The sequence below is a fragment of the Colwellia sp. BRX10-1 genome (genome assembly GCF_014077545.1).
Classification (GTDB): domain Bacteria; phylum Pseudomonadota; class Gammaproteobacteria; order Enterobacterales; family Alteromonadaceae; genus Colwellia_A.
In genome coordinates this window covers 115343-173013 of the sequence record NZ_JACGWC010000007.1, presented here as the reverse complement: position 1 = coordinate 173013, position 57671 = coordinate 115343, and the positions used below count along the sequence as shown (strand labels likewise).

At 37.5% G+C, this 57671-nt stretch carries 42 protein-coding genes, 1 pseudogene and 2 riboswitches (2 of these 45 running past the window's edge); of the genes and pseudogenes, 28 read left to right on the top strand and 15 right to left on the bottom strand.

Going from position 1 to position 57671, the window contains the following annotated elements; all coding sequences use genetic code 11:
- The 4 genes from H4J75_RS08585 to H4J75_RS20135 form a co-directional block, all read left to right on the top strand.
- Window positions 1-363: the 3' portion of a PEP-CTERM sorting domain-containing protein gene (locus tag H4J75_RS08585; protein ID WP_182221882.1), read on the top strand. Its footprint begins 303 nt before the window's first position; 363 of the gene's 666 nt are visible here — the last part of the coding sequence; the start codon falls outside the window, past its left edge; it ends in the stop codon at window positions 361-363.
- Window positions 364-1259: 896 nt separating this feature from the next.
- Window positions 1260-2018 (top strand): DeoR/GlpR family transcriptional regulator, encoded by a 759-nt coding sequence (locus H4J75_RS08580; RefSeq protein WP_182216736.1) that lies wholly within the window; start codon window positions 1260-1262, stop codon window positions 2016-2018.
- Window positions 2019-2293: 275 nt separating this feature from the next.
- The gene (gene glpD / locus H4J75_RS08575) at window positions 2294-3814 is read left to right on the top strand and encodes a glycerol-3-phosphate dehydrogenase (RefSeq protein WP_182216738.1); all 1521 of its coding nucleotides are present in this window, start codon (window positions 2294-2296) and stop codon (window positions 3812-3814) included.
- A gap of 291 nt (window positions 3815-4105) precedes the next feature.
- Complete coding sequence (locus tag H4J75_RS20135) at window positions 4106-4357, top strand: ice-binding family protein (RefSeq protein ID WP_310733749.1); 252 nt, start codon at window positions 4106-4108, stop codon at window positions 4355-4357.
- A gap of 87 nt (window positions 4358-4444) precedes the next feature.
- Here the strand turns inward: H4J75_RS20135 and H4J75_RS08565 are convergent, their stop codons facing one another.
- A complete protein-coding gene (locus tag H4J75_RS08565; protein WP_182221881.1) occupies window positions 4445-7429 on the bottom strand; it encodes a diguanylate cyclase domain-containing protein in 2985 nt (994 codons plus the stop codon).
- 521 nt (window positions 7430-7950) lie between these two features.
- On the opposite strand from H4J75_RS08565, the gene H4J75_RS08560 reads away from it, so the two are divergent.
- The 3 genes from H4J75_RS08560 (at window position 7951) to H4J75_RS08550 (ending at window position 13221) form a co-directional block, all read left to right on the top strand.
- Window positions 7951-8985, top strand: coding sequence for a carbohydrate porin (locus H4J75_RS08560; RefSeq protein ID WP_182221880.1), 1035 nt, complete (start codon window positions 7951-7953; stop codon window positions 8983-8985).
- 266 nt (window positions 8986-9251) lie between these two features.
- On the top strand, window positions 9252-11339 hold the full coding sequence (locus H4J75_RS08555; RefSeq protein WP_182221879.1) for an EAL domain-containing protein: 2088 nt from the start codon (window positions 9252-9254) through the stop codon (window positions 11337-11339).
- Between the two features lie 481 nt (window positions 11340-11820).
- Window positions 11821-13221, top strand: a complete 1401-nt coding sequence (locus tag H4J75_RS08550; protein ID WP_182245217.1) for an EAL domain-containing protein — start codon at window positions 11821-11823, stop codon at window positions 13219-13221.
- 118 nt (window positions 13222-13339) lie between these two features.
- Here the strand turns inward: H4J75_RS08550 and H4J75_RS08545 are convergent, their stop codons facing one another.
- The 3 genes from H4J75_RS08545 to H4J75_RS08535 all read right to left on the bottom strand — a co-directional run bounded on the left by H4J75_RS08545 (window position 13340) and on the right by H4J75_RS08535 (window position 18078).
- A complete protein-coding gene (locus H4J75_RS08545; protein ID WP_182221877.1) occupies window positions 13340-16495 on the bottom strand; it encodes an efflux RND transporter permease subunit in 3156 nt (1051 codons plus the stop codon).
- A gap of 14 nt (window positions 16496-16509) precedes the next feature.
- Window positions 16510-17634 (bottom strand): efflux RND transporter periplasmic adaptor subunit, encoded by a 1125-nt coding sequence (locus H4J75_RS08540; protein WP_182216618.1) that lies wholly within the window; start codon window positions 17632-17634, stop codon window positions 16510-16512.
- Window positions 17635-17730: 96 nt separating this feature from the next.
- The gene (locus H4J75_RS08535) at window positions 17731-18078 is read right to left on the bottom strand and encodes a DUF2946 domain-containing protein (protein ID WP_182221876.1); all 348 of its coding nucleotides are present in this window, start codon (window positions 18076-18078) and stop codon (window positions 17731-17733) included.
- Between the two features lie 778 nt (window positions 18079-18856).
- On the opposite strand from H4J75_RS08535, the gene H4J75_RS08530 reads away from it, so the two are divergent.
- From H4J75_RS08530 to H4J75_RS08490, 9 genes are all read left to right on the top strand, one after another.
- The gene (locus H4J75_RS08530) at window positions 18857-21862 is read left to right on the top strand and encodes a TonB-dependent receptor (protein ID WP_182221875.1); all 3006 of its coding nucleotides are present in this window, start codon (window positions 18857-18859) and stop codon (window positions 21860-21862) included.
- 412 nt (window positions 21863-22274) lie between these two features.
- Complete coding sequence (locus H4J75_RS08525; protein WP_182221874.1) at window positions 22275-22886, top strand: histidine phosphatase family protein; 612 nt, start codon at window positions 22275-22277, stop codon at window positions 22884-22886.
- Window positions 22887-22958: 72 nt separating this feature from the next.
- Window positions 22959-23108: riboswitch (cobalamin riboswitch) on the top strand.
- Window positions 23109-23252: 144 nt separating this feature from the next.
- The gene (locus tag H4J75_RS08520; protein WP_220465270.1) at window positions 23253-24116 is read left to right on the top strand and encodes an ABC transporter ATP-binding protein; all 864 of its coding nucleotides are present in this window, start codon (window positions 23253-23255) and stop codon (window positions 24114-24116) included.
- Window positions 24109-25128: an iron ABC transporter permease gene (locus tag H4J75_RS08515; protein ID WP_182221873.1), complete on the top strand. Its 1020-nt coding sequence runs from the start codon at window positions 24109-24111 to the stop codon at window positions 25126-25128. The genes H4J75_RS08520 and H4J75_RS08515 overlap by 8 nt, the downstream gene beginning before the upstream one ends.
- Before the next feature lie 11 nt (window positions 25129-25139).
- On the top strand, window positions 25140-26222 hold the full coding sequence (gene cobT / locus H4J75_RS08510; RefSeq protein WP_182221872.1) for a nicotinate-nucleotide--dimethylbenzimidazole phosphoribosyltransferase: 1083 nt from the start codon (window positions 25140-25142) through the stop codon (window positions 26220-26222).
- Window positions 26223-27059: an adenosylcobinamide-GDP ribazoletransferase gene (locus tag H4J75_RS08505; protein ID WP_182221871.1), complete on the top strand. Its 837-nt coding sequence runs from the start codon at window positions 26223-26225 to the stop codon at window positions 27057-27059. It abuts the gene before it with no gap.
- Entirely contained in the window at window positions 27056-27658 is a 603-nt protein-coding gene (gene cobU / locus H4J75_RS08500; RefSeq protein WP_182221870.1) for a bifunctional adenosylcobinamide kinase/adenosylcobinamide-phosphate guanylyltransferase, read from the top strand. Before H4J75_RS08505 ends, cobU begins: the two co-directional genes overlap by 4 nt.
- Window positions 27658-29154: a cobyric acid synthase gene (locus tag H4J75_RS08495; RefSeq protein ID WP_182221869.1), complete on the top strand. Its 1497-nt coding sequence runs from the start codon at window positions 27658-27660 to the stop codon at window positions 29152-29154. Before cobU ends, H4J75_RS08495 begins: the two co-directional genes overlap by 1 nt.
- Before the next feature lie 41 nt (window positions 29155-29195).
- Window positions 29196-30035, top strand: a complete 840-nt coding sequence (locus H4J75_RS08490; RefSeq protein ID WP_070375906.1) for a cobalamin-binding protein — start codon at window positions 29196-29198, stop codon at window positions 30033-30035.
- A 532-nt stretch (window positions 30036-30567) separates the two neighbouring features.
- Here H4J75_RS08490 and H4J75_RS08485 read toward each other — a convergent pair.
- The 6 genes from H4J75_RS08485 to H4J75_RS08460 all read right to left on the bottom strand — a co-directional run bounded on the left by H4J75_RS08485 (window position 30568) and on the right by H4J75_RS08460 (window position 38662).
- Window positions 30568-32052, bottom strand: a complete 1485-nt coding sequence (locus H4J75_RS08485; RefSeq protein ID WP_182221868.1) for a cadherin repeat domain-containing protein — start codon at window positions 32050-32052, stop codon at window positions 30568-30570.
- Window positions 32053-34116 carry a TonB-dependent siderophore receptor gene (locus H4J75_RS08480; RefSeq protein WP_259366339.1) on the bottom strand — a complete coding sequence of 688 codons (2064 nt, stop codon included), beginning with the start codon at window positions 34114-34116 and terminating at the stop codon, window positions 32053-32055.
- 29 nt (window positions 34117-34145) lie between these two features.
- Window positions 34146-34317, bottom strand: a riboswitch (cobalamin riboswitch).
- A gap of 394 nt (window positions 34318-34711) precedes the next feature.
- Window positions 34712-35158, bottom strand: a complete 447-nt coding sequence (locus tag H4J75_RS08475; protein ID WP_182216662.1) for a MarR family winged helix-turn-helix transcriptional regulator — start codon at window positions 35156-35158, stop codon at window positions 34712-34714.
- Between the two features lie 17 nt (window positions 35159-35175).
- The gene (locus tag H4J75_RS08470) at window positions 35176-36585 is read right to left on the bottom strand and encodes a sigma 54-interacting transcriptional regulator (RefSeq protein WP_310733748.1); all 1410 of its coding nucleotides are present in this window, start codon (window positions 36583-36585) and stop codon (window positions 35176-35178) included.
- 2 nt (window positions 36586-36587) lie between these two features.
- On the bottom strand, window positions 36588-37175 hold the full coding sequence (locus H4J75_RS08465; RefSeq protein WP_182221867.1) for a hypothetical protein: 588 nt from the start codon (window positions 37173-37175) through the stop codon (window positions 36588-36590).
- Window positions 37175-38662, bottom strand: coding sequence for a HAMP domain-containing sensor histidine kinase (locus H4J75_RS08460; protein ID WP_182221866.1), 1488 nt, complete (start codon window positions 38660-38662; stop codon window positions 37175-37177). Before H4J75_RS08460 ends, H4J75_RS08465 begins: the two co-directional genes overlap by 1 nt.
- 365 nt (window positions 38663-39027) lie before the next feature.
- Here H4J75_RS08460 and H4J75_RS08455 point away from each other — a divergent pair, with 365 nt between their 5' ends.
- The 3 genes from H4J75_RS08455 to H4J75_RS08445 all read left to right on the top strand — a co-directional run bounded on the left by H4J75_RS08455 (window position 39028) and on the right by H4J75_RS08445 (window position 40740).
- On the top strand, window positions 39028-39384 hold the full coding sequence (locus tag H4J75_RS08455; RefSeq protein ID WP_182221865.1) for a hypothetical protein: 357 nt from the start codon (window positions 39028-39030) through the stop codon (window positions 39382-39384).
- 107 nt (window positions 39385-39491) lie between these two features.
- Entirely contained in the window at window positions 39492-39875 is a 384-nt protein-coding gene (locus H4J75_RS08450; protein WP_259366340.1) for a hypothetical protein, read from the top strand.
- Window positions 39876-39963: 88 nt separating this feature from the next.
- Window positions 39964-40740, top strand: a complete 777-nt coding sequence (locus H4J75_RS08445) for a pseudouridine synthase (protein ID WP_182221864.1) — start codon at window positions 39964-39966, stop codon at window positions 40738-40740.
- A gap of 10 nt (window positions 40741-40750) precedes the next feature.
- Here H4J75_RS08445 and H4J75_RS08440 read toward each other — a convergent pair whose 3' ends face one another.
- Both H4J75_RS08440 and H4J75_RS08435 read right to left on the bottom strand, forming a co-directional pair.
- Window positions 40751-41608, bottom strand: coding sequence for a PA4780 family RIO1-like protein kinase (locus H4J75_RS08440; protein ID WP_182221863.1), 858 nt, complete (start codon window positions 41606-41608; stop codon window positions 40751-40753).
- A 24-nt stretch (window positions 41609-41632) separates the two neighbouring features.
- Window positions 41633-41959, bottom strand: a complete 327-nt coding sequence (locus tag H4J75_RS08435; RefSeq protein WP_070375914.1) for a DUF6172 family protein — start codon at window positions 41957-41959, stop codon at window positions 41633-41635.
- A gap of 152 nt (window positions 41960-42111) precedes the next feature.
- On the opposite strand from H4J75_RS08435, the gene H4J75_RS08430 reads away from it, so the two are divergent.
- Window positions 42112-43320, top strand: a complete 1209-nt coding sequence (locus H4J75_RS08430; protein ID WP_182221862.1) for a lytic murein transglycosylase — start codon at window positions 42112-42114, stop codon at window positions 43318-43320.
- Between the two features lie 731 nt (window positions 43321-44051).
- Window positions 44052-46265 carry a TonB-dependent hemoglobin/transferrin/lactoferrin family receptor gene (locus H4J75_RS08425; RefSeq protein WP_182221861.1) on the top strand — a complete coding sequence of 738 codons (2214 nt, stop codon included), beginning with the start codon at window positions 44052-44054 and terminating at the stop codon, window positions 46263-46265.
- Between the two features lie 515 nt (window positions 46266-46780).
- Here H4J75_RS08425 and H4J75_RS08420 read toward each other — a convergent pair.
- Window positions 46781-47347 (bottom strand): bacteriohemerythrin, encoded by a 567-nt coding sequence (locus tag H4J75_RS08420; RefSeq protein ID WP_182221860.1) that lies wholly within the window; start codon window positions 47345-47347, stop codon window positions 46781-46783.
- 421 nt (window positions 47348-47768) lie between these two features.
- On the opposite strand from H4J75_RS08420, the gene H4J75_RS08415 reads away from it, so the two are divergent.
- The 3 genes and pseudogenes from H4J75_RS08415 (at window position 47769) to H4J75_RS20125 (ending at window position 51281) form a co-directional block, all read left to right on the top strand.
- Window positions 47769-49397: a cytochrome D1 domain-containing protein gene (locus H4J75_RS08415; RefSeq protein WP_182216678.1), complete on the top strand. Its 1629-nt coding sequence runs from the start codon at window positions 47769-47771 to the stop codon at window positions 49395-49397.
- Between the two features lie 87 nt (window positions 49398-49484).
- Window positions 49485-50036, top strand: a pseudogene (locus tag H4J75_RS20130) (NapC/NirT family cytochrome c); the annotation flags it as partial.
- 81 nt (window positions 50037-50117) lie between these two features.
- The gene (locus tag H4J75_RS20125; RefSeq protein WP_259366347.1) at window positions 50118-51281 is read left to right on the top strand and encodes an ethylbenzene dehydrogenase-related protein; all 1164 of its coding nucleotides are present in this window, start codon (window positions 50118-50120) and stop codon (window positions 51279-51281) included.
- A 177-nt stretch (window positions 51282-51458) separates the two neighbouring features.
- Here the strand turns inward: H4J75_RS20125 and H4J75_RS08405 are convergent, their stop codons facing one another.
- Together H4J75_RS08405 and H4J75_RS08400 are read right to left on the bottom strand one after the other, a co-directional pair.
- Entirely contained in the window at window positions 51459-51683 is a 225-nt protein-coding gene (locus H4J75_RS08405) for a hypothetical protein (RefSeq protein ID WP_182221858.1), read from the bottom strand.
- A 357-nt stretch (window positions 51684-52040) separates the two neighbouring features.
- Complete coding sequence (locus tag H4J75_RS08400; protein WP_182221857.1) at window positions 52041-52715, bottom strand: alpha/beta hydrolase; 675 nt, start codon at window positions 52713-52715, stop codon at window positions 52041-52043.
- Between the two features lie 328 nt (window positions 52716-53043).
- Here H4J75_RS08400 and H4J75_RS08395 point away from each other — a divergent pair, with 328 nt between their 5' ends.
- From H4J75_RS08395 to H4J75_RS08380, 4 genes are all read left to right on the top strand, one after another.
- Window positions 53044-54300 (top strand): efflux RND transporter periplasmic adaptor subunit, encoded by a 1257-nt coding sequence (locus H4J75_RS08395; RefSeq protein WP_182216442.1) that lies wholly within the window; start codon window positions 53044-53046, stop codon window positions 54298-54300.
- A 51-nt stretch (window positions 54301-54351) separates the two neighbouring features.
- Window positions 54352-55086, top strand: a complete 735-nt coding sequence (locus H4J75_RS08390) for an ABC transporter ATP-binding protein (protein ID WP_182221856.1) — start codon at window positions 54352-54354, stop codon at window positions 55084-55086.
- Between the two features lie 8 nt (window positions 55087-55094).
- A complete protein-coding gene (locus H4J75_RS08385; RefSeq protein WP_182221855.1) occupies window positions 55095-57518 on the top strand; it encodes an ABC transporter permease in 2424 nt (807 codons plus the stop codon).
- 76 nt (window positions 57519-57594) lie between these two features.
- On the top strand, window positions 57595-57671 hold the 5' portion of the coding sequence (locus tag H4J75_RS08380; protein WP_182221854.1) for a sigma-54 dependent transcriptional regulator. The gene runs 1324 nt beyond the window's last position; 77 of the gene's 1401 nt are visible here — the first part of the coding sequence; the start codon lies at window positions 57595-57597; the stop codon falls past the right edge of the window.

Here is a 57671-nt window from a genome sequence, read left to right as displayed (position 1 = left end):
TTCGGGCTAGGACTAGGACATTCAACGGCTAGCATAGTAGCTATGCAAGATCTCCATGAAAAATTTGGCGGAGGTCCTGGCGGATTACCCTTAATACAGGGGATACTCGCTGATACGGACAACGATGGTTTAAGCAACTTAGGCGGTTTAAATGCAATATCAAGTATTGCAGCCGTTAATCTAGGTATAGATATTTGGGGAGGAGGTTTCCTAACCAATAACGTTGACGATACTGTAGGAGCATTTTTTGTACGTAGTGTTGACGTTCGTGAGCCATCTACGGTTCCTGAGCCATCGACATTTGCTATTTTTTTATTGGCAATGACAGGTTTTGCATCACGTAAATTTAAAAAACAGTCTTAAAATAATTTATATCATAATTAATTATCGTCGATTTTAAAAGCTGATAATCCTATATATATCATCAGCTTTTTTATTATCAATAAGCATTTATTCGTTTAATAAATGCTTTATTATAAACTATAAATTCAGACATTTTTTAGCCTAATCATTAGTTAAAAATGATTACTTATTTGACTGATAGGTTTTGATCTAGATAATGCTTTTACTTACTTTGTATGGATTGTACGGAAATTTTCAGTCGTCATATAAATTATCATAAGTTGTTTTATCTAATTTGAATCGAAATGCCTTTCTCTTTGCTACATATCTGCTAATTCCTCAAGAGAGTTATATAACCCAGCCCTAGGTCACGCGATAGAATCTATATCTGCTATGACTCTTTCGATACCTATAATGTTTTAATGGTAACAATAAAGATAGTAGAAGCCTCTCTATAACTGCTGATATTAAAGCATGGGTAATTTTTAAAAGGGTAAGTGATTTTTTATTCCGTTCGTGTACATGAATACCAATAACACATTATCTGATGTACTGGTTGCTGCAGTGTAATGTCTTTACCACAGGTTAATTTTGACAATATTCACTATTAACACTGTCAAAGCTAGCACACGATTTTACAGTGTTGTGAGCGCCATCAACGCTGTCTAAAACAATTTTTGTTATCTAAACAAAGGATAATAAATAATGTTATTTCTATTCAGATAGTGCTTCTAAATTGTCGTCAGTGCTGAAGAATTACAATGCGTTGTTAAATTTTCATTTAAGTTCATTTATGTTCATTTTGTGGTTTATACATAACAACTAAACGATTATATAAAATATTATTAGTTAATTTGTTTGCTTATATCGATGCAGGTGGCAAAATAGCGACATCTAATTCATAAAGTATAAGTTTAATGACACAACAGCAACGACAAGCGTTAATTTTAGAGATGATTAAAAAAAGCGGTTTTGTCAGCATTGATGAACTTGTTGAACACTTTAAGGTGACACCACAAACGGTTCGCCGAGATCTTAATCAGTTAGCTAAAGTACAAAAAATTTCACGTCATCATGGTGGTGCCGGCATTGAATCAAGTACTGTCAATACTGATTATCAAACACGAAAAATTATGGATCTTCAGGCCAAGGAAAAAATTGCTGCTGAGTTAGTGCGCATGATACCCAATGGAGCATCTCTTTTTATCAATATCGGTACAACCACAGAAACCATTGCGCGTGCCTTATTGGATCATAAAAGCCTTCAAATTGTGACGAATAACTTAAATGTTGCTTCTATACTTGGTGCCAAGGAAGATTTCTCTGTTGTTATTGCTGGTGGCGAAGTTCGCCATAGAGATGGCGGTGTCATAGGTGAAACAACGGAAGACTTCATTAAAAATTTCCGTATGGACTTTGGTATTATTGGCATCAGTGGTATTGATATCGAAGGTTCACTTTTAGATTTTGATTACCGAGAAGTTAGAGTAGCTCAAGCTATTATTGCCAATTCACGGCAAGTGATTTTAGCGGCCGATCACTCAAAATTTGGTCGTAACGCTATGGTACGCTTAGGTAATATTAATCAAGCAGATCATTTTTTTACCGATGCTCCTCCTCCTGATGAAATACAGAAAATCCTTTCAGATCATAACGTCACTTTACATTTAGTTTAATTTATAATCATTATTTATTAGCACTAACTGTTAGCAATATATAGCTCCTTCTCCTAAGGTTTAGTTTAAAGCCTACTTGCTAAATAAATTTTTTATAATCAACAATTCTTTAATTATCAAAAAAGTATAAAGATATGTTCGTTTATGTTCGTAATTTATTGCTTTGTTTTCACATTGGTTGTATTGTTCAGCAAATAATATCAACGTTAAGTAAAGGCAAGCGACAAAATAGTGAGGGCTAAAGTAATTTCCTCTGGTCGCAACTAAGGAACAATATGAAAGATCAAAGCGTTATTTATGATTTACTCGTTATTGGTGGGGGGATCAACGGTACAGGCATTGCTGCCGATGCAACAGGTAGAGGGTTAAATGTTTTACTTTGTGAAATGAATGATCTTGCCTCCTCAACCTCATCAAATAGCAGTAAACTTATTCATGGCGGTTTACGTTATCTCGAGTACTATGAGTTTCGCTTAGTTCGAGAAGGGCTTGCTGAACGTGAGATCTTATTAAAAAATGCGCCCCATATCATATGGCCTTTACGTTTTCGTTTACCTCATCGTAGTCATCTACGCCCTTCTTGGATGATAAGAATTGGCTTGTTTATGTATGATAACTTAGCTAAACGAGCAACATTAAAGGGCTCAAAGGGAATTAAATTTGATAAAAATAGTCCCGTTGTAGATACAATCACTAAGGGATTTGAATACTCTGATGCATGGGTTGATGATGCTCGGATGGTGGTTCTCAATGCCATTGCCGCTAGAGATAAAGGCGCGAATATTATGACGCGTACTCGTTGCTCAGATGCAAAAAGAGTTGGTGATATTTGGGAAGTAACACTCAATGATAATATCACCGGGGAAAAACAGCTTGTTAAAACTAAAGCGTTAGTAAATGCTGCCGGTCCATGGGTAACAAGTATTTTCGATGAAGCATTAAAAAAGCCATCACCTAAAAAAATTCGTTTAATTAAAGGCAGCCACATTATAGTGCCGCGTATTCATAACGAGTCGCAGGCTTATATTTTACAGAATGAAGATAAACGTATTGTCTTTGTTATTCCTTATGAAGATGACTTTTCTTTGATTGGAACAACGGATATAGAGCATGTCGGCGATCCCGCGACAGCTTGTATTTCAAAAGAAGAAACTGATTATTTAATCTCGGTAGTTAATGACCATTTTAAACACCAAATATCAAACAAAGATATCATCGCGACTTATTCAGGCGTTAGGCCCTTACTCGATGACGAATCAGATTCGCCTGCAGCGGTAACCCGTGATTATACTTTCGAAGTAGATGCACCTAAGGGAAAAGCGCCTTTGTTATCAGTATTTGGTGGGAAAATTACCACTTACCGTAAATTATCTGAAGCTGCAGTTAATGGAATTATTGATCATTTTCCCGATGCGGGTGAATGTATAACAGCAGATACTGCTTTACCAGGGGGCGATTTTGATAATCAACACAATTTACAAACCAGCTTGCAACACCAATATAGCTGGTTACCCTGTCAAATAATTAAGCGTTATGTTCGCTCTTACGGTACGTTAAGTCATAAAATCTTGGCTGGAATTAACTCACTAGAAGGCATGGGTGAGTATTTTGGTGCCGGTCTTTACCAACGCGAGGTAGAGTACTTAATTCAACAAGAATGGGCTGTTGATCTTGAAGATATTATTTGGCGAAGAAGCAAACTTAGCCTACATTTAACCGCCAAAGAAAAATCTGGATTAGCACATTTTTTAGTGACATTTAATTCCAGTAAAAAAGTTACATCTACCAGTGAATAATAACAAATAAAAGCCGAGTGATATTCGCCTGTTCTTTGTAAATACAGTGCTCGCTTTGACGACTTTAGTTTGCTCTGTACTGTATTATCTTTGATAAAGGAATAATAACAATATCAGAGGTGAATGGCTGAACAATTGATTTGGCTGGGCGCTAGTTGTTGAGCTGACGCCCATCATTAACAATCAGGAAGCGCTTATTACGTCTGTGCAACAAGATATAAAAGACATGGGTACAGGAACAGAACTCGTATCAACCACTTTTGGTACCAACGACGAAACACTTGAGGAGGTATTTACAGCACAATAAATTATTTAACCATAGCGATAGGTAAAACCTTAACGCTTGATGGTAAAGGTATCGATGGCTCTTGGCTTTTTAATATCGCCAACTATCTAACCTTCTCTGTAAACTCAACAGTGATATTGAAAGGTGTTACCGATAACAGCACCATTATCTGGAATGTTCTTGGCGACAAAACCGGCTCAGCAGGTTACACAACCGGCGCTGAGGCTAGAGGTTATATTAATAATCATTTATTCTAGAATACCGCTAAGAAGACCAGTCTAATAAGTATGAAAATTAAGATTCAACACAATTAATTCACTACTATAGAAACAATAAGGTTCAAGTTACTCTGGTGTTGAGGCATTGCGAAATTCAAACTTTTCTAACATTTTTTCACTTAAAATCGGGCTGTAATAGTTAACGTTATTTCTACCTGAATTTTTAGCTGCATACATGGCAATATCGGCATTTTTAAGTAACGTTTTACTGTCATTTCCGTCATGAGGAAATTTGGCGACACCAATACTTGCTGAACTTTTAACCCGTTGATCATCAATATGATACAAAGCACTAATACTTTTGTGCATTCTTTCAACTATATGCGCAAGGCCATCATCATCAGGGGAGATAATAATGATAATGGCAAATTCGTCACCTCCTAAACGAGCTAAAAGGTCGTGAGCTCTTAAGCATGATTGCAATCGTTTACCTATTTGAATAATCAACTGATCACCTGCGTCGTGGCCCAAGGTATCGTTAACTTCTTTAAAATGGTCGATATCTACAAAGACAATGGCAAAATAACTGTCCTTTTTAGCAACTAATTCGTTTAATTTTTGGTTTAAATAATAGCGATTAGCCAATCCTGTTAAGGCGTCGTAGTTTGCTCGTTGATGCAGCTCTATCAACTTTTGTTTTTTAAACATGATATAACGAATTGAAACTGCAAGCGTAATAAGTGATAACACCATAAAGAGGTAGTACCAAATGGGCATGGCAACTTTGATCATCATTGTCGATTGATCTCGACTCCATACGCCATCACTGTTTGTTCCTTGGACAACAAACTGATAACTGCCCGGATCTAAATTAGTGTATTGAACAAAATTAGTATTCTCACTGTAAACCCAATCACTATCAAAACCTTTAAGCTGATATCGGTAATGGTTGTTTTTAGGTGCTGTATAATCAAGCGAAGCAAAATAAATTTGAATATTGGGGTTTTCACCATCGAGAACCAAGCTTTCAGAAAATGTTTTATCACTGACTATTACCGTGCTCTTATTGGCAACTAGGATCTCAGTTATTTGGATCGGGGGGTTAAAGTTATTTTGCGATAACTTATCTGTTTCAACACGAATTAAGCCTTTGTTGGTCCCTAATAGTAAGGTGTTATCAACGATGGCAATAGCCGCTTCAATGAAGTTAAAATTTTTGTCCAAGAGTAAAGACTTATACTGAGTTACTTGCTGAGTATAAATGTTATACATGTAGAGTTCATTGCTGGTAGTAAACCAAAGTCGACTCTCTCCTTGAGCGATAACTGATTTTAATTGACCGTTGAACAGGTCATTTTTTTTGGTCATTGTTTTAATATTAACAGTGCGTTTATCAGGCCCCGAAAAAGATAAACGAACCAGCCCACCGCCTTGTGTGCTTGCCCAAATATCTCCAGATGCTAGACGAATTATGCCACTGACCCTGACATTTGCGCCGTTAATACCAAGATTGTATTGGGTTGATGCGCCAGTGTTAAGGTCGACTTTAAATATACCGTCAGTGGTTCCCATCCACATAGCGCCATTATCGTCGATAAGCGTTTGATAGGTAAAATTCCCTTCATCGTAATATTTATTATTTTCGGTATTGAGAAATTGTTTATTGATGCCCTTTTCTTGATCAAACAATAGTAATCCAACGTTTATATAGCCTGTTATCCATATAGCCATCTCATTGTTTTTATCTTGGGTGAGCGTATAAAATTCATGACTTGGAAAGCCTTGTGAATTGCCATTAGCATTATCAAAGTGATTTAATGTATTGGCTTGATGATTGAATAAGCTAATACCTTGATCAGATGATAACCACATGAGTTTATTATTTATGAGAGAAATATTCCAAATGCTATCATGAGAAAATTGATATTGAGTCAGGCCATCTAAATTTATATGGCTAATTTCACTGGTCTCTAAGTCGAGGGTATTAAGCCCTTGTCCGGTGGCTAACCATGCTATATTTTTATCGATGACTATGTGGTTAATTAAATTACTTGAAAGACCTTTGTTGTCAGCTTTTCTAGGGTATATATAGCTTGCGCTCGTATATGGACTATAGGTGGCTATACCATTGTCGGTTGAGATCCATGCCATGCCTGAACGATCAAAAAATATGTGGGTGATCATATTAGAAGGAAGGCTTGAAAGAGAAAAGGGTTGATTTATAATATGTTGATAAGTATTCGTTTGTGGTGTAAATATTGTTATTCCTTTATAGGCATGACCAATCCACAAATCACCTTGCTCGCTCAAAGACAAAGCATAAATGCTGTTATCGGCAAGGCTATTAATATTATTTGGCGTATGCTTAAAGTTTTTAACCGCTTTCGTCTTAGGGTTGTATGAAATAAGACCGTCTGCTTCACTACCCATCCAAAGTATGCCTTGGTTATCAGTAACGGCAGTCATCGTTACTTTACCAAGAAGTGTTGTGTGCTCGGCATTATCGGTCACTACTGCTTGTAAAATCATTTGCTCTCTATTTAATAAAGCGAGACCGTTAGATGTTATCGTATATATCTGTCCCAGTTTATCTTCTACCATAGCGTAAATAGTGACAAGGTACTTATTACCATCTGAAAAGTAAGGTATAAATTGAAAGTTATCCTTTATTTTATTGTATAGGTTTAGTCCGCTACCTGTGCCAATCCATAACTCGTTTTGATGATTAACATGCAGAGATACAGCCCAGTTTGAATATAAACTATTAGGATTTTTAGCATCTTGTAAGTAAATGACAACACTACCATCAGGACGAATTTTATTTAGCCCATGTTCGCTTGTTAACCAAATATTACCGTCATTGTCTTCTACTATGTTAGTAATAAAATTGTGGCTTATGTGCCGTGGGCTACCTGGAGAGAACTTGTAATGCTCAAATGCTTTACCATCAAAGCGACTAACTCCAGCATCTGTTGCCAGCCAAATAAAGCCATTGCTTTGCTGGAATGTTTGATTGATATTAAGTGAAGGAAGGCCATCTTGAACATTGAGTAACGTAAAACGATATTGTTGAGCGAGAGCAGGCAGTGAAACAAAAAAAATATTAGCCAATAAAATCAATAGAATGATTTTATTAATTAATTGTCCTAAAAATAACTTATAAATAGCAATAATACGTCTCGTTATCTATCATCAGAAATACCGGGTTATATTTACTTAATTACTACAGTAAAAGTGGCTAAGTACGAAATTACGTTGTCCCTGATAATAACAGGATTTTTCGGTCAAGCTTGTTACTATAGTTTTTAATCTGATGACTTATTTGTAGTAATAGGGTTAACAGCTTTTTTAACAAACAATGAGTTGCAGCGCACCTTAAGTTAATTCAATGGCACTACGAATAAACACCAAGAAAACCTTAGCAAATTTTCTATATATTGCAACTATGTACTATAACTTGCTTGATCTAAACAGTAATTTTACCTTTTTAACTGCCATATAGCGTTAGATCGTTATTTAGATAAAGGTATAGTTTCGCTAGTCGTTTCATTAATTGCACGTTACCCATTAGTTAATTTGTGTATAATTTAAAAAATTAATGTAAGTCTGTTTAAAATACGAGTATCAGAACTGTGCTAAAAAAAACGTTAAATAAAATTTCTTCAATAACACTCTTTTTTATTACAATTGCTACAACCGAGGTTGAAGCGTTAGAAACTATATTTAATGCAGATATTACTGTCGACAGTTCTTTTATTGATAATAATACTTTTTCTAAAAATGTAATACGCGGTCTGCTCAATGTTGGCTTTGAAACAAACCTAACTAACCTTATTGGCAAGCAAAGTTATATTTCAGTAGGGTATGCTGTACAACGTGGTGAACAAGGTTCTGATATTGCTATTGATATTCAAGGGTTTAGTAATATTGATGAACAAGACTTTAACCATGCATATGAAGTTATTTTTGCGGTAAAACTCAACAAAAAATTATTTATTAAGCTAGGACAGATGGACGCCAATAGTGATTTTGCCTTTACAGAATATGGTCTGGAATTTATTAACTCTTCTATGGGGGTGAGTCCAACAATTCAAGGTCTTCCCACCTATCCTCAGCCAAGTATAGGCATTTATAGCCAATATAAGTTGAATTCAGCGATAACAACTCGACTTGGTTATTACGAAAGTAGTGCTAAGTATAATCACTTTGATGATTTTTTCTCTATTGCCGAAGTGCAGTGGCACTACCAAGGTCATAGTTCGGTGAAATTGGGGGCTTGGAATCATTCATATCTTGAAAGTAGCGATCGAATATCAGCAAGCTCAACAGATATCTATATCGTTGCTGATCATTATTTTAATGAAAAATTTAGTGCTTTTATGCAATGGGGACAAGCAAAGAAAAAAGTCGTTGCTGTAGATCAGCATTTTAGTCTTGGTGTTAAATACCAAGGACTTTTCAGTGAAGAAGATACCTTGGGTCTAGGGTTCACCCAAGCGGATGTTGTTGGAGCGGATAGTGAGCAAGTTACTGAGTTATTTTATCTATTTCCTATAAATGACAAAATAAATATCAAACCTGATCTTCAATTTATTTCATCACCTTCTGGTGACAAATCAGTAAGTGATTTACTCATCTTTACTTTACGCTTAACCGCCCAATTTTAGGGGAGATAAATAACCACAAGAAATCGTTTATTTATCGACATGCTTTTTCTCTTACCAGTTAAACATCTTCTTAATATTTCAGATTTACCCTAAGATTACTTTTGAATAATTTTAATCCTAGCGGATTTTGCTATAAACAGACTGTTGTTCTAATATTATATAGCTATTAATACCTTGATAGCGCTCAAATTTAATTATGTTTTAGCTGTCAAATCGACAGTTGACGTCTATTATAAAATAGAAGGAACTTTTGGATTTAGCTAAATATGATATCAAAAAATGTTAACACAATAGCGCCCCAACAATACGTGACTAATGATTCACTGCACCAATTATTTGATGCAGTGAATGTTGTTTCTGTGCAAGGATATGATGAAAATCGGCGGGTCATTTATTGGAATATAGGTAGTGAATTACTTTACGGTTTTACCCAGCAAGAAGCTCGCGGACAAAAATTAGAAGACTTAATTATCCCCGCCGCTATGCGTGATTCAGTTGTTGCGGCACACAATGATTGGATAAACAAAGATATAAAAATTCCTACTGCAGAGATCATCTTGTCTCATAAAAATGGCAATGATATTAATGTCCTTTCAAGTCATGTAATGTTTACTAATCAATATAATAAAAAACAAATGTACTGTATTGATGTCAATTTAGCTGATGTTAAGTATGCACAGTCGCAAGCGCTATTCAAAGACCATATGCTTAAAACCATTATTGATGCTATCCCTGATTTATTCTTCTTAATGGAAGTCGATGGGACCATTATCGATTATCGTGCAAGCGAACAAAAAAAACTTTACGTTTCACCAGCGCACTTTATTGGCCAACGTATGACTGATGTATTACCTAGTGAGGTCGTTAAAAAATTTGAAACTCATTTGGCTAAAATACAACAGCAAGAAGAGATGATAACTTTCGAATATGAGCTAAATATGCCTTATGGATTAGCATATTTTGAAGCTAGAATGAGCTATTTGGCAAAATATAACCAAATAGTAACTATTATTCGGGATATTAGCGAACAGTACAAGTCTGCTGAAATAATTCGCAACCAAGCTTATTTTGATACCTTAACTTTATTACCTAACCGGTTTTTATCACTCGACCGTTTATCACAAATGCTGATTGAAGCCGAAAGAAATAATGAGAAAATAGCCGTCCTTTTTCTTGATTTAGACGATTTCAAGAAAGTTAATGACTCATTGGGTCATGAAATGGGTGATAAAATACTGATCAAATCGGCAAAGCGCTTAAATAACGTTGTTCGAAAAGAAGATACGGTTGGCCGCTTAGGAGGGGATGAATTTATTGTACTGTTGCGCGGTATTACCTGCCATCATGATGCAACAATTATTGCTGAAAATTTACTCCAAGCCTTTAGAGAACCTTTTAATATTGATAGCAGAGAATTAATACTTACCTTAAGTATTGGTGTTGTTGTATACCCTGAAAATGGCTGCACTAGCTCTGATCTACTGCGTAATGCTGACACCGCAATGTATGAAGCAAAATCTTTAGGTCGCAATACGTATTCATTTTTTACTAAAGAAATGAATATTGTGATGTTGCGCCGTTTTGAAATTGAAGAACAAATGCATGGCGCACTAGAACGTAATGAATTTGAGCTATATTATCAGCCTCAATTAGATGTCAAAAGTGGCCATGTTATTGGTGTTGAAGCACTGTTGCGATGGCATAATTCTGTTTTAGGTAATATCGCGCCAGTTGAATTTATTCCTATTGCCGAACACACCGGTCTTATTGTGCCGATTGGGCGGTTTGTTATTAAACAAGCATTAAGCTTTTTAAATGTATGGCAAAAACAAGATCATAAAACATACACTATGGCTGTGAATATATCGCCTCGGCAATTTAGAGATGTTGAGTTACTCACTTTTATTAAAAACTGTCTTGATGAGGAAGTGATTAATGCGAGCAGTTTGGAAATTGAAATTACTGAAGGGGTGTTAATGAGTGGTCAATCTTATATTCATGACGCCTTGATTGAAGTTGAAAGACTGGGTATAAAACTATCAATGGACGATTTCGGTACTGGGTATTCATCATTAAGTTATTTAAGAGAATATGCCTTTGATGTGCTCAAAATAGATAGAAGCTTTATTCAAGGGATCACAATAAATAAGGCTGATTGTCAGTTAGTTAAAACTATTATTGTCATGGCACATAGCTTAGGTATGACTGTTGTTGCCGAAGGCGTTGAAACTCAGTCACAGCTTGCTTTACTAGCAGAGTTAGATTGTGATTTAGTGCAAGGATATTATTTTAGCCGACCAAAACCAGCCGAGCAATTACTTGATTTTTCAGCTCACTTCAAACCCAAAACGTAACATGATTGCTAACGTTTACAACTCTGTTATTAGTAGAGTGAACACCACCGTAACAGGCATTCTTTTGTGGGGCTATTTAGCAATACCGTTAACCAGTATCAATTAAGCACTTTAATTTTACGCTACTAATCTGTAATACTTTCATTAATAGGCTAATATCTTAATGAAGTGCTCGCCACAAAGAAGCCTCAATTGATTAAAAATACCTACTGACTTGCCAAGGGGCAATTATAGCGATGACTAATCACTTGAGCGCTAGTATTATCATAAAAATTGACCTATAACTAAATATTAAAATGATTATTATCATTACGTTATAAATTGAGTTGGGGCTGTGTATATGCAAAGAATGGGTTCAATTACCAAGTATTTGGCATTTTTAAGTGGGATAATTTTTAGTTTAACGCTGATATTTTATAGCTACTCCTACATCTTAAAAAGTCAGCTTTTAGAGCAAGGAGAATATATACTTAGCGATTTAATGGATACCACAGCTTATGGATATGATGTTATTGAGTCATTAAATAACCAAAACTTTACTTATTGCTCTGATGAAAATTTATTAGCAATGCGAAAATCTCAATTTGAATCAAATGACATTAGGGACATAGGCTTCCTCGAAAATGGCGTATTGACCTGTACCACAGGAATTGGCATCTTAAAAACACCCATCAAGGGACCTAGCTATGACTTTATGCTGGACGGCCATGAATTCTGGTTTAACCATAAGTTGATCACTTTTGATAGAAAGGTACAAGGTATTGTTATTCGTAAGGACAATTATAATTTAGTCGCATCATTTCAAGGTGTTTTGTATGAACACAGAAAATTTAAAAACTATGAACTGCTAGCACTCAAAGGTGAAGAAATTATTCATCTTTTTGGTGAACCTGGAATATATCAAAAAAAATCAACAAGTAGTCAGCCTTATTTTAGCTCAGGATTACTATCGCACTCTTTTGAATTTTGTGGCCCTAAAGGATTAATCTGTGTGGCTATTGTGCAAAAAAACTTTTCAGAATTCCAACTTGCACCTGTTTTATTAATTTTAATGTTTATTTCTTTGATTTCAGGTGTGGCAACTTTACATGCTTATCAATCGATTTATAGTTACATTTATAGTACCAAAAGAAGAATAAAATTAGCCTTATCTTTTAAAAGTATTAAGCCACATTATCAGGCTATTGTTGAGTTACAAACGGGTAAGGTTATTGGCTGTGAATTACTGGCTCGATTTGAAGACCATATTGGTCCGCTTTACCCTGATCAATTTATTTCAGTGGTGGCTGAATTAGATATGTCTTGGTCGATGACGGAAGACCTTATCTTGCAAGCCATTGACGATTTTAAAGATATTAAGATTATCAATGAACCCTTTTATCTTTCCATTAATGTTTATCCTAAAGATATCAATAACGGTAATATCCTCAAAGGAGTCGAACTGTTTAAAAATATAACACCGAATCTTGAAGTTTGCTTTGAGGTAACAGAAGATGAAGAGTTACATTACAGCAAAGTGGGCAATACCTTAGAAGTACTGTCAAAAAGTCGTATTAAAATTTCTATTGATGATTTTGGCACCGGTTACTCTAATCTATCTCAATTAAAGCTGTTAGATATTGATACCTTAAAAGTTGATAAGTCATTTATTGATGAAGTTGAGACAGGCTCAATTAGATCAACCCTAATACCAAATATTGTTTCAATAGCGGATAAGTTAGGCGCGAGTATTATTGCAGAAGGTATTGAAAATAGATTACAAATAGACGAATTACTGAAAATGGATATTAAATTTGGTCAAGGTTGGTATTACACTAAAGCTTTACCATTAGCAGAATTTAAACATTATTTGATCAATAATAGTGACTACAAATTTGATTAGTAAACCTAGGTGATTCTAGGTTTTATAACCGCTAATTTATAGTCTTATCGATTAAGCATATTGGCTGTTAATTTAACTAAAAACCCCTCAACAATTTTTGTTCAGGGGTTTTATAAGATTAATCTTTTATCAGTTGTTTAATTTTCGCCGCAGAGAAAAAATTATATAAAACAGGTAAGACAAATAAGGTTAAAAAAGTTGCGGTGACTAATCCGCCAACAATAACACTTGCGAGGGGGCGTTGTATTTCTGCACCCACGCCATTAGACATCATCATCGGGATCAACCCCAAAGCGGAAGTCATCGCGGTCATTAACACTGGACGTAGTCGCGATGTCGCACCGTCGAAAACTGCTTGTGACGTTGATAAGCCTTCTCTAATATGCTGGTTTATCCGCTCAACCATAACAACGCCATTGAGCACAGCAACACCAAACAACGTAATAAAACCAATAGAGCTCGGCACAGATAAATATTGTTCGCTAAGATAAAGCGAGAATACACCGCCAATAATCGCTAACGGTACATTAACCAAAATTAACATCGCCTGACCCAACGAGCCAAAAGCAAAATAAAGTAACAAAGCAATTAATGCCAATGAGAGTGGCACCACCAGTAATAGCCTCTGTTGCGCACGTTGTTGATTCTCAAATTGACCACCAATAACCACAGAATAACCTGACGGTAAGTCTACTGTGCTGGCAATTATTTCACGAATATCAGCAACAACACTGCCCATATCTCTATCTTGTACATTTGCTTGAATAACGACTCGGCGTTGAACATTATCTCTACGTACCTGTGGCGGGCCTGACTCAAAGGTGATGGTGGCGATATCTCCTAAACGGACCCAAGCACCTGTTGGCGATTGTAAACGAAGGTCTGCAATGGCTTCTGGACTGTTACGATATTTTTCTTCTAATCTGACATAAATATCATAGCGCTCATTACCGTTAATTATCTGCCCAGCACTCACCCCGCCAATGCCATCTTTAATGACATCCATAACATCGCCAACCGACAAACCAAAACGAGACAGTTGCTGTCTTTTTGGCTCTATGACTAATTGGGCTTCTCCTGCTATTTGCTCTAAGGCGACATCACGCGCGCCTTTCACCTCTTTTATCGCCGCTGCAATTTCTTCGCCTTTACTGGCGAGTACGGATAATTCTGGACCGAATAATTTAATAGCCAGTTGCGCTTTGACCCCAGACAGTAATTCATCAACACGGGTCGCAATTGGCTGTGAGAAATTAAGCAGTAAGCCAGGAAATTGTTCAAGGTCCTCTGCCATTAACGTTTGCAATTCGATGCGACTTTTAGCACTACGCCATTGTGATATTGGCTTTAATCCTAGGTATATTTCAATGTTATTAACGGGCTCAGGATCGCCACCGATTTCAGCCCGGCCAATGCGGCTGAGTGCATAGGTTACCTCAGGAAACGCCATTAACTTTTCTTCAAGAATAGGCGCTACTGCTAACGCTGTTTCCAAACTCGATGATGGCGCTAAAGTGACCCTTAAGTTAATGGTGCCTTCTTCAAGTTCAGGTACAAACTCTGTGCCTATTTGGGGGACCAATGATATAGCTGCAACCAGTAATGATATGCAAGTAAACACCACAAGCTTAGGGCGTTTCATCGCGGCTTTAAGACTTGTTCGATAGAGCTTATCTAAAGGCGTTAATATAAAACTTTCCCTTTCTTTTAAACCTTTGTTAAACATAAACGTTGCTAGTGCCGGCACTACAAAAAGTGCGACTAGGATGGCAGATATTACGGCTAAAATAATGCTAATAGCCATAGGTTGAAAAAGTTTAGCTTCAACTCCTTCAAAACTAAAGAGTGGCGTAAAGACCACCAAAATAATGGCTGCGGCAAAAAATACCGGGCGAGCAACTTCTTTTCCTGCAGCCTTTAGCTGTAGTGGGATATCTTGTTGCTGGCTATTTTTATGGTTGGGATCGCTAGAGTGGTGTAAATGTTTAAAGATATTTTCAACCATCACCACCGAGCCATCAACTAACATACCTATTGCGACCGCAATCCCGCCTAATGACATTAAATTAGCTGATAACCCTAGCCAAGACATTACCATTAGCGCAATAGCGACCGAGATAGGTATCGAAATTAACACCAAAAATGTTGCGGTTAAATTCATTAAAAATAAGGCGAGTATCACCGCAATAAATATAAAAGCTAAGGCAAGTGCTTCAACAACAGTATTAACCGCTTGAGTAATTAAATCGGCTTGGTCATAGAAAGGCTCAAAGCGCACACCTTTGGGTAGGGCTTGATTAATCATGGGTATTCGAGCGTTAATTCCGTCAATGGTGGCCTTGGTATTTGCGCCAATACGCTTTAATACGATACCTGAAACGACTTCTCCCAAGCGTTCAACTTCGCCATTTTTGTTTCTGCGTGTCATGGTCGCCGCGCCTTGACGAATTTCACTCCCCAAAGTTACTTTGGCGAGATCTGCGATAGTGACTACCGTGCCAGACACGGTTTTCACTGGCACCTGCTTAATGTCTGCTAATCCCGCTTCACCACTATTAAACCAACCTGTGCCTCGTATAACTAATTGCTCTTGTCCTCTGTTCATATACCAACCACCCACATTGGCATTGTTGTTTTCAAGTGCGGTAACTATGTCATCTTGGCTTAACTGATAAGAAAGTAATTTACTGGGTTCAATGTTGACTTGATATTGGCGAACACTACCGCCAAAAGATAAAACATCAGTTACACCATCTACTGGCATAACCAATAATTTCACTAGCCAATCATTTAAACTTCTTAAGGTCATTGAGTTATAACCCGCCTCTTTGTCAGCAATGAGTAAGTACTGAAAGACCTGACCTAAGCCTGAGGTATTAGGTCCCATTGCAGGTGAACCAACGCCTTGAGGGATTAGTGCTTTTGCCGCTTGTAGCCGCTCAAAAACTAATTGACGAGCAAAATATATATCGGTGCCTTCTTTGAAAACCACAGTAACGCCAGATAACCCCGTTTTTGATATTGACCGTACTTGTTCAACATCAGGCAAGGCATACATCACCGCTTCAATCGGGTAGGTGATGAGTTGCTCTACTTCTTCAGCGGCTAAGCCAGGTGCTTCGGTATTTATCGCAACTTGAACATTAGTGACATCAGGAAATGCATCTAGATTTAAATTTGGAATGGCAATAATAGCGGCGGCCATAGTGGTGATGAGTGCAATAACCACCAGTAGCCGATTATCTATCGACCAATCAATCATTTTATTTAACATCGTGTTATTCCTCATTAGTGGCCGTGTGGATCAAATCCACTTTTCGCTATTTCTGAAGCCACAAAAAAGGCACCTTGGGTAACCACTCTTGTGTTGGCGGCAATACCGATGATTTGACGGTAATTGCCTAAAGGCTGACCTAATTCAACTTCAACAGCCTCAAATTCACCCGGATGGTCTTCAACAAAGACAGTCCAATCGCCATCAGCCCCACGCATTAACGCTGTTTCGGGCACTGCGATTACGGCAGTTTGCGTGTCAAATTGAAAGTTAACATCTACAAACATCCCTGAGTGTAATGAATCATCTTTATTTTCAACAGACAGCCTAACAATTCTAGTACGGGTTGTTGGGTCGATTGTATGGGCTTCTTGAATAACCAAGGCATGATAAGTTTGGCCAGCAAACTCTATTTCAGCCCTTGTCCCCGCGGGTAAGTTTAGTTTTTTGTTGGGTGAAACACGCGCCTCTACCCATAAGCTTTCTTCGTTAGCCAAAATCATAATTTGTTCACCGGGTGTGACTCGCTGTCCTTGTGAAAAATCATCACTTAATACCGCTCCTGCGCGCTGCGCTACTAAAGTATATTCACCTAAGTTTGATGAATTGTTTTTAACAATATCTTCAATAGCGTTTTTTGTTAGCCCAAATGCGGTCAAACGGCTAAAAGCGGCGATGTAATCAGTTTCACTTTTTAGTAAAAGACTCTCGCTTAACGTACCCTTAGTTAATTTTTTTGCCCGTTGCCATTCACTATACGTTACCCGATAATTAGCTTGTGCTGCAGCAACAGATTCACTAAATAACGTGACTAATGGTTGGTCTTTTTCAACATGTTCACCTAAGGTCGCATGACGACTTATGACCACTGACTCTGTGCGTGGTGAGACGATATAACTGGTGTAACCATTCGCTTTTATTTCTCCTGGGGCATAAACACGTCGTGCAAAAATCTTGGGTGTTAGCATCGATACTTTAATATTTGCTAGTGTTAATTGTGCCGTGGTAAAGCTAACCCCTGCTTTGTGCGTGTCTTCGGTTATTTCGACAGCAAGAGCAGGAATAGCTAAGGTGGTTAAACCATAAAATAAAACACTCAGTAGGTTTAGTGGCTTTGGCTTTTTATTGGTGTTGATCATTGTTATCTCTTAATTTAAAGGTAAACGTTGCAACAACACTAAATTCAATATTTAGTGTTAAGTAAACTTGTTGCGAAAAATTGTTATAAAATTAAATTAAGCGATGGGGGGGCGTATAAGTTGTTCTATAAAGTTGATGTTGATATCGATAAGATAAAAATATTGATTGGGAATTAATAGCTTAGTGACAGTCGAAGTTGATTTTTTTGATAAAAACCATTGGCTGTGTGAACCTTGACAGTGCCCACAATGATGACAGTCTTTGACGTTATGCTCAGTATCAGAGGTTGCATTAAGTCGCGCTTGATTGTCAACTTCATGAGAATGTTCAGTTTGCAAATGTTGAGCGTCAAGCTGATGATTGTTGTCTGAATTAGCCACAGCAACAAACGATTGCAAGGCAATCGATAGTACTATTAAAAAGCCAAGCCAAATGTTTTTCATTTTTACTGCATTCTTCAATTTACAAACAGAGACTGGCGGATGCTAAGCTAAATAATATTCTTAGTCAATAATTAGCGAATCAGTGTCTATAACTTCTGGGTTTTGAACACCTAGATAGCGAAAGCAATAATAACTTACCTACCCCAGCAAGTGATGCACAATGCCCGTTTATCTGAACTAACAATTAAAGCACTCATTAGTTAGATCCATTCATTTTTCAGTTTATAGCCATTAATAATATTTAATGCTAAAGCCATTTTGTCATTAAATATAGCTAAAAATACTATTTACACACATTTTGTTACTTTTTTGTTTTATTTTTGTTACAGCCATTTATCTGGCTATAAGTACGAAGATCTTACTTTTAATGCAAAGATAATGATACAGTAAAAGTAATTATTACTTTATTATTCACTTTTATAAGAGAGAGATTTCATATTAAATCTAATGATATTTTTCAACTATCATTAGATTTAATATATAAATAAACGACATTTAATTGTCTATCTTATTGTTTTTAATTGCTTTTGTGTTTTATTGTTTTTACTTGATAAAAACAATAAAAAGTAATGGTTGTTTTAAGTATGCCAATTAAACTCATTTTTATCATCACCCTATACTCAATTGTTATAATACAGCATCCTTCGTATTCATCTTGTAAAATAAACTATTTCAGGTGAGAATGTTTTTGGTTGTTACTTTTTTGTAACAATTCACGGAAATTTTGTTTATTTAAAATAAATAGATAAATACATAAATAATGGAGATTAAAATAATAATGAAAAATTCAAATATAAAGCGAAGCTTTAATCGCTCGTTAGCTGCTATCGCAGTTGGGGCATGTTTAGCTGCGTCTCCGATGACTTTTGCCGATAATGTTAGTGGCTCTATTTACGGTAAAGCCATTCAGGGTAAAAGTGTAACAATTAAGAACCCAGCGACAGGTTTTAAACGCGTTGTTGTTGTTGGTGAAGATGGCCGTTTTAACTTTTCTAAGTTGCCGACAGGCAAATATACTGTCGACAATGGTGTAGATACTCGAAACATCTTAGTCGCTATTGGTAAGGGCAGTAATGTTGATTTTACAGAAGTTTCTGAAATTATCTCTATTGTGGGTAATTCTTTAGTTAGTATCGATACCACATCGGTAGAATCGACTTCAGTCTTTACTGCTGAGCAAATAGACTTATTACCGGTAGCAAGAGATTTGACATCAGTTGCTTTGTTAGCTCCTGGAGCAACAGCAGGTGATTCTGGTTTAGGAAATGGTAATACTGCCTCTTTTGGTGGTTCGTCAATTGCTGAAAATGGTTATTTTATTAATGGTTTCGATGTTACTAATATTCGTAACTTCACCTCTTTTGCTGACCTTCCTTATGATGCTGTTTCACAGCAACAAGTTCGCACTGGTGGTTATGGCGCAGAATACGGTCGTTCATTAGGTGGCGTTGTTAGTTTAGTAACTAAACGTGGTTCAAATGAATGGAAATTTGGTGGCTCAATTGAATCTACGCCAGCAAGTTTTAGAGAAGATGGCAAAGATGTTACTTCTCGCGATCCTGATTTAGAATACTCTAACCGTTATTCTTCATTCCGCTCAGCTAATGAATTTGACTCTTTATCCTATAATGCCTATGCATCAGGCGCTATTGTTGAAGATAAACTATTCTTTTTTGGCTTATTTGAAGGCCAAGATGATGAAAGCAATACCTTTGGCAAACAAACAAGTGAGACAATGAAAGACGACTCACCAATGTACTTGTTAAAGCTTGATTGGAATATCTCAGACGACCATTTATTAGAGATGACTTACATCGATAATGAAGAAACACAAGAATTTACCTCATACAGTAACCCTGAAGGTATGTATTACACTGGGACTCATGGTGAAGCTGCTGACCCTTATGAGATCACCAAAGGTGGTGATGTTACTATCGTTAACTATACCGGATTTTTAACTGATGATTTCTCAGTAAGTGTTCTTTGGGGCAACATGACCAATGAACTAGAAACGCGTAACCCTGATATCGGCCCTGGCGCTGAATGTGAGTTAGTATTCGATCGCCGTGAAACACCTTCAAGTTCACAAAGCATTGGTTGTTGGGGTATTGCTCAAGGCCAAAGTACTGTGCCTGAAGCTGGGATCGCTTCTGATACTGATGAACGCGACTCTTTACGTTTAGGCGCAGAATGGATTCTAGGTGAACATACACTTCGTGTCGGTTATGACCAAGAGAAATTTACCTCGACTAAACGTGGCACTACCTTTACAGGTGGCGAATACTGGCGCTGGCATGTAGCTCAAGATGTTGACGGAGCAGGCGGACAAAGTGTTAATGGTGCTTTTGTAACAGCAGGTGAAGAATATATTCGCCATAGAGAAAGTAATACGGGTTCTGCTTCTTATGAAGTTGAAAACACAGCATTTTATATAGAAGACACTTGGCAAGTTACTGATGAGTGGATGGTATACTTAGGTTTGCGTTCAGAAGGCTTTGAAAACCGCAACGGTGATGGCGATTCATTTGTTAAATCTGACAGTGAATTGGCGCCGCGTTTGGGCTTCTCTTGGGATATGGATGGCGATGGTAACAAAAAACTTTTCGGTACTGCCGGGCGTTACTTTATGCCAATCGCGGCTAATACAAATATTCGTGCTGCAGGTACTGAATGGAGCTATGAAGAGTACTTTTATGTAGACAGTGCTGATGAAAATCCAATCACTGCTGCTCCTGATAAAGTGGGCGACGCTATTGGTACAAGAAACTCTAACGGTGATGAGAAAGCGCCTGATTCAAGAACCGTAGCGGCAACAAACTTAAAACCTATGCATCAAGATGAATTTATTCTTGGCTATCAACAGCAGGTTGATGACTGGATTTTAGGTGCCAAGGCTATTTACCGTGAAGTTAAAGATGGCATGGATGATTACTGTTCTCATCAGCCATTTATCGATTATGCAACAGACAATGGTTATAATGATTTCGATTATAAATCAATGGCTGGCTGTATGATGATGAACCCAGGTAATGATTTTTCTATTGCGCTGGATCTTAACAATGACGGTAATTACGAGGTAGAAAGTGTTCCTGAAGAATACTTCGGCCTAGAAAAATACAAACGTACTTATAAAGCTTTAGAATTCACTTTCGAGAAGCCTTTTGCTGACGGTTGGTTCTTGCAGGGCTCTTATACTTTAGCTAAAAGTGAAGGTAACTCAGAAGGTTATGTTAACTCGACTCTAGAGCAAGAGGATGCAGGTTTAACACAAGACATTGATAATGCATTATTTCAGCATGGTGCCTATGGTGCTTTACCCAATGATCGTCGTCACACCTTTAAAGCTTTTGGTGCATACCAAGTTAATGATGAGATTTCAGTATCTGTTAATTTCAGTTTACAATCTGGTCGTCCAAGAAACTGTGTTGGTTTTATCCCACTTGACGAACTTAGAGATGAGTTAGGTGTTGATGCTGGCGGTTTAGCTAATTACGGTGCTTCATCGTTTTACTGTGGTGGTGTATTAGGTAATCGTGGCGATCAAGGCCGTACTCCATGGGTTAAAAATGTTGATCTAGGTTTAACGTATAAGCCGGAATATGTTGATGGCTTAACCGTGAAAGTCAATGTTAGAAATGCCTTTAACTTTCAAGAAGTCACTGAATACAATGAAACAGGTGACGTAGGCTCGGCTTCATCGAGACTGCCTAACCCTAACTATACGACACCCGTAAACTACCAAGCTCCACGTAGAATTACACTGACTGCTCGTTATAGTTTCTAATTAAATAGTAAAGTTAAACATATTTAAATTAGCCAAGCCGTTCAGATAAACTGAGCGGCTTTTTTATAGATGAATTTAGGCACTTTTTGCTATTACATTAAAGCATTAAGAGAGAAGCCCCCGGACCGCCTTGGTTTTCAACAGTATCAAAAGAACAAAACGAATTAGCAGGTATTTTACCTTTAAATCTAGGGTCCTATTATGATGGAAATGAGGGATTAAAACGTGCGTTTTTTCCGTAAACGTGAGGCTAAATGGCGAGGTAGTTAAGTGCTCATTTTGCTAAAGTGAACAACATTGACGCGCATGCTGTCGCTTATAAGTGCACGGCTATTTGTCATAGTACTTACGCAATATTGAATTTAAGGTTACGCTATGCTTTTTTACACTATATATATTAAGAGGTAATGCTTTGCTACAGCGGACTTTATATTTATTACGCCATGGTGAAATTGCTACACCGGGTATTTTAGCCGGTAAAACAGATGTCGCACTTTCTGAAAATGGCTTGCAACAGCTGTGGGACGTTAGCCAAAAATTACCAGAGATATCCTTTTGTATCAGTTCACCTTTGCAACGTTGTCAGGTGTTTGCCAAAGCATACTCATTAAAATACAGCATTAATCTCCAATTAAGCGATAACCTTAAAGAAATGAATTTTGGTGATTGGGATGGAAAAACCTATCAAGCCTTGTGGCAGATAAAAGCCAGTGCTGTGCAGCCTTCACTGGGTGATTTTTGGCAAAACCCTTGGCAGCATACTGTGCCTAATGGTGAAGCTATGGCTGATTTTGTCAAGCGTGTCGATACTTGGTGGCAAGAATGGCTTGCAGACGCACCCGAAGGAAATACCTTGGTGGTTGCGCATGGTGGTGTTATCAAACACTTAATTGCGCGTGTACTTAATTTGCCTATGCCGGGCACGGTTCACATGAGTCATATTGATATTCCTTATGCGGGGCTAGTTAAAGTTAATATTTATACTGATGATAGTGGCGTTGATTGGCCAAAAATAGTGTGGTGATAAGTTACCTCGATAAGTCAATGAATTCGGTGTTATTGGCAATTAAACCTTGCTATTTTTAGTGAGCAGACGATAATCTCCAAACAAAATTATATAACTCATTTTTAATGTGGGAATGTGGTGAAAAACCGCAACTGTACCCGCAACTGTAAAAGCCTTTTAGTGGTATTTAATAACCATAAAGCTTAAGTCAGGATACCCATTAATTTAGAGTCATTTGCCTATCAAAATGACAGGCAAAACCAACAAAGTCGAGCGGGTTTACTCGAACATTGTATTGTCGACTCTTGAGTTTTCATATACTAAGAGATTGATTGTGCTCTGTTTGATGCTCCTTAAGTGTCAATAGTATGTGAGTAGCAATTTTTGAATAGTAGCCAGGATCAATCCTCATCAATAAATACCGCTAATACCGCATTGCTTTCAGTGCAGCATCTTTCTTGGCATGCCGACAGCCAACTTATTTTAGATGATATTTCTTTCACCATTAAAAAAGGCAGTTTTACTGGTATTTTAGGGCCTAATGGTGCCGGAAAGTCTAGCTTACTTCGCTGCTTATATCGTTACGTAAAACCTGATTCTGGTTTGGTGGAATTTAATCAAAAAGATATTTGGAAAAAGTATGACGCCTATCAATATGCGCAAGATATCGCTGTAGTTTTACAAGAAACACCCACCCATTTTAACTTAACTGTTCATGACGTTGTTGCGCTGGGTTTACTGCCACACAAAGGTCTATTTACCCGTGATCAAGCCAGCGACCGACTCAAGATAGACCGTGCTATTAAGCAGGTTGGCTTAGTGGATAAAAACTTACAAAATTTTGAACATTTATCCGGTGGAGAAAAACAACGCGCACTTATAGCTCGTGCTATCGTGCAAACGCCCAGCTTACTTATTATGGACGAGCCAACCAGTCATCTTGATGTTCGCTATCAAATTCAGGTTATTGAATTAGCTAAATCGCTAGGCATCACGGTTATTGCGTCTTTTCATGATTTAAACCTTGCCAGTGCGATGTGCGATCAACTGCTGGTGTTAGATAAAGGTAAACTGGTTAAGCAAGGGTCACCACAAGCGGTGATCACCTCTGAAATGTTATCAAATGTATTTGGTGTCTGCGCGCAAGTTTCTCTTCATCCACAACATAAGGTTCCTCATATTTCTTATTTCTATGGCTACGATACTCAAGAAAAAACGGCAGAAAGTAGAGCGTTACCTCATGTTTAAGGTCAATCATTCGGGGATTATTTTTCTGACCTTAGCTTTCGGTGTTATCAGCTTTATTGCGTCGTTATCTTTAGGTGCAGCAGATATTAGTTTTAGCGATGTTACTTCGAGTCTACTGGCTAGTTTATCCACAGATAAAGACGCGAGCGAGGTGATTTTTTATGAGCGTATTATTTGGGAATTACGTATGCCGCGCGCTATTTTAGCTTTTTTAGCGGGTTGTGGCTTAGCGGTTTCTGGGCTGATTTTACAAACGGTAACGCGAAATCCATTAGCCGACCCTTATCTTTTTGGTATTTCTTCAGGGGCTTCTTTAGGAGTCGTTATATCTATTGTTTTATTGGGCAGCACTATTTCTGTTGTAACACCTGTCGCGGCTTTTGCGGGCAGTTTAGTGGCGATGCTAATGTTGCTAATGATCTCTGGTCGTCGGCAAAGTCAACAAGTTGAATCTATGCTATTGGCTGGTGTAGCGTTATCGTTTTTGTTCAGCTCGTTTACTAGCTTGTTACTTTATCATACCGATCCACAAGCGGTTACGGCGATATTATTTTGGACTATGGGCAGTTTTTCACGTGCGCAATGGTCAATTTTATGGTTTCCCGCGGTCGTTATTATTAGCTGTGTCATTATGATGTTAGCGTATCGACGCCAACTGAATGCAATGTTGTTAGGCGATGAAAGTGCTACAACCTTAGGTATTAATGTTAACCGCTTTCGCTTAGTGATGTTGGTACTGAGTTCACTGATCACCGCAACGTTAGTCTCTTTGTGCGGCGGTATAGGCTTTGTTGGCTTGATGATACCCCATATTGTACGATTTTTTGTTTCTCAAGGCACTGTTTTTGGCATTATGTTAACGGCTTTAGTCGGTGGTATTTTTATGATTTGGGTGGATGTATTATCGAGAGTTGTACTAGAAAACCAAGAGCTACCCGTAGGTGTTATCACTTCTGCTTTGGGGAGCTTATTCTTTTTATCCTTGTTGTACTTTCGCAAAAATAAAGCTTAAAGGAGCTATTGATGAACTTTGCTATTAAAAAAGTAACTGATGTGTTTAATCAACAGATCCAGTCGACTATCGATGGAAAAACTAAACCACTCGGTGCATTAGGCCAACTAGAAGATACCGCTAAAATTATTGCCGCTGTGCAGTTATCAATAGTAAATACTGACCAACAATCATTGAGTATTAAACATCCTAGTTTATTCATATTTGCCGGTGATCACGGTGTCGCAGCGCAAGGTGTTTCTATTGCACCGAGTGAAGTGACCTCACAAATGGTGGCTAATTTTGCCAGCGGTGGCGCGGCGATTAATGTCTTTTGTAAGCAGCTTGGTTGGCAGTTAAGTGTGGTAGATGCGGGTATTTTATCGCCAATTGATAATTGTTCAGGCGTTATCAATCAACGTTTAGGCAATATCACCGCACCATTAAATATCGCACCAGCGATGAGTCTAGCGCAAGTTGAACTCGGTTTTGAAAAAGCGACTGCTTTGGTCAAATCAGTTCATGAAAAAGGCTGTAACTTAATCGCTTTTGGTGAAATGGGAATTGGTAACACCACTTCTGCCGCAGCTATTATGGCCGCTGTTATGGGTATTCCAGCCAGTGAATGTGTTGGACGAGGTACTGGCGTTAGTGATGAAATAGTAAAAATCAAACAACAGGTCATTGAGCAAGCATTAGTGCTTCATCAAGGAAGTATCAACAGCCCTAAAGAAATTTTAGCGTCTTTAGGTGGTTTTGAAATCGTACAAATTACCGCAGCTATGTTAGCGGCGGCCGAACAAGAAATGCTTGTTGTTGTTGACGGTTTTATTTGTACTGCCGCCGCTATGCTCGCTATCAGTATTAATAAAAATGTTAAAGATTATATGATTTTTGCCCATTGCTCGGGTGAGCAAGGTCATCAAAAAATGCTTAGCCATTTGCAGGTTAAGCCGCTATTAAATTTAGGTTTACGCTTAGGGGAAGGCACAGGCGCTGCATTAGCACTGCCATTAATTCAGGCGGCTGTGGCTTTTTATAATGATATGGCAAGCTTTACTCAGGCGCAAGTGACCGATGTTACTGGTGCTAACACTAACAAAGCTGAAGATTAAATGACTAAGCAATCACGCTGGCAACAATGCCAACAACAATACTATTTGTTGTTACTCGCTTTAAGTTTTTTTACTCGTATACCGGTGCGTTTACCTGAGGTGGTAAAACCTGAAATGCTTCATCAAGCGAGCCGATATTTTGCCTTAATTGGTTTGTTTATTGGTGTGATCACCGCCTCTATTTTAGTGTTGTTGGCGAGCTTTTTACCCATTTCTTTAGCGGTACTTATTTCTATGGCGGCGAGCTTATTGCTTACCGGCGCTTTTCACGAAGATGGTTGGGCTGATGTTTGGGATGGCTTTGGTGGTGGTTGGACCGTTGAACAAAAGCTAAACATTATGAAAGATAGCCGTTTAGGGACTTATGGCGCAGCCAGCTTATTTTTCATTTTAATGATCAAATATCAGAGTTTAGTGTTATTAAGTAGCCATAGCAGCAATCCTTTATTAGCACTTTTTGTGGCATTGATTATAGCGCATACCTTAAGCCGAGCCGTCAGTACCAGTTTAATCTTTAGCATGGCTTATGTCAGCGAAGATGCACAATCAAAAGTTAAACCTTTAGCGCAGCATTTATCTCTAAAAGGCTTGTTAATCTTATTAATTACCGCAGCGGTGGTGATGTTTAGCTTATTACCAGCCGTGCATTGTTTAGTACTAATAGGGGGCTTATGGCTAATGCGTCTTTTATTAATATTTTGGTTTAATCGTCAATTAGGTGGTTTTACTGGTGATTGTTTAGGAGCTGCGCAACAAATTTTAGAAGTGGCGGTTTATACTATTTTACTGGTCTTAGCATCTCCAGCGACAACATTTTTGACGGAGGCAGGCCTATGAAAATTAGTGATGCTAATACACTTCATCTAATTTTAGGCGGAGCACGCTCAGGAAAGTCGAGCCTCGCCGAAAATATTGCCAAACAGGCTGAATCAGCAGGGCTAACGATATGTTATCTCGCTACGGCGCAAGCCCATGATGAGGAAATGAGCGCACGTATTTTACAGCATCAAGGCGAACGTCCTCAACATTGGCAACTGCTTGAATCGCCGTTGTATTTAGCTGAGGCACTTCAACAAGCATTACAAAGCAGTGATTGTGTGCTGGTTGATTGCTTAACACTTTGGTTAAGTAATTGTTTATGCCATCAAGATAGCGAGTTTTATCGCCAGCAAAAGTCACTGTTTATCGAATTTATAACGCTATTTATTAGCGATACCAACGCCTATCAATCAAAAAAACTTATTTTTGTTAGTAATGAGGTCGGGCATGGCATTGTGCCTATGGGCGAGCTGTCGCGACAATTTGTCGACCAAGCAGGTTGGCTGCATCAAGAACTAGCTACATTAGCCAAGCAAGTCGATTTTGTTATCGCTGGATTACCACTAACATTAAAAAGTGACGCGTTGATAAGTAAAATATCGGAACAACAAAATTAATGAAAACATTAATGGTGCAGGGCACCACCTCTGACGCTGGAAAGAGTACCTTGGTGGCTGGTTTATGCCGAGTATTTGTAAATTTAGGTTATAAAGTAGCACCGTTTAAGCCACAAAATATGGCTTTAAATAGTGCTGTTACTAGTGATGGTGGTGAAATTGGTCGGGCGCAAGCACTACAAGCAGTGGCCGCAAAGATTGCACCACGTGTTGATTTTAATCCGATATTACTTAAACCCAATAGTGATACGGGGGCACAAGTGATTGTTCATGGTCGAGCCATATCAAATATGGAGGCGACCAGCTACCACGACTATAAAAAAGTAGCGATGGACGCTGTCCTCGAATCACATCACCGTTTAGCGAAAGAGTTTCAGCTGCTAATGGTTGAAGGGGCAGGTAGCCCCGCAGAGATAAATTTACGCGCTAATGATATTGCTAATATGGGCTATGCCGAAGCGGTAGATTGTCCTGTGATCCTCGTTGCTGATATCGACCGGGGTGGTGTTTTTGCTCACTTAGTGGGGACACTCGAGCTATTATCACCTTCAGAGCAAAACCGCGTGAAAGGTTTTATAATTAATCGCTTTCGTGGAGACATTAACTTATTAACGTCTGGACTTGATTGGTTAGAAGAGAAAACGGGTAAGCCAGTATTAGGGGTATTACCTTATTTACACGACTTAGCACTTGACGCCGAAGATGCCGTTGCGATTGAAAACAAGGTTGAACAAGCCAAAATAAATATTGTTGTACCGTTATTACCGCACATAAGTAACCATACCGACTTTGATACGTTACGTTTAAACCCTGAAATAAATTTACGTTATGTCAAAATGGGCGAGCGGATAAACAATTGTGACTTAGTGATTTTACCCGGCAGTAAAAATGTTATTTTTGATCTACAATTTCTTAAAGAACAAGATTGGCAAAGCGATATAGAACGTCATTTGCGCTACGGCGGTAAAGTGTTTGGTATTTGCGGTGGCTATCAAATGCTTGGGCAAACTATCAGCGATCCTGAAGGTATTGAGTCAACGATTGAGGCGATAACGGGTTTAGGTTTACTCGAACTTACCACTGAATTAACCGCAGCAAAAAAATTAGCACAAGTCTCTGCCACTATGACCTTGGGCAGTAAAAGTTGTCAGGTTAAAGGTTATGAAATTCATTGTGGTGTTTCTACCATGACGGCTATTGATAATAAAACGCCTGTGCCTCTGTTGTTCAATAAAAGTGACAATCAGACCAGCGATGGTTGTGTTTCAAATGATAATCAAATAGCGGGTACTTACCTACATGGTATTTTTGATGAAGGGGCTGCGACACAATTATTAGTTGACTGGTTAGACAGTAACAATGACATCCAGCGGACGATTAATCTTGATGAACACCGAGAGCAACAGCTTGAACGTTTGGCTAATGTTTGCCAGCAATACCTAAAAATATCAGCGATTGAAGATATTATTAACAACAGCAAAACGACCACACCCTAGTGCTTGAAAAGCGCCTCTTAAAAAGTAAAAGGCTTAATAAAATGACAAAAAGATTTATATCCTTCGCCGTAATAAGCTTATTGCTGATAGTCATACCCAGTAAAAGTTTTGCTGAGCAATCGGCAAAGCGCATCGTTGCCTTAGCGCCACATATTGTTGAAATGTTATTTGATATTGGTGCTGGCGATAAAATAGTCGGTGCGGTTGCCTATTCCGATTACCCTAAAGCGGCGCTAGATATTCCGCGTGTTGGCAGCTATCACGGCATGCAAATAGAAAAATTATTGGCATTGAATCCTGATTTAGTTATTGTTTGGAAGTCAGGCAACTCGCAAAGTGACATTGATAAAATGAAACGCTTAGGACTAAAAATTGTTTTTAGTAATCCAGTAGATATTGCAGATGTTGCCACTGAATTACGTTATTTTGGCGGTTTAACCGGACATCAACAGCAAGCAGAAAGTGTCGCGTTAGCTTATGAACAACGTTTAAAAAAATTACGGCTCGATAATAAAACTAAGCAAGCCATCCCCGTTTTTTATCAACTGTGGTCAGAGCCAATGATGACCATTAATGGCACAACCTGGATAAATCAGTTAATTGAAGTGTGCCAGGGAGTGAACGTTTTTAAGGATAACCCGACGCCTTATCCAAAGATAAGCACGGAAAACGTTATTGTTGCCCAGCCGCACTTAATGATTTTACCGGATGAAAACTCCGATAAACCACAACCCATTATTGACTGGCAAAAATGGCCAGAAATACCCGCGGTGAAAAACAATAAGTTTATTCACGTTGATGCAGATTTATTACATAGATTCAGTACCAGAATGTTAAGTGGTGTTGCAGATATGTGTGAAAAAATTGATCAGCAAAGATAGCGGTTCAATTTACTGAGCTGATTGATGATTTATCTATCAGCTCAGTAAATTAAAGGCTAAGCTAATGATAATTTTGCGCAGCCCCTGCCATGGTAATTAGCAGGGAAAGTAATGCTTATTACTGACCTTAATTTAAGTCCACTATGCTGTCTTACACGACCAGGCCTTGATAAATTACACTTTTCATATTCATCGAGCTACCGATTAATAGCACCGCAGGTTATTCATCTTAAATGGCACAGTGATACAACAAAAAATACCTGCTGAGTTTCGCTACTGCATTAGTTCTGCAGACGTGATTGCTATGACTGTATTATAAGGTTCAACAGGTTATTGGCAGGTTAACAGCAAGAGACACTTGATATAACGTTAAATAAGGTCGTTCTCGTAGTCATACGGGTGAATGCAATTAAACCCGTTAATATTGTGCGTTAACTAACACTTAATATAGCACTGAGTAAAAATAAAAAAGGGCACATAAATATGTGCCCTAAATCAAATTACTTCTTAATGTCTTACCTTTAAGCGAATCTTATTCAATAAAGGCAATGGCAGATGGGTTTAATTCTGTTGCAAGTCTTGGAAATGCTTTAAGGTTAGTTTCAGTATTTATAACATCAACGCCTGGCTTCTCTGGATTGCTTACGCTAAGCCAAAGAAAGTTTGCAGCATCTAAAGCAATATAGCTAATTTGTTCAGTACCCGTAGCCGCTACCTTTTCATTAGCAATAACACCCGTTGTTGGATTGAAGGTATAAACCGTTGAAAGCTCATAATAACTTGGCGTAAAAAATGTTTCACTGGCAACAAAATAGCCTTTTGTTTCGGATACGACAACGCTTGAACCAATAAAAGCACCGGTATTATTTTCAATATCTGCAGCAGACAAAACACTGGTCAAGTTATAATCACTTGTCGCTATCGCTTCGATGCGACTCATGGTTAAGTCAGTACTGCTATATGAGTTACGTGTTGTAACATATACCGTATCTCCTTGACTCACTATGCTATGACTCAGTGGGTTTAAGCCTTGAAGCGGAATACCTTTAAGATTATCATTTGCATCGGTATTTGTTTCAATCTCTTGGTCTGTCGCGGTATCAAAAACGGCTACATAAGCTGTGTTTGGTGAAAAAGAGTCAGATAAACGTTGCATAGCAATAAACAGTTTACCGTCAGCAATTGTCGCTGAGGCAGGGTTTGGTGTGCCATTACTATTGTTATCAGCGATGTAGCTAGATAGATCTAATTGACCCAATTTGAAATCTTCAAATTGTGTTGCCTGAGGATTAACAATCCAAACTTTGTCTGAACCGTAACGTAAAAGATAAGCTTTGCTTTCATTGACTGACACTAAGTCATAGGGATTACGAGTATTTGAATCACCGGTATCTTGGGTTGTATATGACCAAACTTCTGTATCAAGGGCATCAGCATTATATTTTGAGATAGAATCAATGTTATAACGGCCAATGTGAAAAACGTCTTTATTATAGCTACGAACAGTATAGTCAGAGGCATCTTTAATATAATAGCCTTTGGTGACTTGCTCTGTAATTGGGTCTAAGGTCACAACTTCAGAGCCTGAAAAATCAGGTGCAACTGTTTGAACAACCGCGAATGATGGTGTGTCTTTCACATCACCGACACTCACTTGAATAGCCAATTCACCTGTTAAGTTCTTTTTACTGTCATCCGTTGCAACAATTGTGACAGCAAATGGACCGACTTCACCGCTGTCAAAATCAGGAGCATCTATAAAGCTTAATTCACCACTTTGTGTAATGCTAAATAAACCACTTGAATTACCCGTAAGTGAAAGTACGATAGCGTCTCCATCGGCATCAGTAGCATTATAGGTGCCAACTGATGTTGTGTTTTCTTCTATCGTTGGGCTACTTGCGCCGGTAACTATTGGTGCGACATTACTTTTTGAACTTCCGCCACAGCCTGCAAGAGCAACAGTGCTCAGTACTAAACTTAATGGTAATATGTGTTTTTTAAAGCTAGTTAACATTTAAAATCCCTTAATTGTGTATTTTATTTTTAAGCTGCGACCCTGCGATGTTCTATTCGCAAGATCTTGGTATTTATCGTTAAATAAATTATTGGCGGCAAAAGATATTCTATGTTTGCCTTTTTTCCAGTTGACTGAAAAATCTGATACGGTGCGGTTGGCTGGATTACCATTACCTACATGACCGTTATTATTTTGAATTCTGTTAATGAGATTGAAGTACAAGTCTTTATCTTTACTTACTTTAAATGACATGTTCCATGCGGAATTTACCTTGTATTTCAACGCTACACTGTACTGTTGATGATATATACCAGGTAGTTTCTTCTTATTAAATGCGACAAATTTTGATGTGGTTTCACTATCTATAATATTGGCTTGTAGTGCGAAAGATAATTGTGTTAATAATTGATAATTTGTTTGAATTTCAATACCTAACAAGTCTGCATTACTGACATTTCTATAGCTACCGACATTACTTGAGTTAAAAATGGCGACAATTGAATTTTCTAATTTTTGTTGGTAAATAGATGAAGATATAGACAGACTTTTGTAAAGGTACTGCCCACCCATTGAGAGTGTTTTTGCTTCCTCTGGCAATAAATTATCGTTGCCTTTAAAGGAGCCTCTATCACCAAATAATTCGTACAATGTCGGTGTTCTCACACCATTACTTAAGTTACTGGTAACTTTTAAATTACCTTGCTTAAAGCTTAACCCGACTTCAGTTGTTTGATAATTATCATTGGCTACAAACTTAGCTGCACTGGATTGATTAATCGCTATGTTTGAATTTTTCTCTTGTAGGTTACTCAACAATGCATACACTTCTATGGGGAGTGACTCGGGTTGCCACTCAATGCGAGAGCCTATGTTGAGTTGTTCTTGTTTTGCTGAAATATCACATGACGCTATACCATTACATTGTGTTGGTTTTCCGTTGTGTTCGCTAACAGAGCTGAAATTTTGTTTAATAAAACTGACAAATGGCACTAGATTAAACTCGTTCCATGTAAGGTAAGGTTTAAAACCGATATGTTTTTTTGTTGTTTCATAATCATTGATATCAAGTTTTATCGAGTCGGGACTTGAAATATAACGCTCATCTTTATTTTCAGCGTAGGCTTCAAATTCAATTGAATTTAGCCAAGGGGATTTGCTTAACCATTGATGTTGATAGCTATAGCGTAAGTTGTCAGAGTTTAACGTCGAATTGTTTTCAGGGGAGTTGTTTTGGTAATTAGGCAGGGCTTTTTCTTGATCGTTATATTGTACATTGACCCTGATCTGATGTTGATTAAATTGGAATATGTCGTTTATAAAAAAAGACTTTTTTGTAAACTCATTATTTCTTAATGCTTGTCTGTCAGACGTATCACTACTACTAAAGCCCGCTGGAACGATAAAATCGTAATCGTTGTCACTGTTAATATAATGACCACCAAAAGACAGACTGTGAGTTTTAAATGCTTTATTATAAAGCGCATTAACTTCTTGATAGCCAAATGAGCCGGTGGCCAAGGTTAATTTACTGGAGTCTTCAGTGGGGTTGTAAGTGTTAATGCGAATAACACCACCTATAGGGGTAGCGCCGGTACCAATCGCTTGATTTTTACTGATTTCAATACTTTCAATTTGTTCTGTGGGTATCTGGTTTAAATCAAAACCACCAAATTGGCTATCGTTAATCAGTTGACCATCAATATAAAGTTGGACCTGCTTACTACTCGACCCTCTAATTGAAACAGAGACAGGATTACCAATGCCACTTATTTGGCGAATTTGAATGCCATTTATCGACTGTAAAATATCGGCAAGCGTTTGCGATGAGTATATAAAGCTTTCGCGATGTAATACTTGATAATTAGGTGTATTAAATGACTGATCATTAACAACTTCAATGACTTCTATATCGTCAGTTGACACGTCTTCTACTTGCGCAAATACAGGCATCGCTATGAGTAAAGGAACAAAGATATTTCGTAAATAAGAAAAAATAATAACCTCAAAAAATTTTGAGGGAGGTACGGAAGGATCATGACAACTAGCTATTGCTAATGTCATTAAATTCCGTAGCGCCCACCGCACTGCAAGTCATTCGATATCATTTAGGCCGGTCTCCGGGCTTAACTTTACATAGCGTAAAGTATTACCGTTGCGGGGGCAGCGTTAGAATTATGCATAGCATGTACTAACTTCCCGATTATCTCTAATTCATACCTTGTTAAAGTATAAATATTGAGCACCTAATCAATTATGGTCGTTATTTTGAGACTATTAATATAGCTTGTCAACAGTTAGAGTATTAAATCTATAGTTCATGGCTAGTTAGCTTTAATCGTTCGACGGGTTTAACGCAACGTCATTTACGCTTTATTTTGACCCTGCCCTTTGAGTTCAGAGGTAAAACATGTCGTATTATCAGAAAAATTTTGTTGCCAGACTATTTTATCTGATGGTATTAACGATGATCTGGTGAGGCATTTTTGACGTTACTGACACTTTAGCGACGGCAATTTCTTCTTTTTAATTAATAATGAGTCGTTCAATAACAGCCGATAAAACCTAAGCTCTACGGTAGGTATTTACTGTCTGCCAATTTCACCTAGGCTGTTTAATGGTGAGTTTGGCTAGTCATTATCAGCGACAATTGTCATTGTTATTGATTCGCTATATCCACTGATTTTAAAGTTAATTTTTCAATAATATTAGCTAGCTGATTTTTTTCTTCAGCACTTAATACCGATAATAGTTCTTGCTCACGAGCTAGCACCATAGGTATTAACTGTTGATATATAGCCAAACCTTGCGTGGTTAGTTTTAATAGCGAAGAGCGTTTATCGGATTTATCTGTGTTTTTAACCAATAATCCCTGAGCTTGCATCCTTGTTATTGCGCGGCTCGCCGGCATTTTTTCTAAGTTAGTTTGTTCACCTACCTGCTTTGCGGATAATAACTCTCCGTTACCTAAGCTGGCTAGCACTCGCCATTCTTGACGAGAAAGCTCAAATCTTCCTGTGTAAATATCAGCAATGTTATCACTCACTTTTACTTGTAGTTGCGTCAGCTGATAAGGAAAAAAGTTGGTTAAGTGTAAGCTTTTCATCGTTTAGTTATGCTCGGCTATGCTTGTGAAATCATGTTGTTGTCTACTCTAAATGATTCGGCATTTAAGTGATGCTTTTTCAATAGTTTATAGAATTCTGTTCGGTTTCGCTGCGCTATTTTTGCGGCTTGTGAAACATTACCTTCGGTGGTTTTTAGTAATTTTGCTAAGTAGTCACGCTCGAATTGCTCTCTCGCTTCTTGAAAAGAAGGCAGCTGTGCACTTTCATTACGTAAAGCATTATTAATTAAACTCTCACTAATTAACGGCTCGGTAGATAAAGCGACGCATTGCTCAACAACATTTTGTAATTGTCTAATATTACCGGGCCATTCAGCCCTAATTAAAATCTCCATCGCGGCTTGGCTAAAGCCGTTTATTTTATGACTGGTACTTTTAATCGCGACTGTTAAAAAGTGCTGGGCAAGCAAAGGAATATCTTCACGTCGTTCAGACAGGGCTGGTAAAGTGAGTTCGACAACATTTAAGCGGTAGTAAAGATCTTCACGAAAGCTTTTATCTATGATCGCTTGTTGTAAGTTTTTATGGGTAGCGGCAATAATACGGACATCGACTTTTACTGACTGGGCACTGCCGACTGGGCGCACCTCTTTTTCTTGTAAGGCGCGTAATAATTTAACTTGAAAGCTCATCGGCATGTCGCCGACTTCATCAAGAAATAAGGTACCACCATGGGTTGATTGGAAAAGCCCTTGATGATTTTTATCTGCGCCAGTAAAAGCACCTTTACAGTGTCCAAATAACTCTGACTCGAGTAATTGTTCAGGTATTGCCGCACAATTAATCGCCGTAAATTTTTTATCATGACGCTTACTTGCTAAATGCACGGCTTTTGCCAGGAGTTCTTTACCTGTACCACTGGGACTATGAATCAATAAACTAAAGTCACTTTGGGCAACTTGATAAGTTTGCTGTAACAACGAAGACATAACGGCACTTCGGCTAATTATTTTCTTGCGCCAAATATCGGCTTTTTTGTCGGTATTATGAGCGCTACTTTGTGGTTGTAAGCGAATGGCTTCTTGCACAGTAGAGAGTAATTCTTGGCTTTCAAAAGGTTTGGTTAAAAAACTAAATACGCCTTGCTTAGTCGCACTAATAGCATCGGGTATCGTGCCGTGTGCGGTCATAATGATGACGGGCAAATTAGGCTGTTGCTGACGGATTTTTTCAAATAATGCCATACCGTCCATACCTTCCATACGTAAATCGCTGATCACTAATTGCGGATGAAATGTTTCTAAAATACCTAAAGCCATTTTAGCACTGTTTGCTGACTCTATTTGATAACCCGCAGCAGATAAGCGGATACCAAGTAATCTTAATAAACTGGGATCGTCATCAACAAGTAGTATCTTTTCACTTTTTTGCTGATCGAATTTTTTGCTGTTTGCTGAAACCATCATTTTTACTGCCCATGCTCATTAATATTATGTTCTATTTTTCTCAGCTGATTTATTTGCTGCTTTAACACTTCTAATTGTTGTTGTTGATCTTGATAGGCTTGCTTAATGAGCTGTCGCGCCTTTTTTTCTTGCGATAGTTCATTCAGTTGTAATATCTGCTGGTTGAGTTGTGTTTTTAACATACTAAAAAAGGCAAAGTCGCTTTGGCTTAGATTGTTTTTACTCAGGGTAATAAGCGACAGCTGATTTAATTTACTTTTTGCGGTGAACGGATTGTGAACCGGTGAATGAGGTAGAGCAAAAAATAGTGCTGATTTTAATTGCCATTCAATAGTTTCATCACTGTTATTTTTATCTTGTTTGATTAACATGCTCTCGGCTAACGAGACTAATTGATGTTGGTGTGTTTTATCGGCAATTTGTGCTTGGTTTAACTCGACTAAAGACAAATAATATTCTGTATACTCAAGGGGGACACTGTTAATATGATGGCTTTTGTTGTCGCTATTTAGTAACTGACAACCCGTTAATAGGGGTAGTAATAACAGTAAAAAACTAACAGTGAGTATTCTATAAAATGAACATAACATTACACTGATACTCCACTCGTTTTTTTTGTTAGAAAAGCATTAGGCAAGGTTATTGTCATGGCAGTGCCACTATTTTTACCTGTGTTACTGGCTATATTAATGGTGCCATTTAAGCGCATCAGTAACTCCTTTACTATGGTTAAACCTAAACCACTACCTTTTATTTTGGCATTCTTTGCCGGTGTTCCTTGATAAAAAGCATCAAATATTTTTTCTTTTTGGCTACTGGCTATTCCGCGACCTTGGTCAATAACGGTTATCGACAACAGACTATTATCAAGTGAACAGTTAATGTTAATAACATTATTGTCGTGCGAGTACTTTATCGCATTGGATAAGAGGTTATCTAAAATAACACTTAATTGTTTGGCATTGACCTTGAGTTGTATTGCGTGGCTTTTATAGTCAATGGTTAAGTTTTTCTGCTTAATATCTAAAGTTCTTTGCTGTAATACCTGAGTAACTAACAATGATAAATCAACAATTTCAGTATCTTGCAAACTGGTTGAGTCGAGCACAATATTAAAGTCAAGTAAGTCTTCAATTAAACGTTGCAAGCGGGTAACACTGCTACGGATAATGTTAGATATTTCTTGCTGCTCAGCGTTTAACTCACCAACACTGTTATCGTACAGTAATTCTGTTCCCTCTCTAATGGCGGCAAGTGGCGTTTTTAGTTCATGGGAAATATGACGAATAAAACTCGATTTTTGTAATTCCAGAGCATGCAAGCGCTTACGCATCACTTCCAAGGCGTCAGCAATTTCTGTCATCTCAGGTGAGCCATGTAAAGTGACCTTTTTTTCAAAGTCTCCTAATGCTAAATGATGTATTTTACTGAGTAACTGCTTGAGCGGTTTAGTGATTAAATAGATAAAAATTGCGGCGAGAAGTAAAGTAAAGGGAATGATAAGTAAGCTTTTTAGCATATCGTGTCTAACACCGTTGGCAGAATCTTTAACCTGTTCTACTTGTAAAATGAGTAAGTTATTACTTTGTTCGGCTATTGTTTTTCGTATCGAAACTAGTTGGGTAAATTGTTCTTGTAACGATGTTAATGACGATTCTTCTAGTGGGTGCCGCGTTAAGTAGCTATGCAGGTACTCAATCGCTTGAGAAAACTCTGTGCTGAGCAAGCGTAAGCTTGGGTTGCTTTTAAAGAGGTTATTACTTGCCATTGCTTTTAAGATAACTTGTTCGTCTTTTAAATAAGCACTCAATAAGTCTTGATCTTTTAGAATGATAAATTGCCCAGCACTGCGTTCCATTTTAGCTAAGGTAAAGTTAATTTGACGGTTTGTTTTAACGAGTTCAGCAACATTAAAGATAGCCGATGTACTTTGTTGAGAAAGCTCAGTGACTTGATTTGCGCTATAAATTAACGCTATGACTAGCGGAAACGCAACAAAAGTAAAACCTAAAATGCTTAGTTTTCTAATCGAATACAAATTTATTGCAAAAAGTTCGGACAAGCTAAGTTTTTTCATAGATATCACAAGTATTAATCAGGAGTGTATTTTAGTTTTATTAAGATAAAAAACAAGCGTGTCGCTTATTTGAGACAGTACTTTAGATGATACTAGAATGTTTTTTGTTATGACTTTTATAAGTTAGTCACTGTTTTACATCGGTTATTTTCTGAATTATTAACGATTTTGTTTTTTTACTTTTTTTTGGGCTGTTTTATCTGTTGCTTAATGGCGACACTTTAGGCGGCTTAGTTATTTTGGTTTTATCATTAATTGAATTAAATCAGTGCTTTATATTTTTGGTTCGATTCCTGCAATGTCGTTAATGATATTATTACAATCATTAAAATAACCCGATGAACTCTATAAATAAAGGAATTAAAATGAATTCTATTAGCTTAACAAAAGTGACTCTACTTGTTGGTACTTGTGCCTTAGCTTCGTATTTTGTCAACGCAGGAGATAAAGTTGCAAGCCTAGATATTCCTATTGCTGAACAAGCAGCAACTAAACCTGTGGCAACTAAAATGTTGTCGGTAGACAATGTAGCAAAAAGTACACCGGCCATACTGACTCAGTTCGATGAAGATAAAAATGGTTTGCTTAATGAAGCAGAAGTTATTGCGAGCAAAGATGAAAAATTAGTTAAGCATTTTAAAGACATCGATAAAAATGCCGACGCTGAAATCAGTGCTAGCGAGCTAAAAACCTACCTTGCGGCTGTAAAAATTAACAATTAATGGTTGAAAAATAAGCCATATCTCTCTAGAATTATAGTCCCTAATTTCCAACTGTAGATAATAAACAGTTGGAATTTTTATTAGTTAATACGCAGTCGAAAACTATTATGAGCAATAAACCCACTGACGGTGTCCCTATAGAATCAATGCCTCGATTTGTACAAGTTGATGATTGGATTTTTGAAATAAAAACCGTACGAGCTATACGTGTTGATGAATATGGTAAACCCTACACGGCGATCGCCAATTTAACAGTAAATGGAGATAACGCCTACATAGATGGTTTGTTAACAAGAGAGAATGAAAAATTTAATCGAAAAGATTACGCAGCTTTTCATCAATTTTGTCATCAAATGAAAGTTAAGCAAGCTCATTTCGATCGCTTTAAAAATAACAAACTCATTGCTGAACGTGTTGATATTAAACCGATTAAAGTTGAAGTTAGAGCTGAAGCGGTTAAGCAGACAACAATACTTAAACTGGTTCGTTAATCTTATCTACAGGTTTGCGCTATTTTTTGAATCAAAAGCGGCTAAAATATCAATAATTCTAATCCCCAGATAAAATGAATGCCTATTTATGTCATTAAGTACTGCTCGTCTCGACCGTTTCATTAGTGAAAATTGCAGCGTTAGTCGCAGAGCTGTGCGCTTAATGTTAGCGAAAAAGCGTATAGCGGTAGATACCATTATTGCAGATGATATTGGCCAACGAATTGATAAGTTCTCAAAAATCACTCTAGATGGTCACATTTTACAAGATAATCGTGCGCTCTATATAATGCTTAATAAACCTATTGGTGTAGTCAGTGCAACGATAGATAAACAACACAAAACGGTCATAGACCTACTTGTCGAGCAAAACTTATTTAGCGACAGTGGTAACGAAGAAAAAGACAACTTACATATTGTTGGTCGACTCGATTTAAATACTTCCGGGTTACTGTTACTGACCAACGACAGTCGTTGGTCTGAACGACTTATGTCCCCAGAGCATAAAGTAGAAAAGTGCTATCAAGTCACTTTACAAAACCCGTTAACAGATGACTATCAGTCAGCTTTTGCACAAGGGATGTATTTTGAATTTGAAAATATCACCACTAAGCCAGCAAAATTAACAATTATGAGCAATTTTGTTGGCCAACAAGCTAATCAATATATTGCTGAAGTTAAATTAATAGAAGGGCGTTATCACCAAATTAAGCGGATGTTTGGTCGGTTTCGTAATCCCGTTATAGGCTTGCATCGACAAGCCATCGGAAACTTATTCTTGGACGAAAATCTACCTGTAGGTCAAAGTCGATTTTTAACGGATGATGAAGTACTTGGTATTTTTACAACGACTGTTACTAACTGATAATAATAGACTAATCTAACTCATCAGCGTCACTAATACGCTCTAATCGTTCCTGTTCTTCAGCAAATGCTGCTTTTATTTCTTCTAATATTGTATCAACATCAGCCGATTTTGTGTCTTCCTTAAATAGGCCCGTCAACTCGGTTTCTGGTGTTAATTCTGCTTTTTCATATAAGGCCCACATTTCTTGAGCATATTTACTTTTTGCTAATTCTGGGGCAAATTGAGCATAATAATCAGTAATATTTTCAACATCGCGCAGTAACATGCTTTTAGCATTATTGTTGGCTGAGGCATCTACAGCCTGTGGTAAGTCAATAATAACAGGACCGTATTCGTCAACTAGGACATTAAATTCTGATAAATCACCATGAATGATACCCTCGCAAAGCATGATCTTTACATAATTCATCATTATAAGGTGGTCTTCAATGGCGTGTTCACGTGGCAATATTATGTCATTTAAGCGCGGTGCAACATCGCCTTCACCGTCGGTGATCAGTTCCATTAACAGCACACTTTCAAAACAACCAAATGGCTGAGGCACTCGTACACCAGCAGCAGCTAATGTATAAAGGGCTTCAACTTCGGCATTCTGCCAAGCATCTTCTTGTTGTTTTCTGCCATACTTTGAGCCTTTTTCCATCGCGCGTGCGCGACGGCTATTACGGCTTTTTCGACCTTCTTGGTATTGAGCGGCTTTTTTGAAACTGCGTTTATTGGCTTCTTTATATACTTTGGCACAGCGAATATCATCGCCACAACGTACCATATATACAGTTGCTTCTTTGCCACTCATTAATTGACTGATTACTTCGTCAACCAGTCCATCGTCAACCAGGGGTTGTAGTCTTTTAGGTATTTTCATTATTTAATTAAATCGGCTTTGAAGTTATTCTTCGTCAAGTTCGTCGAAGTCTTCGTCTTCACCAAGCGGTTTTACTGAACGGAAACCTTCTTTTACGACGATCTCTACATAGAATGAAGTTAAGCCAAGCTTTTCAGCTTCGTCGATATGTTTATTAAGTGCAGATAAGTGTACAACTTCTGCGTCTGCTTCGGTGATACCATATTTAGAGTCAAAATCCCAAAAATCAACGCCAGCAGGCAGCTTTTTGTTTCTTTCTCTTTTTATGTATTTTTTCACATCATGTTTTACACCTTCAAATAAGCGAGCAACTTTAATTTTTGGGTGAGTGATGTTGAATGTTTTTTTCATGACGTTCCTAAATGATATTGTTAAGAGAATTTGTTACATATGATCTGCATTTTACGTTAATTTTTCCTTGGGTGCGACAGTTAGTATTTGCTAAAGTGAACTTGGTTATATTTTTCGATGTTTTATTCAATTTTTTATAAGGTTTTTCTGTTATGTCATCCGTTATTAAACGTTTCTCCCAGTTAGTTTTTGTTTCATTAACAACATTGCCCTTAGTAGTGAATGCTTCGGGTAATAACAATTTTACTCAATGTATCAATAATTTGCAGGTCAAGGCCGAATCTGCTGGTTATTCAGGCTATATTGTTAATGATATTATTCCAGCGCTTGCGCCGATAAAACGCGTGATTGAGCTCGATCAACGCCAACCTGAATTTAGTCAAAGCTTTGCTGATTATTTAAAATTACGCTTAACTAATTATCACATCCAAACCGGTAGAAAGAAATTAGCTGAGCATAAAGAGCTGTTTGTCAAATTGTCTAAAAAATACGGTATTCCTGCACAGTACTTAGTGTCTTTTTGGGGCTTAGAAACTAACTTTGGTAGAAACAAAGGGAAAATGTCGGTGTTAAACTCTTTAGCCACATTGGCCTGTGATGAGCGACGTAGTGAATACTTTACCGCTGAATTATTTGATCTGTTTCATTTGATCGATAATAAAACGGTCACCACCAAGCAACTCGCTGGTTCTTGGGCCGGAGCCATGGGGCATATGCAGTTTATGCCTTCAGCATTGAGAAAGTATGCATTAGACGGCGATGATGACGGTAAAGTAGATGTTTGGCAAAGTGAAGCCGATGCGTTAACGAGTGCGGCTAATTACTTAAATAGCATTGGCTGGTTAGAAAAAGAGCGTTGGGGTCGTCAAGTACAGCTGCCAAAAAACTTTGCTTTTCAACAAGTCGAGTTTGATCATTTCTATCCCTTAGCAACCTTTAAAGCTTTAGGCGTAACACGTGCTAATGGTACTGCTTTATCTGATTATAAAATTGATGCTGAGTTAGTCTTACCTGCTGGCGCTGGTGGACCTGCATTTTTAGTCTACCCTAATTTTAATGTTATTATGAAGTGGAATTTGTCTGAGAATTATGCGCTTTCTGTTGGCTTGTTAGCTAACCGTATTCAAGGGGCTAGCGGCTTAAAGGTCAGTGCTCAAGATAAGGACGTATTATACAAGCCTGCTGAACTACAAGCGCTTCAGGAAAAGCTTAATACGTTAGGTTTTGACGTTGGAAAACCTGATGGAATTTGGGGACCAAAAAGTCGTAAAGCTATTCGTTTATATCAATTACAACATGATTTAATCGCCGACGGTTTCCCCAATAGTGCGGTATTAATAAAAGCAGGTATTCAAGGATAACTCTATTTATCTCTTAGTTAAGATATTTATGCTTATGCAATTGAGTGACTACATACACATTAAGTCTTATTAAGACGCTTATATGCGCCAATTGAAAAGATGGTGCGAAGAAAAGGGAAGTGCAAGTAGGTTGACATTACTGAGTCTGTCTATGCTCAGTAATGTCTTTTGCGTTACCCTAATGTTTAATCTTCAGCTAAGTGCCTACTCAAAATTAAGTGCGTTAATACTAGTTTTACATCGGCACGATTTTTAATATTTGTGACGTTTTATGCAAAACACTCGGCCAGTTTTGCGGTAATCTTTCGCCCAGTCACATGCTAAGTCATAACATCCCTTTTATCGCTATATCAATAAAAAACTCCAGTATATTGTCGTTTGATAGCGTTTTCCTGTAATGACCATCATTCAAAGAACAAAGAGATGAATTGCATTTTATGTTAAATAAATAAGCTATAAACATCCTTCTTTATCTCAAAACATGATGTAGATCTAATTTTTAACAAATAGCCTTTCCAGCCAACCATTGTGTATGTATGTATTGTTTAAGATCATCATTTTTCTTTTTCGTTAATTTATAATCGCCACATTACTCATATGAAGTGCTGGAATTTTCAAAATAATGTACTTGGCAGTTGAATTATTTTATTTGCATTGGGATAAAATACAAAAATTTTGCTGATGAATTATTAAAGCACTTTTACTACTTTATGGTCATACAGGAAGTTAACATGTATAAAAAGTCATTAATTAATATAGCGTTAACAGCTATTTTATTACCGTCACATTTTGCTATAGCAAACAACAACGATGTTATTCATCAAGGCATTGATGAAAAAACTGAAGTTCTCGTTATTATTGGGAAAACACCACGAAAAATTCAAGACGTTGTCGGTGCTGTTTCAGTCATTAATAGCGAGACAATCGATAAACAATTAGTGCACGATATCGCTGATCTTGTTCGTTATCAAGCGGGTATCAATGTTATTAATTCTGGCAGTCGGTTCGGTGATTCAAATATTGCGATTCGTGGCATTTCCGGTAATCGTATTGCAACAGAAATAGATGGAGTACCGGTTGCAGAACAATTTAATGTCGGTAGCTATTCAAACTCAGGCAGAAACATGATCGACCCTGATTTGATAAAACAAGTTGAAATTCTACGAGGGCCTGCGTCAAGTATATATGGCAGCGATGCGATAGGTGGGGTGATTTCTTATGTGACTAAAAAACCATCTGATTTACTCAGCCAAACAGACAAAGATGTCTATTTGGGGTTAAAAACAGGTTATTACTCAATTGATGACAGTAAGGCTATTTCTTTAAATACAGCTTTTGCTTATGGTAAGTCTAGTGCGCTATTTTCAGGGTCTTTGCGCAAAGGCCATGAGTTTGATCACAACACATCAACAGATTTAGCTAAAGATATTCAAGATAACGAAACTCAGTCTTTTCTTGCTAAGTACTATTATGAAATATCAGACAACCAAGAAATCAGTTTTAGTTATGATTACTTTTCACGTGATAGCCAAAGTGATATGCGTGCAATTTTGGGGTTAGGGCGTTTTGAGTCAACTCATTTATTACTAGGTGATGATGAAACTGTTCGCGAAAATTTTTTAGTAACTTATGATTTTGTTTTAGAAAATGATTGGTTAGAAGGTGGTTATATTCGACTTTATGATCAAAATACTGAAACACAACAACTCACTGATGAAAGCAGGGTATCTAGGGGTAAAGAGTACCTTTATGACAGAGACTTTTTTTATGAACAAGAAGTGCAAGGATTAAGGTTTAATTTTTATACTAATATTGATACTCGTGGTACCACTCAGCATATTGGTTATGGCTTAGAGTTAAGTAAGAGTAAAACTAAAGAAATGCGAAACGGTGTACAAACTAATATAGCCACAGGTGTGTCAACAAATAACATTTTATCTGAGGTATTTCCTGTAAGAGACTTTCCTATTTCAGAGGTTAAAGAGTTAGGTATTTATATTAATGATGAAATTGCCATAGAGGGTACTAATTTCACCATTATTCCGGCGATTCGTTATGATCGTTATAAATTAACACCTAAACCTGATGTTATGTATTTAGAAGATAATCCTGCTACTGAAATTGTTTATATCAGTGAAGATAGTTTTTCACCTAAATTGAGTGTTGTTTATCAAATAAATAATAACAGCAAAGTCTATCTTCAATACGTTAAAGGTTTTCGAGCTCCCCCTTTTGAAGACGCTAATATTGGTTTAGACATTCCAATGTTTAAAATGCGAGCCATTCCAAACGCCGATTTAAAATCTGAAAAAACTCATGGCTATGAAATAGGTTATAGCGTTGATATTGAACAACATACATTTAACTTGGTTGGCTTTTTAAATGATTATAAAGACTTTATTCAAACAAAAGTTAACTTAGGGTTTGATCCAGCGGTGCAACGATTAATATTTCAATCTCAAAATATTGATAATGCAGAAATCTATGGCGTTGAACTTAGCTACAAAGGTAAATTTGATAATGTTTTTAATAGCAATAATAGTATAACTGCCTATGGTAATTTATTTTGGAGCGATGGTGAAAATAAAGATACAGAGCAACCATTAAATGAAATACAACCCAATCATGCTCTACTTGGTGTGCAATGGTTAAGTGCTGATGAAAATGCATCTATTGCATTTAATGCCAGCTTAGTTGATGGAAAATCAGATATTGATGATCCCGACAATAAGTTAGCTACAACGTCTGGCTATACAACGTTTGACTTGGTGGTTAATTACAGTTTTAGCGATAAAATAACTTTAGCTGCAGCAATATATAATATAACGGACAAAAAATACGCTCATTGGTCTGACATAAACGGATTTGAAGCGAATGATCCACTATTAGATACCTTAGCTGCGGCGGGCATTAATGGCTCAGTACAAATCAAGTATGCTTGGTAGCTTAAGTTAGAAAAATATTAACACAAGAACTTAAGATGAATAAAAAGCCTATTATGAATAGGCTTTTATGTTCATGATGGCTATTTTTAGACAGCCTATCTTTCAAGGGATGAGTGTATCTTTGTTCGTCAACGATCAGTTTTTTGCTTCTGATAAAAAACTGAATAGCTACATCAAGGTACGAAATAGTGCAGTGGCGTGCCTGCATTATCATTCTCTGCATCGATGTTATCGACACTTCTGTTTATATCGATGCAGTAGGAGAGTCAGGCAGCAGTGTTAAAATAAGGTAATACTCAGGCTATGTGTGTTGAGTTTTACTCGTCAATACATTGAGTGAGAATAATCCTTACCCTGGTGTAAAATCAACAAGGCTTAAATTGAACCTTTATTGCTTTTACTCTGAAACACTATTCTTTAGGTGATAAATAAAAAAACGTAATAAAGCGGCCGATCACTAGCAATAATTTCTACAATAATAGAGATTTCTTTTGAGTAATATTTTTGGATACTTCTTACTTTACGCCATTTGCTGTTAAGCACTGGGTATATTCTTTGTCGGTGCCATTGATATGATTAATTAACCATTCTTTTAAGAAACTACTGACTTCAGATAGTGCGTCATGACCTTTTTCATCATACAAGCTAACGAATGATTCAACTTGAGCTATCATCACCTTATGTTGTTTTTTATGGGCTTCAACATCAATAAAATTATGCTCAACAAGTAAATTCTCTTCTCGTTCAAAATGATATTTTGTGTAAGCAATTAAATTACTCAATGCTTGACGTTCAAAATCTTCACTCATCGCATAGTCATAGGCAGTAGTGAACTGATTAAGTAAGTTAATCAGTTTTTTATGATCATTATCTAAACTTTCAATGCCGACGCTATATTCTTCTTGCCACTCCAGCTGATTGCTTTGATTTGTTTTCTTATAAATCAAAGGTACCAGTGCTAGCACAACAATTAATACCCAAGAAACTGGATTGGCCATGCTTGATAAAAAGCCTAAAAAAATAGCAACAATAATCAAACCAATAGTGGCGGCATATAGTAAAGACTTAGTGCGGTTATTCATAAATAATACCCCTAAAATTAATGTGGTTAAGTAGTTGGTTTCTGTGGTGATTCTAATACGAAAATAGCTTAAGTCTTCTAAAAACGCCTGATTTATTGACCTTGATCAAGTTGCAAATTCATTGATGACTAAAACTTTTAAAACTTGATCTGAATCAGGTTATTTATTCCTGAAGTAATGAATAGTTACATTTGTTTACTGGACTAACACTTTTTCTTGTAATTGATTTTAAGTTGCTTTCAATAATAAAGCGCGTAGACCAGAACGTTAACAACGACGAATTTGTTTATTGGTGTTTCAGTTTCGACTTTTATTAAAGCGAAATAACCGAAATTCTAATAAAAATAAAATTAGAGTAGAACACTGAAAAAATAAGAATTATCCAAAACATTAAGCTCGTAAAAATATCTGGAGAATGACGATGAAAATAATTAAATATGGCTTGTCAGCACTTGGTTTAGCAATAGGAATGGCCGTTACTGGTATTAGTCTGTCTGTATCAGCAACAGAGCCGACTTTGTCTGAGGCTGACTTTGATAAAGCGAAATTACAATACTTTCAACGCTGTGCTGGTTGTCATGGTACTTTGCGTAAAGGCGCAACAGGCAAAAATTTAGAGCCTGAAAATACTTTAAAAAAAGGCCAGCAACGTTTAGAGAAGATTATTTCTTTAGGTACTGAAGGTGGTATGAATAACTTTGACGATTTATTCAGTAAAGAAGAAATAGCTAATTTAGCGACCTTCATTCAGATGGAACCACCTATTCCTCCAGAAATGTCTTTAGCGCAAATGCGCTCTTACACCAAAGAATATGTAGCACCGAAAGATTATCCAACTAAACCAATGCATGGTTTAAATTGGAAAAACTTCTTTGTTGTTATCGAACGTGACGCAGGTACTGCCGCCATTATTGATGGTGATACTAAGAAAATTATTGCTCACCTCGATACGGGTTACGCAGTACATGTCATTAAAGGTACAGAACATCATAAAGTTGACCATGCAAAAGATATTGGACGTTTTTGGTACACCATTGGTCGTGACGGTAAAGTAAATAAAATTGATTTATGGCAAACGCCTGACAAAATGTTAGTTGCTGAAACTAAAATGGCTTATGACGCTCGTGATATCGCAGTTTCTGGCGATGGAAAATACGTAATTGCTGGAGGTTACTGGCCTGCGCATTTCGTTATTATGGATGCAGTAACATTAAACCCACTTAAAGTTGTATCTACTCGTGGTTACAATACTAAAGGTGAATTCATCAATGAAGCACGTGTAGCTGCTATTTACACTTCGCCTTTAACGTCTTCATTTATCGTGGCAGTTAAAGAAACTGGTCAAATGCTACAAGTTGATTATACCGACTTAGATAACTTAACCATTACTAGTATTGCTTCAGCAGAATTTTTGCATGATGGTTTCTTTGATCCCTCTGGTCGTTACTTCCAAATTGCGGCTAATGCTTCAAATAAAATGGTTGTGATTGATACTATTGAACGTAAGTTAGAAGCGATGATTGAAGTTGATGCATTACCGCATCCTGGTCCTGGCGCTAACTGGATTGATAAAGAATGTGGTCCTGTTGGTGGCACAACTCACTTAGGTGTTGGCCTAGTATCAGTATGGGGCAATGATCCTATGGGTCATCCTGATAAAGCTTGGAAACTTTGCTATGAAGTTGAAACAGATGGTGCTGGTGCATTTATCCGTACCCATGAAACTTCACAATATGTTTGGGCTGATCAGTTGAAACATCCTGAGCCAGAAGTTCAACAATCAGTACAAGTATTTGATAAAGATACTCACCAAATCGTTAAAACTATCCGTGTAACAACCGAGCCAGGTAAAGCAGCACTGCATATGGAGTTTAATGATGACGGTACTGAAGTTTGGGTATCTGTTTGGAATCGTAAAGATGCTAGAAACCCTACGGGTGAGATTGTAATTTACGATGCAAAAACGCTTAAAGAGTTACATCGTATCAAGGGTTTAACAACGCCTACTGGTAAGTTTAACGTTCATAATCGTATGAACCACAAAACTTAATTAGTCATTTGACTAATAATGCGAGTGCAACAGCCGTTGTACTCGCACTCTTTGTTTAATTTTTCGCTTTATTCCTACGAGTTAATTATGGTAAATAACACAATAACTAAACCTAGCTTTTGGTCTCGTCGACTCCTGCTGGGTACAACAGTAGCCGGAGCTGTGCTCTTTTTTGTTGTCGGTATTGTTTTTTGGGGTGGCTTTAACACCGCGATGGAAGCAACAAACACCACAGAGTTTTGTATCGGCTGTCACGAAATGGAAGACAATGTTTATCAGGAATATAAACCCACCATACATTTTTCAAATAGAACTGGCGTAAGAGCGGGTTGTCCTGATTGTCACGTACCTAGACCTTGGATCCACAAAGTGGTGCGTAAAATACAAGCCTCTAAAGAAGTATTCTCTTGGTTAACGGGTAAATTAGATACCAAAGAAAAATTTAATGAACATCGTTTTGAACTTGCTCAGAGTGTTTGGAAAGCGATGAAAAATACTGATTCACGAGAATGTCGGAATTGTCATAATTTTGAGTCTATGAATCCAGAATATCAAAAACCTCGGGCCCGCAAGCAGCATTTAAATGCATTTGAAACAGGGCAAACCTGTATTGATTGTCATAAAGGTATTGCTCACCATGGTGTGAGAGATCAATTGTCAGATGAAGCACTTGAAGCTCTTGAAGCACCAAACCCTGAATTTATTCGCGAAGTACCGCAAATGTACCTTGATGGTTTAGCGCGAGTAGAAGCAAAAGAATCCAAAGATGCTGCAGATATCAAGGAAGCAGAGCTTGCTGAGAAAGCGAAGATAGATGAAAAAATTGAACAAGCAGTTCAAGCAGCATTAACCAATGCAGGTACTAATTCAACCGCTAATAAAGCAATAACTGATAATGCTTTAGCGACGAGTTCTAGCAGCACGCTTAATGTTGATTGGTCAAAAGCAAAATCCACAGATATTAGCGTTTTTTATCCGGGAACTGCATCGTTAGAATGGATATTAGGCCGTTCTCATGGTGGTAAACGTGCTTTTAGTAAAGGTGACCGTTGTATTGAATGTCATGGTAAAGAAATTGCTGATATTGGTGAAAATATTGTTTCAGGTAAAAGTGAGAAGGAACTTGAGCCAAACATAATACCGGGTAAGCGAGGAAGTTTCCCCGTAACAATTGATGCTAGCCATGATGATGAAAGCTTATATTTGAGGTTCAGTTGGGCTGACGGTGATCATGCGCCAGTTCCGTTTGTTGAAGGGGGTAAAATGGATCCTGATAACCCAATGAAGTTAGCCTTTATGTTAGCAACGGACGATGTTGAATATGCTGACCGTGCTGGGTGTTGGGCAACCTGCCATGCTGACGCTAACTCTATGCCTTATGCGCCGATAAAAGAGGAGCTCATCGGCTCAGATATCGCTACACGCTTAAATTTAAATTCAGGTGTTACTAAGTACTTGAAAGAGTCGCGTACTGAATTAGAAATAAAAGGCCGTGGTGATAAAGCATTGGGTGGTTGGGATAAATTGAAAGGCCAGAGTGATATTGATGCTGCGCAAGCTGAAAATAAATACATGGATATTGTTCGCTATAAATCTGGCAGCAAAGAAGTTGAAGATGGTCAAATATTAGCTGAACGTAATATGCATGGAGGTCAAGGCGCGGAAGTTGAAGCGTCATTGAAAAATGGTACTTGGTCTGTGGTCATTAAACGTAAGCTTAAATCTGACAAAGTGGGTGATGTCAGTATTGCCGCAGGTGCAGTATATAACTTTGGCTTCGCGATACATGATGATTATTCAAGCGCTCGTTATCATCATGTATCATTTGGCTATAAGTTAGGACTTGATAACGATAACGCAGAAATTAACGCCGTTAAACTTTAACACCGCTATAAACATTATTAGCAATGGGTTATTTACTGAGCTCCAAAGTGCAACTTTGGAGCTTTTTTATATTCAGGATGGCTGTTCATTGATATTCTTGTTACACGGCATCAGGGCGCTATGGCAATGAGCGATTTTATTATAGCTTTGAATGACAGAACACTGACTTTTTAGCTTTTAGCCGGTATAAAGAACCATTTTATGAAAGCGATTATGGGGGTAAGTTATTTGTTCAAAGGGAGTAACCCAATGATATCCAAAGTTGTTGGTTAAAGGTAAGTCGAGTGCCGGTAAAAACTCTACTTTATCAAGCTGATTTCGAATAAGAAACTTAGGGAGCAAAGCTATGCCTAACTCTGTAGTTGTGGCTTTAGCAATGATAGATACTAGCTCAAACAGCATGCCTTGTTTTGCTGGCGTTTAAGCATTAGGTTGTAAAAACTAATCTTGCCAAGCTTAAATACGTGTTGCTAAGTGTAATAGTAGTAGTCACTTTAAATCATCGATGTTATTTAAATAATGCTTTGTTAAAAATTTGGCTGAAATAACGCGCATAAATTATTCACCCATTAAAAAATCACTTTGAGTTTTGGCCAATCTGGATAGCCACTGTGAATGGTAAAGAGGGTTTTAGATATGAAAGTCAAGGGGTTAATGTCGGGGGGCGTTCATAACTAACGTGTTATTTCTTATCTGACCTAAATGAATAAAGCCGACAATATGCCGGCTTTATTTTTATTGAGTTAATTTATAGCTTAATTACTTTAACAGGGTATTCACTAACCAAGCTGAAATATCGCTAAGTTGTTCCGGTAATACGCTGTGAGGCATACGATAAGATTGCCATTTTGTATTATATCCAGCAGCAATCAATAGTTGATTGGCCATTTTCCCCGAGCTCATTGGTACTACGTCATCTTGCTCACCATGGTTTTGCAAAATAGGAGTTTGCTTATTGGCGATGTGACAGTTGTCGGGCAATTTATCTGCGGTTGGTAGGTAACATGACAAAGCCATAATGCCCGCTAAGGCTTTTGGGTACCTAAGACCGGTAAATAAGCTAATAACGCCACCTTGGCTAAAACCTGCTAGTACTATTTTATTGGCAGCAATACCAGAATCTATCTGCTGTTGAATAAGCGCGTGAATGGCTTGTTCAGACTCAAGTACGCCAGCCATATCAGCTCGATTATGCAAGTCCATACTTTTTATATCGTACCAAGAACGCATCACATAGCCTTGGTTAATTGTTACCGCTTGCTCAGGAGCATGCGGAAAAATAAAACGAATACCATGATTTTTTGGTAAATTTAATACAGGAACAATCGGTGCAAAGCCATCACCTGAATCGCCAAGTCCATGTAGCCAAATAACACATGATGTGGCTGTTGATTTTGGTTCTACCGTAACGCGCGCTAAGGGTTTTATTGACATCTACTTTACTTATCTTAATAAATTGAAATTTACTCTATGATAACAGCTTGAGTTAATATTAAAAATCTATATAAAAGAGTAAATATACCAAAAATTGAAGACCTATTCACAGTAGGATTTATTTTTTGATGGGGTCGCGTTTTAGCTTGTTCCATAAATGCCACATCTTAATTTTTACTTTGTGTCGTTTTCGACACAGTTTAATGCTAAAGCAATTGATTGAATTTTTTTGTTATTAAATAACAGCTACTTACGTATTTTTTGAAGTTGGCATGTCCCTTGTATTACCTTACTTAATTATTACTTAATAAAATGAAATCATCAGCGTATGGATATCCAACGAGAAAAAAAAATAATACCTTTGTGGCGTAAGTACTGGTATGTACCCGTTGTACTGATGTTAGCTTTTGCAACGTATAAATTAAAAAGTGTGATGGGCGATGCTTCTTTTATTGTTAAACAAAATGAATTAGTGACCGCTGTTGTTGAACAAGGTCGTTTTCAAGTGAATGTTCGCGCAACAGGGGTTTTAAAACCAGTCTATATTCGTTGGGTTTCAGCACAAGTTTCTGGTCGTGTTGAACAAGCCTTTGTAAAAGCAGGCGCTCATGTCATTAAAGGGCAGATGCTGATGCAACTTTCTAACCCTGAATTACACCGTGAATTAGAAAAAGCCCGTTGGGAATACGAAGCAAAAAAAGCAGAAAATTATGCTGCTTATATTGCGCTTGAATCTCAATTGCTTGATTTAGAAAATTCAGTCGTTGAAGCTGACTATAGTTACCAAATCAGCAAGTTAAAACTTGATGCTGAAACACAATTAATCGCGCAAAAAAATGCCACCGTATCAGCGCTTGATTATCAGCATAGCCAACTGGCCGTTAAGCAACAAAATCAATACTGGCTATCACAAATGCAAAAAGTTGAAAAAATGAAAGCGAGTTTACTTGCCTCTAAAACTGCTCAACAAGCACGATTGGGCTTAGTTGAAAATAACTATCAGCGTATTAGAGATCAAGTCGATGCTTTAGCCGTAAAAGCGACAACTAATGGGGTGGTTCAGCAGGTTTCTCTTGCGTTAGGAGAGCAAGTTCAAGTTGGTGGTAGTGTCGCTTTGATTGCGGATCAACGTTCGTTGTTTGCTGAGCTTCAAGTACAAGAAAATAAAGTGAGTGATATTGCATTAGGTCAAGCCGTTGTTGTTGATACGAGAAGTAATAAAATTTTTGGTAAAGTTATTCGTATTGACCCGGCAGTAAATACTGGCATGGTTCAAATTGATGTGCAGCTAAATAGTGAATTACCTAATGATGCCCGACCTGATTTAACGGTAGATGGTTTAATTGAGGTAAGTGATATTGCGGATACACTTTATGTCCAACGTCCGGTATTTGCCCCTCGTTATAGTGATGCAGGTTTATATAAATTGATTAATGATAAAAAATTTGCTCAAAAACAAAAGGTGAAGTTAGGGCAGAGTTCAGTCAACCAAATTCAAATACTTTCTGGTTTAGACGTTGGAGATGAAATTATTATTTCCGATACAACGAGTTGGCAAGAGCATCAAGAAGTGATGATTAACTAATAATAATTATTTATGAAGATAAGAGTAACAGACAAATTAAAGGAAATAAAAATGAGCACATTAATCGAATTGAAAGAAATCAGTAAAAGGTTTTTGACTGAAGAAATCGAAACACGCGCTATTGATACTGTTAATTTAACGATTAAAAAGGGTGAGTATATTTCATTAAGTGGACAGTCTGGCTGTGGTAAATCTACATTATTATCACTTTTAGGTTTACTTGATTCTCCGACCCATGGCACTTATGAACTAGATGGTGTTGATGTTTCATCATTATCAAGAGATCAACGAGCAAAAATTCGCAGTGAACAAATTGGTTTTGTCTTTCAGTCATTTAACTTAATTTCCGATTTGACGGTTTTTGAAAATGTGATGCTACCGTTAACGTATCAAAAAGGTTTATCAAAAAGTGAAATAGAGGGCAAAGTACAGCAGGTATTAGAAAAAGTTGAAATGTCTCACCGAAAAGATCATTTCCCATCACAGCTTTCTGGTGGTCAACAACAGCGAGTCGCTGTAGCTCGTGCTTTAGTTAACGACCCCGCAATTATTCTTGCTGATGAACCAACCGGTAATTTAGATTCAAGAAATGCTGAAGCTGTATTAGCCTTGCTTGATAAACTTCACCAAGAAGGAGCGACAATATGCATGGTGACACACGATCCTTCTTCTGCAAAAAGAGCAGACCGCTGTTTAGAGATGTTTGATGGCCGTTTAATTGCCGATAATATCAACATAAAAAACAATGCAGATTCAATGCCAGCACCTACATTAGCGGTAGGTTAGGAGGATACATGTCTACATTTATTGATATCAAATATGCCTTTAGATTACTTTTTAAGTCGCCTAAGTTCACTGCGATGACTTTAGCTGTTCTTGTTGGGGGGCTTTCCATCAGCTTATTCACCTTTTCATTTTTGTATTCAACCATGCATAAAGACTTAGACTTACCTAACGGCGAAAGCATGCTGTCGGTTAATGCAGAATTTAATGGTGAATTTCAGTTATGGACTTCCTATGAATTCTTTATGATAAAGGAAAAACAAACAGTACTCAGTGAATTTGGTATTTATGATAAACAAGATTTTAGATTGTCTTTTGAAGATAGTGGAAAGAATGTTTACGGGACTTATGTTGACCAAGGATTTTTTGATTTCAGTGGTACAAAAGCAGCGCTAGGACGAACATTGCAAGCTGCAGATATAGAAGCAGGTGCTTCTCCAGTTGCAGTTATCAGCACTCAGATTTGGGCGAGTGATTATTCATCTAGCAAAGACATTATTGGTAAGACTATTATTGTGAATGATATTGTTACCGAAATTGTTGGTGTTATGCCCCATGGGTATCTTTTTCCTGGTTCGAGTCATATTTGGCTGCCGATAGAACAATCACTCATAAAAAAGACAGCGAACAATCCTAATCATGTTCATCTTTACGGTCGTATTAAACCTGATATCAGTAGAGCTAAAGCTGAACAAGCCTTAAGCCAGCAAATTAATACGATTTATCAACAAAATGCTACACAATACGATTTAGAAAAAGGTGATAAGTCAGTACGTTTCTGGTCATTTCCTTTTGCGCAAATGGGAGGGGAAGGTACGGTAATTTTTACCTTTTTAAATGTGATCGCTGGGATGATCCTATTACTTGCGTGTATTAATGTTGGAAATCTTTTACTTGCTCGGGCTATAGAACGTCAAAAAGAAACCGCGATACGAGCAGCATTAGGCGCATCAAACACTCGTTTAGTTAGTCAGTTAATGTGGGAAGGCGTTATTATTACCTTATTAGGTGGCGTTTTGTCGGTTTTACTTGTAGGTGCTGCTTTACATTACACCGATATTATATTGCATTCATGGAACTCCAAAACGCTAGTATTTTGGTGGCGTTGGGGTATGGACAAAGAAACACTATTAATGGCGGCCGCCTTTACTATAGTGACAATTTTTTTATCCTCATTTTTACCCGCTTGGCGCTCTGCCAATCAAGACATTAATACAACATTACGTGATGGAACTCGAGGCGCACAAGGTAAAAAAGCAGGGCGTTTATCAAGATTCTTAGTGACGACTCAAGTATTTCTTGTCGCAATATTAATGCTTATTGGCTCGATGTCAGGGTATATATCCAATAAACTGGTTAATTTAGAAACGGGAGATGATTACACTAATGTGATGAGAGCTAGGCTCAGCCTACCTGAAAATAAGTATGCAGAACCACAGCAGCAAATTGCTTTTTATCAAAACCTAATGACAGACATCAAAAGTCACCCTCGTGTTGCGGGTGTCGTTATGAACAACTGGCTTGGAAATTTTCCCCTAACACTTGAGGGAATTGATTACACCGATGAAAAAAGTAAGCCATCTGTTGATACGCTAAGTGTGATAGGGGAAACAGATACTATTGGTGTTAACTTGGTTGATGGGCGTTTCTTAAATCATCAAGACAAAGAAGGTAATCGTAAAGTCGCTTTGATTAGTCAATCAATGGCGAGCCGATACTGGCCTGGAGAATCTGTTATTGGTAAAAGCTTTCAACTTAAGATCGATGAAAAAAACGAAAAGCTATTTATAGTAGGAGTTGTAACAAATCGCATGAATCCTAAAACCATGCTCGGTAAGCTTGATAGCGCTGATGAAGTTTATACTTCAGGTTTACAATTTATGACGGCTTTTCAAAACTTTTTTTACCTAATAGAAGGCGAATTAATTAATAGTGAAGAAATATTTTATCAAGCCTTGTATAAAATAGATCGAAATATTGATCTCTTTTATGCGGTTGAACCGGCAGAGAAAAATAGAGGTATGATGCGTGATGTAATGCAATTAACGTCTAATATCACTTTTGGTACCGGCTTCTTTGCCCTAATGTTAGCACTGGTTGGCATTTATGGTTTAACCGCTAATTCGGTGGCACAACGTACTCATGAAGTTGGTATTAGACGCGCAGTGGGTGCTACCGATAAAAGTATTGTGAATATGTTTATGAAACAAGGTGCGAAACAATTAATTAAAGGATTAGGTTTAGCCTTAATCATTTTTGTATTAATTGCCTTTGGTTTTAATAAAATGTCGGAAGGTATATTTCCAACGTATTTATATGTGGTTCTTGCAGTAACGGTAGTTATCGGATTGTCTGCTATTGTAATGTTAGCGATATATGCACCAACGACCAAAGCAGTTAAAATGGAACCAAGCTCAGCTCTTCGTTACGAATAAGACGAAGGAAGAAAAGCTATCGCCCTTAATGTTAGGGCGATAGACTAATATTAATTAATGGTGTAACTATAATACTGTGAAAAATAATAAAATCTTAATTGCTGATGATGACCTCAATATTATTGCCAGCTTAAAATATATGTTATCAGAAGA

What these genes read in the sequence shown, in the direction of transcription:
- H4J75_RS08580 (WP_182216736.1), top strand. Translation starts at nt 1,260, where the DNA reads ATGACACAACAGCAACGACAAGCGTTAATTTTAGAGATGATTAAAAAA.
- glpD (WP_182216738.1), top strand. Translation starts at nt 2,294, where the DNA reads ATGAAAGATCAAAGCGTTATTTATGATTTACTCGTTATTGGTGGGGGG.
- H4J75_RS08555 (WP_182221879.1), top strand. Translation starts at nt 9,252, where the DNA reads ATGATATCAAAAAATGTTAACACAATAGCGCCCCAACAATACGTGACT.
- H4J75_RS08550 (WP_182245217.1), top strand. Translation starts at nt 11,821, where the DNA reads ATGGATACCACAGCTTATGGATATGATGTTATTGAGTCATTAAATAAC.
- H4J75_RS08545 (WP_182221877.1), bottom strand. Translation starts at nt 16,495, where the DNA reads ATGTTAAATAAAATGATTGATTGGTCGATAGATAATCGGCTACTGGTG.
- H4J75_RS08540 (WP_182216618.1), bottom strand. Translation starts at nt 17,634, where the DNA reads ATGATCAACACCAATAAAAAGCCAAAGCCACTAAACCTACTGAGTGTT.
- H4J75_RS08535 (WP_182221876.1), bottom strand. Translation starts at nt 18,078, where the DNA reads ATGAAAAACATTTGGCTTGGCTTTTTAATAGTACTATCGATTGCCTTG.
- H4J75_RS08530 (WP_182221875.1), top strand. Translation starts at nt 18,857, where the DNA reads ATGAAAAATTCAAATATAAAGCGAAGCTTTAATCGCTCGTTAGCTGCT.
- H4J75_RS08515 (WP_182221873.1), top strand. Translation starts at nt 24,109, where the DNA reads ATGTTTAAGGTCAATCATTCGGGGATTATTTTTCTGACCTTAGCTTTC.
- cobT (WP_182221872.1), top strand. Translation starts at nt 25,140, where the DNA reads ATGAACTTTGCTATTAAAAAAGTAACTGATGTGTTTAATCAACAGATC.
- H4J75_RS08505 (WP_182221871.1), top strand. Translation starts at nt 26,223, where the DNA reads ATGACTAAGCAATCACGCTGGCAACAATGCCAACAACAATACTATTTG.
- cobU (WP_182221870.1), top strand. Translation starts at nt 27,056, where the DNA reads ATGAAAATTAGTGATGCTAATACACTTCATCTAATTTTAGGCGGAGCA.
- H4J75_RS08495 (WP_182221869.1), top strand. Translation starts at nt 27,658, where the DNA reads ATGAAAACATTAATGGTGCAGGGCACCACCTCTGACGCTGGAAAGAGT.
- H4J75_RS08490 (WP_070375906.1), top strand. Translation starts at nt 29,196, where the DNA reads ATGACAAAAAGATTTATATCCTTCGCCGTAATAAGCTTATTGCTGATA.
- H4J75_RS08485 (WP_182221868.1), bottom strand. Translation starts at nt 32,052, where the DNA reads ATGTTAACTAGCTTTAAAAAACACATATTACCATTAAGTTTAGTACTG.
- H4J75_RS08480 (WP_259366339.1), bottom strand. Translation starts at nt 34,116, where the DNA reads ATGACATTAGCAATAGCTAGTTGTCATGATCCTTCCGTACCTCCCTCA.
- H4J75_RS08475 (WP_182216662.1), bottom strand. Translation starts at nt 35,158, where the DNA reads ATGAAAAGCTTACACTTAACCAACTTTTTTCCTTATCAGCTGACGCAA.
- H4J75_RS08470 (WP_310733748.1), bottom strand. Translation starts at nt 36,585, where the DNA reads ATGATGGTTTCAGCAAACAGCAAAAAATTCGATCAGCAAAAAAGTGAA.
- H4J75_RS08465 (WP_182221867.1), bottom strand. Translation starts at nt 37,175, where the DNA reads ATGTTATGTTCATTTTATAGAATACTCACTGTTAGTTTTTTACTGTTA.
- H4J75_RS08460 (WP_182221866.1), bottom strand. Translation starts at nt 38,662, where the DNA reads ATGAAAAAACTTAGCTTGTCCGAACTTTTTGCAATAAATTTGTATTCG.
- H4J75_RS08455 (WP_182221865.1), top strand. Translation starts at nt 39,028, where the DNA reads ATGAATTCTATTAGCTTAACAAAAGTGACTCTACTTGTTGGTACTTGT.
- H4J75_RS08450 (WP_259366340.1), top strand. Translation starts at nt 39,492, where the DNA reads ATGAGCAATAAACCCACTGACGGTGTCCCTATAGAATCAATGCCTCGA.
- H4J75_RS08445 (WP_182221864.1), top strand. Translation starts at nt 39,964, where the DNA reads ATGTCATTAAGTACTGCTCGTCTCGACCGTTTCATTAGTGAAAATTGC.
- H4J75_RS08440 (WP_182221863.1), bottom strand. Translation starts at nt 41,608, where the DNA reads ATGAAAATACCTAAAAGACTACAACCCCTGGTTGACGATGGACTGGTT.
- H4J75_RS08435 (WP_070375914.1), bottom strand. Translation starts at nt 41,959, where the DNA reads ATGAAAAAAACATTCAACATCACTCACCCAAAAATTAAAGTTGCTCGC.
- H4J75_RS08430 (WP_182221862.1), top strand. Translation starts at nt 42,112, where the DNA reads ATGTCATCCGTTATTAAACGTTTCTCCCAGTTAGTTTTTGTTTCATTA.
- H4J75_RS08425 (WP_182221861.1), top strand. Translation starts at nt 44,052, where the DNA reads ATGTATAAAAAGTCATTAATTAATATAGCGTTAACAGCTATTTTATTA.
- H4J75_RS08420 (WP_182221860.1), bottom strand. Translation starts at nt 47,347, where the DNA reads ATGAATAACCGCACTAAGTCTTTACTATATGCCGCCACTATTGGTTTG.
- H4J75_RS08415 (WP_182216678.1), top strand. Translation starts at nt 47,769, where the DNA reads ATGAAAATAATTAAATATGGCTTGTCAGCACTTGGTTTAGCAATAGGA.
- H4J75_RS20125 (WP_259366347.1), top strand. Translation starts at nt 50,118, where the DNA reads ATGTACCTTGATGGTTTAGCGCGAGTAGAAGCAAAAGAATCCAAAGAT.
- H4J75_RS08405 (WP_182221858.1), bottom strand. Translation starts at nt 51,683, where the DNA reads ATGCTGTTTGAGCTAGTATCTATCATTGCTAAAGCCACAACTACAGAG.
- H4J75_RS08400 (WP_182221857.1), bottom strand. Translation starts at nt 52,715, where the DNA reads ATGTCAATAAAACCCTTAGCGCGCGTTACGGTAGAACCAAAATCAACA.
- H4J75_RS08395 (WP_182216442.1), top strand. Translation starts at nt 53,044, where the DNA reads ATGGATATCCAACGAGAAAAAAAAATAATACCTTTGTGGCGTAAGTAC.
- H4J75_RS08390 (WP_182221856.1), top strand. Translation starts at nt 54,352, where the DNA reads ATGAGCACATTAATCGAATTGAAAGAAATCAGTAAAAGGTTTTTGACT.
- H4J75_RS08385 (WP_182221855.1), top strand. Translation starts at nt 55,095, where the DNA reads ATGTCTACATTTATTGATATCAAATATGCCTTTAGATTACTTTTTAAG.